Below are 57,128 nucleotides of genomic sequence, written 5' to 3'. Positions count from 1 at the left end.
GCCAGGACATTGAGGCCAAGTCTGGTCCCGACAGCACCGAATTTGAAGCGCCGGAATGCGGGCGAAAAAAAACCCTCACCAATTCGGCGAGGGTTTAATCGGAGTGACGATTACCTCAACGCGCCCTGCGTGCTCTAGCTGCGTGTTGCTTCGCTACCAGAGTGGTTGCAAAAGTACCACAGCATGTTGCGGAAATCCATACAGCGCCGCGGATTGTTCAGTTTTTTGCAACCTCGATCAGGATCTTGTGAAACGCAGGTTGTCGATCAGCCGCGCCCGACCCAGCCAGGCGGCCGCCAGGACTACCAGTTCCCGCTCCCCCGGCGCTGGCAGCTGCAGCGATTCGGCGGATCGCACTTCCAGATAATCGGGCCGGAATCCCTGCTCAACCAGATCGGCTCGGGCGGCCGCCGTGAGCCGGTCCACCTCATCACCGGCCTGGACGCCCGCAGCTACTCGCTGCAAGGCGCGATAGATGGCGCCGGCCTGCAGGCGTTCATCTGCGCTCAGATACTGATTGCGCGAACTCAAGGCCAGACCATCGGCGTCGCGGGCCGTCGGCGCTCCGACAATTTCGATCGGGAAACCCAGATCAGCGCTCATGCGTCGGATCAGCAGCAATTGCTGGTAGTCCTTTTCGCCGAAGACCGCGACATCGGGGGCCACGTGATTGAACAAGCGCGCCACCACAGTAGCAACGCCGCGGAAATGTCCAGGGCGCACCGCCCCGCAGAGGATTCCGGACAGACTGGGCACATCGACCCAGGCCTCGGTCTCGCCGAAGGGATAGATCGATTCAATGGTCGGGGTGAACAGCACATCGGTGCCCGCCGCCTTGAGGAACTCGGCATCGCGCTCCAGCGTGCGCGGATAGGCCGCGTAATCCTCGGATGGACCAAACTGGGTGGGATTGACGAACACACTGGCCACCACCCGATCCGCCAGCTCACGCGCCCGATCGATCAGCGAGATATGCCCCGCATGCAGATTGCCCATGGTGGGCACGAAGGCAATGCGCAGGCGCGCAATCCGCCACTCACGCAGCTCTTCGCGCATGGGCGCGGGCTCATTGAATCGATGCATTCCTGCTACTCCAAGATTGTGGATGTGTCATTGCGAGCCACCTGTTTCGGCGAGAAACTGCACACGGGCCATGAACCCGGTGTCGTAGGTCATGTTGTCCGCGTCAGCGGACTACGTGACATCGAATTGCGTCACGTAGCTCGCTACGCGAGCAACGTGACCTACAACAGCAAATCAACAACTTGCGATATGGGCTCGTGGAGAGTCACCTGTTTCGGCCCAACACTGCCTGCGAGCCATGAACCCCCGGCGTCATTGCGACCCCGGACTTGATCCGGGGGAAGCAATCCAGGGATGTGCGGCGCTACCCTGGATTGCTTCGTCGCTGCGCTCCTCGCAATGACGCATCAACAACTTACGATATGGGTTCATGGAGCGCCATGAACCGCAAGTTGCCCGTAGGAGCGACCTCGCGTCGCGACCAGCAAGCCGCACGTCCGCAGCGGTGGTCGCGCCGCAAGGGCCCTCCTACGGGTGGACGAAGCTGACGCTGTGCTCATGCGGACTTCAAATCAACAACTTACGATATGGGTTCATGGAGAGCGTAGCGAAGCAATCCAGGGCTCAGAAGCTATGCTCCGGCGTCGGAAAGCGCCGGGCGCGGACGTCTTCGATGTAGCGTTCGACTGCACCTTGGACGCTCCCGGTTTCGATCAGAAAATCCTTGGTGAAGCGCACTCGCTTGCCCGGGGTGATGCCGAGCGCATCGTAGCTGACCAGGATCTGGCCGTCGGTATCGACACCGGCACCGATGCCAATGGTCGGAATCGGAATGGCCTGGGTGATGTCGCGGGCAAGACTGGCCGGCACGCATTCGAGCACCAGCGCCTCGGCGCCGGCTTCGACCACGGCATGCGCCTGCTCAAGCATGATCCGCTGGGCTGCCTCCTCGCGACCCTGCACGCGGAAACCGCCCATGCGCAGGACCGACTGCGGGGTCAGCCCCAGATGAGCGCAGACGGGCACTTCGCGCATCGTCAGGAAGCGGATGACCTCCAGCACACAATCCTGACCGCCTTCGAGCTTGACCATGGCGGCGCCCGCATCGACCAGCATGCGCTGGGCATTGACCAGCGCCCGTTCCGGCGTGGCATAGCTGAGGAAAGGCAGATCGGCCATCAGCAGGGCGCGGCTGAGACCGCGACGCACCGCGGCGCAGTGATAGACGATGTCGTCGACCTGTGTCGGCAAGGTGGTGGCGTGACCCTGGATGACCATGCCGAGCGAGTCGCCGACCAGCACCACATCGATGCCGGCGGCGTCGAGCACATGGGCGAAGCTGGCGTCGTAGGCGGTCAGGGCGGTGATCACCTGTCCTTCCTGTTTCATCTTGCGCAGACCGGGAACACTCACCGGGCGTTGCGCAGGCACAGAGGCAGCAGAGGCGTACATGAATCTCCGGGCGGTCTAGTTCGGGGCGCAGGTCGCTGGCAGGCGCCAGCACAGGCTAGCGAATTCCGGGCTCAGCAGCGACCGCAGCGGAACAGATCCCGGCAGGATCAGTTCTGGTGACAGATCCGCCAGCGGCAACAGCACAAAGGCGCGATCCTGCAGGCGCGGATGCGGCAGTTGCAGATCGGGCTCGTCGATGCTCGCCGACCCGTACAGCAGCAGATCCAGATCCAGGGTGCGCGGGCCGTTGCGGCGGCCGCTGCTCCGATCGCGCCCCTGCGCCTGTTCGATCTCGAGCATGGCCAGCAGCAGTTGCCGTGGCGACAGCGAGGTGTCGATCGCGGCCACCGCATTGACGTAGTTGGCCTGATCCGGATCGCCCCAGGGCAAGGAGCCATACAGGGGCGAGACCGCTATCCAGCGACTGCCCGGCAACTGCTGCAGCGCGCTGACGGCACGGGCGATCTGCTGTTCCGGCCGATCCAGATTGCTGCCGAGGCCAATGTACGCGCGCTCTGCCATCGTTACTCGGCGGGCGCTGCCGGCGCACCCGGCGCCCGACGACGGCGCCGACGGCGACGCTTGGCGGGCGGCTCCTCTTCGGATGGCAGCGAGGCGGGACCCGCCTTCACGGCAGGTGCGGCCCGGAACAGGGCATCAAATTCATTCTCGCCGCAGGTCTGAGCCTTCTCCCAGCGCTCGGCAATCGGCCGCAGCAGCGGATCGACCTGGGCGCGCAAAACCATGAAGTCGAAGGCTGCACGGAAACGCGGATGACGCATCAGCCGGCGCGCACGGCTGGGCGAATTGGTTTCCAGTCGGGGTTGCAGCTCCCAGATTTCGCGGGTGACGATCGAAAACCGGCGCGGCAGCGCAACCCGCTCCATGGCGTCCTGAAACACGATCTCTGCGGCATCGGCCATCGCACCCTCGGCGTGGATGTCGATACCGGCGCAGGCCATCTGGAAGGGCTCCCACAGGAAGGCTGCAAACAGGAAGGCTGGCGTGATCGGCTTGTCCGCGGCCACCCGCAGATCGGTACTGCGCAGCGCCGCCCGGATCAGGGCGCCAGCATAGGGCTGGCCGGTATCGCTGTTGATGCTGACCGAGGGAAACAGATGCTCGAACAGGCGCAGTCTGAGCAGCTGCTCATAGCTCTTTTCGGCATGACCATAGAGGAACAGCTTCTGCAGATCGTCGAACAGTCGTGCTGGCGGAATGCCATCGAGCAGGTTGGCGAGGCGACCGATCGGCTCCTCGGTGCCGCGCTCCAGCGTGAAACCGAGCTTGGCGGCGAGGCGCGCAGCCCGCAGCATGCGCACCGGATCCTCGCGATAGCGTTGCTCTGGATCGCCGATCAGCCGCAGCTGACGCTTGTCCAGATCCTGCAGACCGCCGACGAAATCACGCACGGCGAAGTCGTCGATACTGTAATAGAGCGCGTTGACGGTGAAATCGCGGCGCCGGGCATCTTCTTCCAGCGTACCGAAGACGTTGTCGCGCAAGACCAGGCCTTCCGCCTCGACTTCGCGCTCGGGGTGATCCTCGCCCTCGACGCCGCCACCACGGAAGGTGGTGACTTCAATGATTTCGTTACCGAAGCGCACGTGGGCGATGACGAAACGACGGCCGATCAGCCTGCAGGTGCGGAACACCTTGCGGATTTCTTCGGGATGAGCGTCGGTGGCGACATCGTAGTCCTTGGGATCGCCGCCGAGCAGCAGATCCCGCACCGCGCCGCCTACCAGATGGGCCTGGAAACCGGCCTCACGCAAACCATAGAGCACACGCACCGCGGCCGAGCTGATCCGCTTGCGCGAAATGATGTGCTGTGGCCGCTCAAGCACCAGCGGCTGATGCTCGGAATGTCTGTCCATGTCGATCATCTACTATCCATGTAGTCAGAAGTTTGCGGGCACTTCGTCCCGCTGCTGGTTGTGGCGCGCCTTCACCACCGCTATTATTGCAGAGCTCAGCAAAGCTCCCTTCGTCTAGCGGTCAGGACGTGGCCCTCTCAAGGCTAAAACACGAGTTCGATTCTCGTAGGGAGCGCCAATTTCGGTACTTGCCCCCCAATGCCCTTTGTTGTCATCGAAAACTGCATCAAGTGCAAGTACACCGACTGTGTCGAAGTCTGTCCGGTGGATTGCTTTCATGAAGGCCCGAACTTCCTGGCCATCGATCCGGACGAGTGCATCGACTGCACCCTGTGCGAGCCCGAATGTCCTGCCAACGCCATCTTCCCCGAAGATGATGTGCCGGCAGGCCAGGAACACTTCATCGCGCTGAATCGTGAACTGGCGGCCGGATGGCCGACCATCACCACCCAGAAAGCGCCTCCGCCCGACGCCAAGGAATGGGACGGAAAACCGGACAAGCTGCGCCTGCTGGAGCGCTGAAAGCCCGGCTTTCCGGCCGCAGATCTCAACGCAGACGTGCTTCAACGGCACCCAGCACGGTCATGGCAGGATCGTCTTTCCGGGTAGCCCCGGAGGCATCCACGACGGTCACGATGGAACCCGCGTCGGCCTGCGCCACCTGCACGATCATTCTCGCCGAGGGCGCCTCGGCGCCGAACATGCGCTTGAACAGGCCCGGTCGAGGCGGCGGCGACGCCAGTTCAACATCGTAAGTCAGTCCTTCCGGGTTCTTCGCCAGTACCTTGCAGCACTGGCTGCGTTCCAGAGCGATGCCGACGCGCCGGAAAGCGCTGTCGGTGGCATCGGCCAAGGGCAGCACGGCATTGGCGGCGCGCGGAAAGCCGCTGCGAGCCACCGCCACGGTGTTGCCGAGCGTCGGCGGTGCGGTGTCCACATTGCTGGCCACACCTTGAACGGCGGGAACCTGGAGCGCCGGATTCGGCGCCGGAGCGATCAGATCGCCGGGCACCTTCAGCGGCGGAGTCTCCTTGGCATCTTCATAGATGATCTGCCGATCCACCCAGCTACAACCCACCTGCAGAGCCAGGGCCACCATCAGCAGCAGTTTTCCGTGACTGGTCCAGCGCGCTCGAGACATTCGGTCATCCGTTCCTGTTGTGTTTGATCGCGGCGTTTGCCGGACCAGGCTCATGCTGCCAGTGCGGTATCCAGAACCACGCCAGCGTGCCGCAATGCCGCGCCTAGCGCCGGACGATGCTCAGGCGACAAGGGTAACAGCGGCAGCCTGAGTACATCCTGCATGCGCCGCATCATGGCCAGCCCGGCCTTGACCGGCGTCGGGTTCGGCTCCAGCCCGGCGGCGGCGTACAGGGGTGCAAGCATAGCGTCGATTTCCCTCGCTGCCTGCATGTTGCCGGCCCGGGCGCTACGGTACAGTTCAGCGCAGGCTGCAGGTACGCAGTTGGCGACCACCGAGATCAGACCATCGGCACCCGCGGAAAATGCCCGCAAGGCTGTGGAGTCGTCACCACTCAGCACCGCAAAGCCCGGCTGACGCAAGCCCAGCAGCGCCTGCATGCGCGCCGGATCGGGCAAGGCTTCCTTGACGCCGATGATCCGAGGATGCGCCGCCAGCCGCGCCACTGTTTCCGGCTGCAGATCGACACCGGTGCGCGCCGGCACGTTGTAGAGAATGACAGGCAGCCCGCCGGCCTCGGCCAGTTGCTGGAAATGCGCCAGCAGGCCCGCCTGCGTCGGCCGCGAGTAATAGGGAGTGACCGCCAGAACCGCATCGGCACCAATGCCTCGCGCCAGCTGCGCCAGGCGCACAGCCCTGGCCGTCGAGGCGCCACCGGCTCCGGCAATCACCGGCACCCGGCCGGCAGCGCGGGACACGCCGATCTGCAACAGCGCCGCCAGTTCGGATTCCTCCAGCGCCCCGGATTCACCGGTCGATCCGCCGATCACCAGACCATGACTGCCCTGCTCCAGCTGCCAATCAACCAGAGCCTCGAAAGCCAGCAGATCGAGAGCGCCATTGCGCTGAAACGGGGTCACCAACGCCGGGATGCTGCCCTGTATGTGCACGAATGCTGGAGTCCATGATCAAGCTGACCCCCGATCTTACTTGCGGCATTTCCGAGCTGACAAGTATCCTGTGGGGCTCAGTCGGGCGTCCCTTCGGGCAGCTCGCGCCTCCGCCCCTTCAGCTGAAGACCGTGTCCGATCCCAATCCCCGCCCAAACGTCCCCGAGAATCATCTGCTGATCTCGGCCATCGCCCCCAATACGGTGGCGCTGTTGACCTTCATCGGCAAGCGCGTGCTGGATGCCGGCTGCAATCTGCTGGAGGCGCGCGTGGCCCTGCTGGGCCAGGAAGTATCGGTGTTGCTGCTGGCTTCGGGTTCCTGGGACGCCATTGCCAAGTGCGAGTCGGCGCTGGGCAAGGTGCAGCGTGACGATCAGATGGTGCTGACCATGCGTCGCACCAGTTCACGCGAGCTGACCGGCAGCAGCCTGCCGTACACGGTGGAAGTGATCGCTGCCGACCGGCCCGGCATTCTTTACCAGCTGGCTGAATTCTTCTCGCGACGAGGCATCACCGTCGAGGCGCTGAGCTCTTCGCGCTATCGCGCTGCGCAGACCGGTGCCGAGATGTTCTCCGCACAGATTTCCATCGGCATACCGGCGGCCGCCCATATCTCCAGCCTGCGCGAGGATTTCCTGGAGTTCTGCGACACCCTCAATCTGGATGCCATTCTGGAACCAATCAAGGGCTAGCAGCCTGTCCGCATTTCTCACACCTGACCGGCTGTCTGGAGTCACGCGCACGGCTGGCTGTTTTTGGGCATTCTCGGAGGGCACATCGCGCCCGAGCCCGGAGACCCAATGAGTCAGAAGAAGCGGATCTATGTTCTGGACACCAATGTACTGATGCACGACCCCAGCGCCGTGTTCCGCTTCGAGGAGCACGACGTCTATCTGCCCATGATGGTGCTGGAGGAACTGGACGCCGCCAAGAAGGGCACGTCTGAAGTCTCGCGCAATGTGCGCCAGGTCAGCCGCTTCCTCAATGAACTGCTGGAAGCCAACGGCGCCAACACGCTGGACAAGGGTATCGCCCTGAAGCGTCCCGACGGCCTTGATCTGGGACGCCACAAGCCGCGCGGTCACCTGCGCTTCCAGACCACCGCGAGCAAGGCCAACGGCCATAGTTTCGGCACGGTGATCCCGGACAACCAGATCCTGCACGCGGTGCTGCAATTGCGCGAAGATCATCCGCGCACCCCGGTGGTCCTGGTCACCAAAGACATCAATCTGCGGATCAAGGCCAAGATCCACGGGATCTCTGCCGAGGATTATGAAAACGATCGGGCGCTGGACGATCTGGCGCTGCTCTACACCGGCGTCGACCTGCTCAAGCCAGAGTTCTGGGGTCGCCATCCGGAGTTGGAATCGTGGTCTGAACGCGGCCGCACCTATTACCGCGTCAAGCTCAAGCGCGATGAGCGCTGGCATCCCAACCAGTTCCTGCACTTCGGCGACGACAATCAGGTGGCGCTGCGGGTACTCAGAGTTGAGGGCGGCAAGGCGGTGCTGCAGATCGTCGATGACTACCAGAACAACCCACATCGGGTCTGGGGCATCAGCGCCCGCAACCGTGAGCAGAACTTCGGCCTCAATGTGCTGATGGATCCGGAAGTCGATTTCGTCACCCTGCTCGGCACCGCCGGCACCGGCAAGACGCTGCTGGCTCTTGCCGCCGGCCTGGCGCAGACCATGGATCAGCAGCGCTACAAGGAGATCATCGTCACCCGGGCGACGGTGCCGGTAGGCGAAGACATCGGTTTCCTGCCCGGCACCGAAGAAGAAAAGATGACGCCGTGGATGGGCGCACTCAACGACAATCTGGAGGTGCTGGCCAGCCCACAGGATTCCAGCAACTGGGCTCGTCAGGCCACCAATGATCTGTTGTCTTCCCGCATCAAGGTGCGCTCGATGAGCTTCATGCGCGGACGCACGTTCCTGTCGCGCTATGTCATCGTCGATGAGGCCCAGAATCTGACTCCCAAGCAGATGAAGACCTTGCTGACCCGAGCCGGGCCAGGCACCAAGATGGTGTGCCTGGGCAATGTCGAACAGATCGACACGCCCTATCTGACGGAAACCACCTCAGGCCTCACCTTTGCGGTGGACCGTTTCCAGTATTGGCCGCACAGCGCGCATATCACCCTGCGCCGGGGCGAGCGCTCACGCCTGGCCGATTTCGCGTCGGAGGTGTTGTAACGGCACCACAGGCGCGCGGAAGCGAGCAAAGCCCAGCAGAAGCAGCGGAGCGAGCTCCGCTCTACCAGAGCGTCGGTGTACGAGGCTGTTTTAGTGCCGAGCTTGCTCGGCAGGATCTGCAGCTCTTCCTTCAAGGCGAAAAGCACAAGCTCAGCCGGAGCAGCGCAGCGAGCTCCGCTCTACCAGAGTGCCGGTGTACGAGGCTGCTGTAGTGCCGAGCTTGCTCGGCAGGATCTGCAGCTCTTCCCTCAAGGCGAAAAGCACAAGCTCAGCCACAGCAGCGGAGCGAGCTCCGCTCTACCAGAGTGCCGGTGTACGAGGCTGTTGTAGTGCCGAGCTTGCTCGGCAGGGCCGACCTAGAACCTGAGGTTCCACATCGCTTCGAACTCGAAATGGGTCGAGTCGGTGGGGTCCACGTTGCGGGCGAAGGGCGAGCCCAGGACATATTCGGCGCCGGCATAGCTGGCGGTCAATCGCACTTCGCCCAAACTGCCCAGGGTCCGCCCCAGACCCAGTGACCAGTTGGAATCGCTCTGGATACCCGAGATCGCCTGCTGCAACAGCGGCGCGGTGGGGTTGGGCTGCAGGCTGGTGCTGTAGCGCAGAGCCCACTGCCAGCGCTGGTCTCCGCCTTGAAGGGCAGCGGAATAGACGGTCAGGTCTTCCCAGGCAAAACTGGGGCTGGAGCTGTCGCCCAGCAGCGACAGGAAACGGTTCGGCAGCGCGTAGCTGGAGAAGCCATTGATGTCACTGTAGAACACATGCTCGGCACCGAGCACCAGTTGCGCACCGGGTGCCAGTTGCGCCGACACACCGAAAGCTGCGGATGCAGGTATGTCCAGATCGCCGGGTTCGGAATAGACCCCGCGGTAGGACTTGTAGGTGTTCATGTCCACGCGTGAGCGCAGGCCCACGCTCCAGCTGACGCGTTCGGCCACGGGCGCACCGATGGCAAAGGCCAGACCGGTGCCGCGCGATTCCTCGGCACTCACTGCCGAACCCGGCAACTGACTGTCGGGCGAGTCGACCAGGGGCGACAAGGTGCCGCTGGCGAAGCGTTGATCGGCAAAGACCGCGTCCACGCCCACCGAAAAGCCTGTATTCGACTGCACGAACAGCCCGGAGGTCAGCACGCGACGATCCAGAGAACCATCGCTGATGGCAGACACGGTCGGGTCTCTGCTGGCTTGCAGACGCGAGTCTGGGCGGTCAGTGAGGCGCATGGCCCGAGCGAACAAGGTCCAGTCCTGCCCCGATGCCAGCGGCACCACCAGAAGATCGCTGATGACCCGACTCAGCGGGTTGAGTGTCGGCGCTTCGGTCAGCGCTTCGAGATCCACCCATGAGAAATTGGGTGCCAGCCGCTGCGCGGCGGCGACCCGCAACGGACCCCGGAGCACGGTCTTGGTCGACGTGCCGGAATCCCCCAAATAACCGTCGGACGGCTGCTGGGCGAAGAGAAAAGAAGGGACGGCGAGGAGTAAACTCGCCGTCCCAATCAAATTTATCAAGTGTGCTCTCGCCTGCATGCCCCTGAAGCCCGCTAGAAGAGAAGGAGTGTTGCTTCTAGCCGACGCCAGAATCGCAAAAAAACAACAGCGCGTCAAGTACGCAACACATTCAATTTTCCGTTGCTTTTTTACCACAGGACCCGCTCATGACCCTGCCCAGCAAACCGCGCGCCCATGCCTTGACCATTGCCGGATCGGACTCGGGCGGCGGCGCCGGCATCCAGGCAGATTTGCGCGCCTTTGCCAGTCAGGGCGTCTATGGGCTCAGCGCCATCACAGCCGTGACAGCCCAGAATTCGCGCGAGGTGAGTGCCGTGCAGTTGCTGTCCAGCCGACTGGTACGCGCCCAGATCGAGGCGGTGGCTTCCGATTTCCCGGTAGCTGCAGTCAAGACCGGCATGCTCGGCAGCCGTGTCATCGTCCGCCTGGTCGCCAGCCTGGCACGTGGTGCCTTGGCAGATCGCCCGTGGGTCATTGATCCGGTGATGATCGCCACGACCGGGGCGAGCTTGCTGCAGGCAGCGGCAGAGCGAAGCGTGCGCGAGGAGCTGCTGACACTGGCCACCGTATTGACGCCGAACGTGCCTGAAGCCGAGGTGTTGCTGGGTCGTTCGCTGAGCCGCCAGAGTCAACTGGAAAGGGCGGCCGCCGATCTGCGCGAGCTCGGCGCGCACGCGGTGCTGCTCAAGGGCGGGCATGTGCCGGGACGCGAAGTCATTGATGTCTACGCCGATCCCGCCGGCATCACCCTGTACCGGGCCCCGCGCCAGCGCCTCAACGGCCATGGCACCGGCTGCTGCCTGGCCTCGCTGATTGCGGCCAGACTGGCACTGGGCGAAGCGCCGGCGGGCGCGGTTGCCAACGCCCTCACTGCCTTCCGGGCAGCGCTGGACAAGGGCGCCCTGGTGGGCAGCGCGCCTGTCTGGGTGCCCTACCCCGTGGGACCGCGAGCGCTGGCCTGCTGAGGGCAATTCGATCAGGCACCCTTGATCCGGGCCACCAAGGCCGCCGTGAACTCCTCGGTACCGGCACTGCCGCCCAGGTCGCGGGTGAGCCGATCCCTGGCCGTGAGGGTAGCGGTGATGGCGGCGCGCAGCCTTGCGGCAGCATCCGCCAGCCCAAGGTGATCCAGCATCAGGGCCGCCGCCAGCAGCAGCGCAATTGGATTGGCTACACCCTTGCCGGCGATGTCTGGCGCAGAACCGTGAACCGCCTCGAAGATCGCAGCATCGGTACCGATGTTGGCGCCGGGCGCCAGGCCCAGGCCACCCACCAGCCCAGCGCACAGATCCGAGAGAATGTCGCCAAACAGATTGGTGGTGACGATGACATCGAACTGATGCGGATCCATCACCAGCTGCATGCAGGCGTTGTCGACGATCATGTCGTTGACTTCAATGCCCGGATAGTCCTTGGCGATCGCCTTTGCCGTGCGCAGGAACAAGCCCGAGGTGGTCTTCAGGATGTTGGCCTTGTGGACGATGGTGATGCGCCTGCGACCGGTACGCACGGCCAGATCGAAGGCGTAGCGGGCAATGCGCTCGGAACCGCGCCGGGTCACCTGGATCATCGACTGCGCCATCTCGCCGTCGGCCGAGAGGGTCTGCCCCTCGCTGCGGTAGGCACCTTCGGTGTTTTCACGCACCGTCAGCAGATCAATGTCGCTGTAGCGCGAGCGGGTGTTGGGAAAGGACAGCGCCGGCCGGACGTTGGCGTACAGATCGAATCTTCGACGCAATTCCACGTTGAGTGAGGAAAAGCCCTCTCCGACGGGCGTGGTCAGCGGCCCCTTCAAGGCCACGCGCGTGCGCGTGATCGAATCCAGCGTACTTGCCGGCAGCAGACTGCCATGTTCTTCCATGGCCGCAAGGCCAGCACTGGCGAATTCGAAGCTGAGGCCGCACTCGAGCGCTTCGAGGACATGCAAGGTCGCGTCGGTAATTTCGGGGCCGATGCCGTCGCCACGGATGACCGTGATGGTTTTGTTCATTAGAATTGCCAAGCAATGTGACGTTGTGACTATCCGAAGGACTCGGGGTCGGCGTAAACTAGACCCCCGCGCCCGGTGCGGCAACTCGCCGATGGTCGTGGATTGTCATGTGGTTCAGCAGAAATGGATGAGGTGGGCGATGCGCACGATGATGGCGACGATGGGATTGATCCTGTGTCTGCCGCTGCAGGCAATGGCGCAGATGGGCCTCCACCAGATCGAGACCATACCCGCCACTCCGATGGCCGGCAGCGCCTTCCAGATCCGGGTGACGGGCTCCTGGCCCAACACCTGCGCGCCGGAAGTGATGCCGGTAGTGGTGGACGGCGTCAATATTGATGTATCTGTGCGCCAGCGCGACGCCATTTGCGGCGCTGCAATCACACCTTATTCTGTCGTGGTCGACCCCGCTGCCGTGGCGCCGGCCGGCTTTCCGGCACCCCGTATCTACCGCGTGCGTTTCTCGATCAAGGATGCGATCAACCAGCCCAAGTTGCTGGCCTTCCGCACCGTCGATATGACCGCGCCCAGCGCCCATGATGTCCAGCCCGAAGCCGGCTTCTGGACCCCGGATGTGCAAGGCGAGTTTCAGACCAGTGGCAGCGGCATCGGCTTCATGGTCGAACGCCAGGGCACGACGCTGGCCATGACCACCAATGCCTACACTCTGAATGGGCAAACCGCCTGGTATCTCAGCGCTGGCGCCATTGCCCGCTCCAGCTTTCGAGGCGATCTGCTGCGTTCGATGGGCGGACAGCCGCTCTGGGGCACCTATCGCGGGGCGCAATCGGTCGAACCTGCGGGCAATGTCGATATCGAATTCAGCACCAATTCGACGGCTGTGGTCTGGTACGCACGCCCCAGCGGTGATGGCATCTTCGACGAACTGGAGTTGATGCCGATCTCGATCCATCGGATGAACTTCGCGCTGGCGGCCGACGGTCGCGCTCTGGCCGGGGTCTGGGCTTTCAGTGGCTATGATCAAAAGAGCCCGGTTTCGCCGAAGACCATCCGCTTCACCTATCGCGAAGATCGCATCCTGGCCTCCGAGGCCATCCTCGTCTCGGAAGAAGGCTATGAGCTGCGCTGCGTCATTGACCCGGAACAGGCCGAAGTGGCGCCGTCGGTTTGTCGACTGCTGTTCGGTGGCTCCGATGTGGCCCGCTTCGACAACAACGGCCTGACCCGCCTGTCGGGTCACAGCGCCAACGGCGACGACATCACGCTGGTGCGCTTGAGCGACTGACGCCGGTACAGCCGGACGCGCGCCACGCCTCGGCGCGCGCCCGAGCACCGATCGGCAGCACCATCAATCCCCAGCCGGGGCACTCCCTGAATCTTCCGCAGCGAGTTCGTCCAGAAAGTCGACCGCCCGTCGCAGATGCGGAATGACGATCGAGCCACCGACCACCAGACCCACACTCATCGCCTCGAAGATCTCCTCGAAGCTGAGCCCTGCCTGCCGACATTGCGCCAGGTGGTAACTGACGCAATCGTCACAACGCAGCACCAGTGAGGCCACCAACCCCAGCAACTCCTTGGTGCGCACGTCCAGATGCCCGCCTTCGCCGTAGCACTGGCGATCCAGAGCAAAGAAGCGCCGCGCGACCTGATTGTCGATACCGAGGATGCGCTCGTTCATGCGCTGCCGATAGGACACGAATTCCTTCAGACGCCCGCTCATGCAGCGCTCCCGGCCAGCATGGGATCGAGCTTGCCGGCGCGGTCCAGCGCCACCAGATCGTCATGCCCACCGACATGCTCGCCGTTGATGAAGATCTGCGGCACGGTCCGGCGCTGACTGCGGGTCAACATTTCCTCACGCCGCTGCGGCGACAGGTCCACGCGGATTTCCTCGATCTGGGTCGCACCCTTGCGTGACAACAAGCCCTTGGCGGCAACGCAATAGGGGCAGATCGCCGTGGTGTACATCTCGATTTTCGCCATGGGCGGTTTTCTCCGGCTGGATGAGGGAAAGGCGATGGGCGCCATGGCCACGTTGGCGCCAGCATCGCGAGGGTCTACAAACAATGCTCAGGTTTGGGCAAACCCGCCACTTTGCAAGCCTGCTTGGCCGGGCCGTCCGGGAACAACTGATACAGGCGACGACTGCTGGCACGGGCTTCGCCCAGCAAGGGGGCAATGGCCTTGACCAGCACCCGCATCGGCGGACTGAGCCCGAAGCGGGCGTGATAGTCGCGCAGGAACTCCACCACCGCCCAGTGGTCGGCACTCAGCACCAGTCCTTCGGCCGCCGCGGCAATTTCCGCGAACCGGGTGGTCCAGGCCGTGGAATCGAGCAGATAACCCTGCTCGTCGCACTCGAAATCGCTCGCGTCCAATCAGTTCCACTCCAGCAATATTTCATGCGAGGCGATCAGCCGCCACCAATGCCGATCATCGATCACTTCGATGGCAGGCGGCACTGCCAGGCCCGCAAGCAACGCAATCTGCGGGATCACGCAGCGCAGCTCAAGCGCCAGACTGCGTTTCCATGCCGCGATCGCCCCCAGATCGGCCGTAGCGGCGTCAAGCAGGACCAGCACATCACCCTCGCCGAGGGCCAGTTCCAGCTGGGCCCAGTGCTCGCGGGCGGTCGGCCCCACCGACACATGATGCAGTGCGCTCATTCACCACACCTGCAGGGCGGCCTGGCGCAGCCATTGACGCCAGGCGGGCGGGTCGATCCAGCGCAGCGGCAGCACCGGCTGACGCCCGGCCAGCGCATCCGGACAGGGTCCGCGAGCGATGATCGGCGCCAGATCCAGCAGGGCCAGACTGGAAAAAGCCCGGGCGATGTCGCTGCTCTCGGCCGGGTCCGGCAGCAACCACCGCAATGCTGGCCCCGCTATGCCGATCTCCACGGACACTTCCAGTGCCGCCGCTGCCTGCAACAAGTCGAAACTGCTGCGCCAGTTGCCATCCGGTTGATCGGAGCCGAGCAGCAGAATGCGCAAGGGCGCTGTCATGCGCGTGGGTCTCCGAAGCGCAGCACCCGATCGGCACGCTCGACGGCGCCCAACCAGTCCGCCAGGCCACCCAGGCGAAACGGCGCCAATAGGGGCTGCCCCTCAGCGCCCGCCCTCGTCAGGGCAGTACGACAAACGACGCAGTCCAGGCCGGTGCTCGCGCCCAGCTCGGCCAGCTGTCGGATCAGCGGACTGCTCGGGTGCGGGTTCAGAGCCGCATAAGCGCCTTTGTGGTACAAAAACAGGGTGTCGAGGGTAGCCCCGGACTCAGCGGCGATCTCCAGCATGCGCGCGGCCAGCCGCAGCGCCTGCGAGTTCGCCGGATCACCCAGCACCATGACGGACAAACGCATGATCAGCCATCGATTCAACGCCGGATCTCAAACTATACGCGCCAGAGGCAGGCTGAGCTGCGTGGCCCTGCTGTGGCTGGCGGGCGCCGTACCAGCGTGGAGTCAAAGCAGCATGGATCTGCCGGACCTGGGAGATTCCTCTGGCCGCGTGCTCAGCGCCGAGAGCGAGCGCGAGTACTCCGAAGGCTTGCTGCGACAGTTGCGCAACTACGGGCTGAGCATCGACGACGCCGAACTGGTCGAGTACTACGAAACCCTGGCCAACCGCCTGGTGCAGGCCAGCGGCCGCACCGAGACCCGATTCCATTTCGAGTTGATCGACGTGCCGGTGGTCAACGCCTTTGCCTCGCCCGGTGGTCTGGTGGTGACCTTTTCGGAGCTGATGCTGCAGGCCGACAACGAAAGCGAGCTGGCCGGCGTGCTCAGTCACGAGATTGCCCACGTCACCCAGCGCCACATCGCGCGGGCCATGGAGAGCTCGATCGAAGACGTGTTGCCGATCCTGATCGGCGCCGTGGCTTTGGCTGTGGCCACCCGCGGACAGGGCGACGGCGGCCAGGCAGCGATGGCCGGCGGCATAGCGCTGATGCAGCAGCGGCAGATCAATTTCACCCGCGACAACGAGCACGAGGCCGATCGAGTGGGCATCCAGACCCTGGCCAAGGCCGGCTTTGATCCCAGCGGCATGGCCGATTTCTTCGCCAAGATCGGCTTGCTCAACCGCACCCAGGGCGAGAAGCCGCCGGAATACCTGCAATCCCATCCGGTCACCACCACGCGCATCGCCGAGGCCAAGGCCCGGGCCGACAAGCTCAGGGTGGGCACCCAGCAGACCAGCCTGGACTTCGCGCTGATGCGCGAGCGGCTGCGCGTGCTGACTTCGCGCGAGTTGCCAACGCTGGTGCGTTTCTACAAGGACAGCAAGCGCGCCCGCGATGTCGACAAGCGCGCTCAGAGTTACGGTTTGGCACTCGCCCAATCGCGTCTGGGCGCCCATGCAGAGGCGCGCGAGGCGCTGACTTTGCTCGCTGACGGCGACCCACATCGATTGAGTTACCAACTGGCACTGGCCGAGGTCGATCGCGCCGAACGCCAGTTCGATGCCGCCGATGAGCGCTACCAGCGATTGCTGGCGGAACGCCCCGGTCATCGAGTGATCTCCATCGCCTACGCCCGCAGCCAGATCGAACGCGATACACCAGACGCCGGCAAGCGCGCCGTGGATGTGCTGCGGCCACTGATGCGCAACTATGGCGACGACCCCTCGCTGCAGGAGCTTTATGCCCGTGCCAACCAGCTGGCAGGCGATCCGGTGCGCGCCGCCGAAGCCTACGCCCAGGCCTTCTTCCTGCGCGGCAAGTACGAAGACGCCATGCACCAGCTGGAGCAGACCGCGGCCCGCAATGATCTGGACTACTACGACCGTGCCCGCATCGACGCCCAGATTGCGCAGTGGCAGCCAGTGGTCCTGCGCGAGCGCAAACGCGCCGAGGATTCGGATCGAGGGTAGTGATGTTGTCGGTTGTCGGTTGCTGGTTGTCGGTGGTGTACGCCGAGGCACGGCGTAGCGCGGCTTCGGCCCTTTTGGGTCCAGACTTGTCTGGACGCCTCTCGCCGTTAGCCTAGCCGGTTTCCAGACCAGGCTGAACCCGCAAGAGCGTCATTGCGAGCCACCTGTGTCGGTCCGACACTGCCCACGGGCCATGAACCACAAGCTGCCTGTAGGAGCGACCTCGCGTCGCGACCGGCCAGCCGCACGTCCGAAGCAGCGGTCGCGCCGCAAGGGCGCTCCTACAGAACGCGGTTCATGGCCCGTGAGCAGTGTCAGGCCGCATCGGGTAGCTCGCCATGACGCACCCACAACGTCCACGCACCATCCACTGACCGCCCGGCGAACCCGGCAAACGGCCGTCCGCAGACCCCGAATCACGCGACCACGGCAGTTTTCTTGTGACAACGTCACACTCTGGTCATATTTTCGCCTTTGAATCGGCATACCAAGAGTCGGCAATCGTCGCTGGAGAAGTTTGTGGAGCAAAGGGTTCTGGTAGTCGAGGACGAGACCGCCATTCGAGACATGATCGCCTTCGCGCTGAAGCGGGCCAGTCTGGTGCCGATGCTGGCCGAAGACGCGCGCACCGCCCAGCACCTCATCGCTGACCGTCTGCCGGATCTGGTGTTGCTGGACTGGATGCTGCCCGGCACCAGCGGCCTCGAATTCGCCCGGCGTTTGCGCCGGGAGGAGCTGACCCGGGAAATCCCGATCATCATGCTCACCGCACGCGGCGAAGAGGACGATCGGGTCATGGGCCTGGACGCCGGCATCGACGACTACATCGTCAAGCCCTTCTCCACCCGTGAACTGGTGGCACGCATCCGCGCCGTGCTGCGCCGCACTCAGCCGCATGGTGATGGCCAGACCATCAGCCTCGGCGGGTTGACTCTGGATACACTCAGCCACCGGGTCTTCGCCAATGACCGTCCGGTGCAGCTCGGCCCGACCGAATATCGCTTGCTGGCCTTCTTCATGACCCACCCCGAGCGGGTCTACACGCGCAGTCAGCTGCTGGACAATGTCTGGGGTAGCGGCGTCTATGTCGAGGAGCGCACCGTCGACGTGCACATCCGACGCCTGCGCAAGAGTCTGGAGCCCTGTGCCCTTGAGGAGTACATCCAGACCGTGCGCGGCGCCGGCTATCGCTTTTCAACGACCGTCTGATTCGTCGGCTGCGCCGGCAGCCGAGCTTGATCAGGACGAAGTGCTTCCGGGCGAGATAGAGTGCTGAACCTGGCCGAGCAAAAGCTTCGCGTGCAATCTTGCAGTTGCTTGCGGATGATTGTCTGGCGCGGGCCACGACCGGCCGGAGTTGAACCGGGCGCATGAGGGCACCGCCCATCGACACCCTCAGGACTTTGCACCGATGACGCATTTCCGAGCCGCCGAACGCAGCATCGCACTCCTGCTGGTGCTGGCCGGGCTGGGTGTGCTCGTCGGATGGCTGCTGGGACAGGCCGGATTCGGCATGGCGGGCGGCCTGTTGCTGTGGTCTGCCCTGCAGCTGCGGCAGCTGTTGCGTCTGCAGCGCTGGCTGGCCTCCCGGCGCATGCACGCACCTGAATCCGAAGGTGCCTGGCAACCGATCTTCGACAGTCTGGAGCGCCGCCGCAAGGCTGATCGCCGCCGCCGCCGCCGATTGCTGGAGGCACTGGAAGCCTTCCGGGATGCAGCCCGGGCACTGCCCGACGGCATCATCGCCATTGACGACACCGACACCATCCACTGGTTCAACAAGTCCGCCAAGCGCTTGCTGGGGCTGCGTTATCCCACTGATGTCGGCAACCATCTGACCCATCTGGTGCGTTCGCCGCGTTTCATGCAATGGCTGGGCGAGGGTCGTCTGGACGATCCGCTGATCGATCTGCCCTCGCCGGGAGACGAGCGTGTGCGCCTGCTGTGCCGTCTGATCGCCTATCGCCCCGGATTTCGCATGCTGATCGTTCGTGATGTCAGCAATCTGATGCGGCTGGAACAGATCCGGCGCGATTTTGTCGCCAATGTCTCGCACGAGCTGCGCACGCCGCTCACCGTCATCAACGGCTACATGGAGGCACTGGAACCCGAAGAACTGGGAGAACTCGGCGGCTTGTTCGTGCAGATGCGCCAGCAGAGCCGGCGCATGGCCCATATCGTCGAGGACTTGCTGACACTGTCGCGACTGGAAGCGCAGAGCATGCCGGTAGCGGGTCAGGTCGCCATGCGACCACTGCTCGGCACCATTCTGCGCGACGCCCAAGCCCTCAGCGCCGGCCGTCACCGGATCGAACTGTGCGTCAGCACCGAGCTGGATTTGCTGGGATCGGGCAAGGATCTGCACAGTGCCTTCTCCAATCTGGTGGTCAATGCGGTGCGCTACACACCAGACGGTGGCGAGATCCGGCTGGTCTGGGAGATGCGTGACCAGGACGCCTGTTTCAGCGTCAGCGATACCGGCCCCGGCATTCCCGCGCAGCACCTGCCCCGGCTGACCGAGCGTTTCTACCGGGTGTCCAATTCGCGCTCACGCGACAGTGGCGGCACCGGCCTGGGATTGGCCATCGTCAAGCACGTACTCAACTCGCACGGTGCCAGACTCGAGATCGAATCGCGGGTCGGCGAGGGCAGTTGCTTCCGTTGCGTATTTCCGACCCAATGTCTGCATGATCGCAGCGCCGCAGGCCACAGTGAGTCGGCCCATGCCTGATGCATCTGCTAGCTTTGTCCTTCTCGAATTCAGTCTCTGACCCGTGACCAGCCGCGACCCCAAGCTCTTCCTCAACCGCGAACTGAGCCTGCTAGCCTTTCATCGGCGGGTGCTGGAGCAGGCTCAGGACACGCGCCTGCCCTTGCTGGAGCGCCTGCGCTTCCTGTGCATCTCCTGCACCAATCTGGACGAGTTCTTCGAAGTGCGGGTGGCGACCATCCGCCACCAGCTGAACTTCTTCGGCAGCCAACCCTGGCCGGACGGGCGCACGCCCACCGAGATCCTCGGCGAGATCCGCGAACAGGTACAGACCCTGATGCGCGGCCAGTACCACACCTGGAATGCCGAGCTGAAGCCGGCGCTGACGGCAGTCGGCGTGCGCTTTCTGCCGCGCGAGGAATGGAATGCCAGGCAGCGGCGCTGGCTGCATCATTTCTTCAATGACGAACTGATGCCGGTGCTGAGTCCGCTCGGGCTGGATCCGGCGCATCCCTTCCCGCGCATCCTCAACAAGAGCCTGAACGTGGCGGTGGCCCTCAAGGGCAAGGATGCTTTTGGTCGGGAGGCCGATCTGGCCCTGGTACGCGCGCCGCGGTCACTGCCGCGACTGGTGCGGCTGCCCAAGGAGGTCTCCAGCTGCGAGTACGAAGTGGTGCTGCTGTCGGCCATCCTCCAGGACTTTGTCGATGATCTGTTCCCGGGGCTCAAGGTCAAGGGTGTGTATCCCTTCCGCGTGACCCGCAACAGCGAACTCTGGGTGGACGAGTTCGATGTCGACAACCTGGCCCACGCGCTGCGCGACGAGTTGGTCGATCGCGGCTTTGCCCGCGCCGTGCGCCTGGAAATCACCGACACCTGCCCACGCGCGCTCGGCCATTTCCTGCTGCAGCACTTCGAGCTCGGCGAGGAAGACATGTACCGGGTCAACGGCCCGGTCAATCTGAACCGGGTCGGCGCCGCCTACGATATGGTCGACCGACCCGATCTCAAGTTCCGGCCCTTCCAGCCGCGGGTGCAGACCAGCAAGTCCGGCGGCAATGTCTTCGACATGATCCGCGAGGGCGATGTGCTGCTGCATCACCCCTACGACAGCTTCTCGACCGTGGTTGATCTGCTCAAGCAGGCTGCCAGCGATCCCGACGTGCTGGCGATCAAGCAGACCCTGTATCGCACCGGGCGGCGCTCGGTGCTGGTCGATTATCTGATCGAGGCCGCCCGCGCCGGCAAGGACGTCACCGTGGTGGTCGAACTGCGCGCCCGCTTCGACGAAGAAGCCAACATCGATCTGGCCGACCGTCTGCAGGAAGCTGGCGTGCAGGTGGTCTACGGCGTGGTCGGCTACAAGACCCACGCCAAGATGCTGCTGATCGTCCGCCGCGAGGCCGGCAAGCCCAGGCGCTACGTGCATCTGGGCACCGGCAACTACCATCAGGCCACCGCCGGCATCTATACCGACATCGGCCTGCTGACCTGCGACAAGGACATGTGCGAGGACGTGCACAAGCTGTTCCAGCAGCTCTCGGGCCTCAGTCAGGCGATCAAGCTGAAACGGCTGCTGCACTCGCCGTTTACCCTGCACCCGGAAATGCTCGCCAAGATCGACCGCGAGGCCAGGCACGCCAAGGCCGGCCGGCCGGCCAAGATACTGGCGCGCATGAATGCGCTGAGCGAACCGCAGGTCATCGAGGCGCTGTATCGGGCCTCTCAGGCTGGTGTCGAGATCGTGCTGTTCGTGCGCGGCATCTGCGTGCTGCGCCCGGGCGTGCCCGGCATCAGCGAGAACATCCGCGTGCGCTCCATCGTCGGCCGCTTCCTTGAGCACAGCCGCATCTACTATTTCCACAACAACGGCGATGAAGAGCTGTACGCTTCCAGCGCCGACTGGATGGAGCGCAATCTGTTGAACCGTGTCGAGACCTGCTTCCCCATCCTCGATCCCAAGCTGCGCCAGCGGGTGTTCAACGAGACGCTGGAGAACTACATGGCCGACAACACCCAGGCCTGGAAGCTGGAATCAGACGGCAGCTACACCCGCATCGAGCCCGGCGAGGAAATGCCGCACTCGGCCCAGGCGGCGCTGCTGGCCAGGATCTGCGGCGGATGATCGACGGTCGCGTACCCACCGATGATGGCGAACCGCTGGCCGCGGTCGATCTCGGCTCCAACAGCTTCCACATGATCGTGGCCCGCTTCACAGATGGCGAATTGCAGGTGGTCGATCGGCTGCGCGATTCGGTCCGCATGGCGGCGGGTCTCACCGCCGATGGCCAGTTGACCGCCGAAATGCGCGAACGCACGCTGGCCTGCCTGTCGCGTTTCGGCCAGCGCCTGCGCGGCATCAAGCGCAACCGCATCCGCGCCGTGGCCACCAACACCGTGCGCCAGTTGCGCAATCCGCGCGCCTTTCTGATGACCGCCGAAACCGCACTCGGCGCGCCGATCGAAGTGGTCTCGGGCCGTGAGGAAGCGCGCCTGATCTACATGGGTGTGGCCCATGGTCTGAACGATCCGCGCCAGAAGCAGCTGGTCATCGATGTCGGCGGCGGCAGCACCGAATTGATCATCGGACGCGGCTTTGAAACCCTGGAAACCGAAAGTCTGCAGATGGGCTGCGTGGCGACCACCCGGCGCTTCTTTGCCGACGGCAGGCTCAACCGCAAACGCTGGAACGAGGCCCGCCTGCGCCTGCCGATCGAATTCGCGCCGATCCTGAGCGCCTACAAGGCGCGCGGCTGGCAGCGGGTCATCGGCAGCTCCGGCACGGTCAAGTCGATCAGTGCCATCCTCCACGGCTTTGGCGGCCGTGAGCGCGAGGTCACCCGCGAGGGATTGCTGGACTTGATCGAGCGCCTGATCGAGGTCGGACAGATCAGCCGCGCCCGCCTACCCGGGTTGAGCGAAGACCGGCGCCCGGTATTCCTGGGCGGCCTGGCGGCCCTGTGGGCCTGCTTCGAGGCCCTGGACCTGCAGGTACTGCGGGTCAGCGATTACGCCATGCGCGAAGGCCTGCTGTACGACTCACTCGGACGCTTCCACCAGCAGGATCCGCGCGAACTCAGCATCCGCGCGCTGGCCAAGCGCTACTCGGTGGACCAGGCCCACGCCCTGCGCGTGCAGACCACCGCACTCAAGCTCTTCGATCAGGTGGCCGAGAGCTGGGCACTGGAAGACGAACAGCGCGAAACCCTGCTCTATGCCACGCTGGTGCACGAAATCGGCCTGGCCATCTCGCACACCCAGCACCACAAGCACGGCGCCTACATCATCGAGAATTCCGATCTTCCGGGCTTCTCGCGCCAGGAGCAGGAAGCGGTTGCCGCCCTGGTGCGCGGGCACCGCCGCAGCATCCCCGAACAGACCTTCTCCGACATCGCCCCGCGCGACGTCGAAGCCCTCAAACGCACGCTGGCTCTGGCCCGCCTGGCCGCCGTGCTGCACCGCTCGCGCTCCCAGGAAACCCTGCCCGATCTGCATCTGGAAGTCGCCGGCCGCGAGCTGCGAGTGTCCTTTCCCAAGGGCTGGCTCAGCCAACACCCGCTGACCTGGGCCGATCTGCGCCAGGAAAAGGACTTCATCGAATCCATCGGCGTGCGCCTGCGGCTGCGGGTGGACCGGGAACCTGGAGAAGCGGGCGCACCAGATCTGCTGGATCGGAGTCTTTGATGCGCGCTCACCGAACGCCGTGTCATGAAATCGCGTCTAGCATTGCGGCCGCGCGGATACTGCCCTCATCACCCCAGGCTCTTGCTCTTGCTAATGCACCTTGCTTCCTGGCCGCAAGTGGTTGGTGCAGGTCGACACCCACTCCCGCAGACACACCAATACATTGCCCATGCGAACCAGACTTATCGCCTCAGGGCTCGCGCTCGTGGTCCTCGCCGGCATCGGCTGGGGGCTGACAAGAAGCACGCAGCAAGGTGGTTCCAAGCTCTCGCTGGAGCCCACACTTGGCGCGAGGGAGTCTCCGATACCGGACCAATCGACATCGGCGCTTGCCGAATCGAGTGGCGTTCTCAGTAGCAGCGCCAACCCAATGGGGCCGCATGCCAGCAGACCTCCTGTAGCTAGCATTGCGCGCGCCCCATCGGCCGCCGCGGCAATTGACGAGCTCAGGACAATGCCGCCTTCCAAGGATGTTGCCGATGCATTGGCGGCCGTCGTAGTGGCCTGCGCTCAAAGCCAACGTTGGGCTTCCAAGCGGGATGGGGGCGAACCAGCGCCGGAAACACGGGCTCGGCAACACCAGGAGCAGGTTCGCCAGTTCCTGGACTGGTGCGGAAATGTGGCTGAGATCAGGCTGGCGCACAAAGAAGCGGTGGAACGATCGCGCTCAGGCACGCCTGGCGGCGAATCCGACCAGGAACGGGCCGCGGCCTTGTTCGAAGGCGACGGTTTGCTGGCGCCAGCCCGAGAAACCGAGGCAATCGCACTGCTGTTTGAAACCTCGTCGATCGCGGTAGCCGATGGCCTCGCCACCGGTCTCTACAGTCTGGCGGTGCCGCCGGTGAAGCACCCCATCCCAGAGCTGAATGAGATGCAGGTAGTTTATCTGGCATCCGCCATGATCTATTGCCGCCGAGCCGAACTGTGCGCCCCTGGTCACCCACAAACCATGCTGGATTGCTTTCACGCAAGGCTATGCGCACCGGGCCAGAGCCTGATCGACTATCGGTATGCAGTGGCCAATCGGTTCGAGCGAGAAATGGCCGAGCGATTGGTCGCTGACTGGGCACAACGTCGGCCCAGGCCAGGTGGCGGATGAAGCATGGCGCCATTTGCGTATTCGCCATGGCGACGCTGCTGCGCTGGTGCTTGTAAAGAAAGCGCAAAGGCCAACGCACAAGAGTTTCATCGTTGACGGGCAGAGTGCGTTGCATGACGCGCACTCTGCCTACGCTGCTGCACACCCGCGATGCCGGCGGCGCCCTGGCGCACTCGGGGATGCCACAGGGCGTGGTCGCGGCCGCCGCGACTTCCTCGGTCCGCGGGGAAGCTGAAGCCAGAACGACGCTGCGCGTGGCCGTCATCAGCGAGACCTACACGCCCGAGGTCAATGGTGTGGCGCTGACCGTGGCCGGCCTCGTGCGCGGCCTCCGCGAGCTGGGGCACCGGGTACTGCTGGTGCGCCCGCGCCAGCGTGATGAACGCTCGGGGCGAGTCTCTATCGACGAGCTGATCGTGCCCGGCGGCCCGCTGCCGCGCTACCGCGAACTGCGCTACGGCTGGCCGGTATATTGGCGATTGCGGCGGCTGTTTGCGGCCGAGCGCATCGAGGCCCTGTACGTGTCCACCGAAGGTCCGCTGGGCTGGGCCGCGGTGCTGGCCGCCCGCCAGCTCGGTATCCCCGTCGCCAGCGGCTTTCACACCCGCTTCGACGATTTCGTTGCGCATTACGGCCTGGCCTGGTTGCAGAGCACCGCTTTCGCCTATCTGCGTGCCTTCCACAACCGCGCCACCACCACGCTGGTGCCCACCGAGCAGTTGCGCCAGGAATTGCTCGGCGGTGGCTTTCGCGATGTGCGCATTCTCGCTCGCGGTGTCGATGGCCAGGCCTTTGATCCGGCACGGCGCTCTCTGGCGCTGCGCCAGACCTGGGGATTGGCCGAGCAGGAACTGGCGGTGCTGTTCGTCGGCCGCATCGCGCCCGAGAAGAACCTGGAACTGGTGGTGCGCAGCTTCGAGGGCATCCGTGCCCGGGGCATTCCGGCGCGGATGATCTGGGTTGGCGATGGCCCGGCCCGCGCCGAATTGGCGGCAGCCCATCCAGACCACGTCTGGTGCGGCATGCGCGGTGGCGAGGAACTGGGCGCTCACTATGCCAGCGCCGACCTGTTCCTGTTCCCGAGCATCACCGAGACCTTCGGCAACGTTACCCTGGAGGCGCTGGCCAGCGGCCTTCCCACCATCGCCTTCGACTACGCCGCCGCGCGCCAGCATCTGCGCGACGGCATGGATGGGCGCATCGTGGCTTTCAATGACGCCGCCGCCTTTGTCGATGCCGCGGTGGCGGTGGCCGCCGATCCCGAACTGCGAGTGCACATGGCGCGAAACGCTCGAGCGACCGCCGAGGCGCTGGCGCCAGGCGCGGTGAGCGCACGCTTTGCCGATGTATTGGTGGAACTGACGAGGACTCCGCGATGAGCAATGCCTTGCTGACCAGCGCCACCGGCCGCCTGCTGGCACAGGATCTGGACTGGTGCCTGCGCCTCAATCGCCTGACCCGTCGCGGCTGGGTGCAACGCTACTTCGCCCGGGTCAGTCGCCTCGGGGATGGCGTGTTCTGGTACCTGATCATCGCCCTGATGCCGCTGCTGGACCCGGAAAACGGGATGCTCGCGGCCGCCCACATGCTGATCGTCGGCGGCATCGCGCTGCTGCTCTATCGCTGGCTCAAGCGCTGGAGCAAGCGCCCTCGTCCTCTGCACCGGCACACGGCGATCCTCAGCAGTGTGGCGCCTCTGGACGAGTTCAGCTTCCCCTCCGGCCATACCCTGCACGCGGTCAGCTTCACCTACGTGGCGCTGTTGTATCTGCCGGTGCTGGGAATCGTGCTGCTGCCCTTCGCGCTGAGTGTGGCGCTGTCCCGCGTGGTCCTGGGCCTGCATTATCCCAGCGATGTACTGGCCGCCACGGTCATCGGCGTGGCGCTGGGGCGCGGCAGCCAGATGCTGATTGCGGTGCTGGCCGGGTAACAGCGCGCCGGTGTCTGGCGCTTCATTGGAAGCCACTTGACCCGGCATTGCTCAGCAGCCCTGAACCGCAAGTTCGCCTGTAGGAGCGACCTCGCGTCGCGACCAGCCCGCCGCAGATCCGCAGCAGCGGTCGCGCCGCAAGGACGCTCCAGGTGGACAACTCCCGCCTGCGGCGACTTGACGTAGCCCGAAGTGCGCGCAGCGCTCGCCGGGCCGTGATGCGAAGAGCCCCGGTGAGCCGCTGCGCGGCACACCGGGCTGCACGAATCCTGATGACGTCCGGCCGCCGGGCTCTTGAAAGCTTCGCCGCGGACCCACATTTATTGGCCATGAGCGACATGTCGTCGCGATCACACTCAAGGAGTTGATCATGGCCATTACCCGTTACAGCCCCTTCAATGTCCCGGCCCACGTGCCCAATGATTTTCGCGAACTGATCGAGAAGTTCTTCAACGGTGAGTCGCAGGATCAGTCCAATGTAGTCACCAGCCAGTGGGCACCGCATGTGGACATCAAGGAAGAGCCAGGCCGCTTCGTGATCCAGGCCGACATCCCCGGTGTCGATCCGAAGGACATCGAAGTGCATATGGAGAAGGGCATCCTCTCGATCAAGGGTGAGCGCAAGCACGAAGCCAAGCAGGAGAACGAGAAGTACACGCGAGTCGAACGTTCGCACGGCGTGTTCTATCGCCGCTTCGCGCTGCCGGACAGTGCCGACGCCGAAGGCATCAGCGCCAATGGCAAGCATGGCGTGCTGGAAATCATCATTCCCAAGCGCCCGGAGACCACGCCGCGCCGGATTGCGATCAATCACTGATCGCGCTCGATTCCGGGCATCATCGGTGCCCGGAATCGGTTCCCTGGACGCAGGCATCGCCAGGACCGGCGCTTCGTGCGCTGGATCCGAATTGTCCGACAGCATCACGCGACGTCGGCCCTGACCGGGTCGGCGTCGCGCATGAGGTAGAACCATCATTGAACTGACTCAGGCCCGATAGTCCATGCGATTCAAGGATTACTACGACGTACTCGGTGTGAAAGCGGACGCGAGCGATGCCGACATCAAGGCCGCCTATCGCAAGCTGGCACGCAAGTACCATCCGGATGTCAGCAAGGAAAAGGACGCCGAGAGTCGCTTCAAGGACATCAATGAAGCCTACGAGGCGCTGCGCGAACCGGAGCGCCGCAAGGCCTACGATCAGGCCAAGGCCAACGGCTTCCGCGCCGGCGACGAGTTCCGCCCCGGTCCGGGCGGCGGCGGCTTCGAATTCGACATGGGCGATGCCGGCAACGGGCAGTTCAGTGATTTCTTCGAATCGCTGTTCGGGCGCATGCGCGGCGGTCGCCCGGGCGCGGGCCCCAGGCGTGGGCACGCCCCGGAATCGGGCGGCGAGATCCGCGCCGAACTGGAGGTCGATCTGGCCACCGCCTACGCCGGCGGCAAGCAGCGTTTCAGTCTGCAGGGCGCCCGCGGCCTGCGCACGCTCGAGGTCAAGATTCCCAAGGGCATCCAGTCGGGGCAGACCATACGTCTGTCCGGCCAGGGCCACGTGGGCCCGGATGGCACACCCGGCGATCTGCTGCTGCAGATCAAGCTGCGTCCGGATGAGCGCTTCGCACTGGAAGGTCGCGACATCACGGTGCAGCTACCGGTCGCGCCGTGGGAAGCAGCGCTGGGCGCACGAGTCGCCGTGCCGACCTTGGGCGGCGAAGTCGAGATGGGAATTCCGGCAGGCTCGCAGAGTGGGCGCCGACTGCGCCTGAAAGGCCGCGGTCTACCCGGCGATCCAGCCGGCGACCAATTCGTGGTGCTGCAGATCCACACGCCGCCCGCACATGGCGACACCGATCGGCAGGCCTACGAAACGCTGCGCGCGCACTTCAGCCAGTTCGATCCGCGCAAGCGCTGAGCGCATTGGGCTGCAGGACGGGTAGCGCGAGTAGCGAGTAGCCCGGACAAGCCGCAGGCGCAACCGGGAACAGCGCTGGAGCCCCCAGGTGCGCTGCGCTTACCTGGGCTACGCTTGACGACATGCGCCCCAGAAACGACTCAGGGCGCCGCAGCGCCCTGAGCCACTCGGGGATTCGGCTTCGGTCAGCGCGGCAGATGTTCGGCGATGGCCTTGATCAGCTGCGCTTCGTTCACCGGCTTGGTGATGTAGCCCTTGGCACCCTGGCGCAATCCCCACACCCGATCGGTTTCCTGATCCTTGGTGGTCACCAGGATCACCGGGATATGGCTGGTGGTTTTCTCACGCGCGATGGTGCGTGTGGCCTGGAAGCCATTGAGGTTGGGCATCACCACGTCCATCAGAATCAGGTCGGGGATATGCGCCTTGGCCATATCCACACCCTGCTGACCATCCTCAGCGGTGATCACTTCATGCCCCTGCCCCTCAACGATGCGCTTGAGCACCAGGAGCTGCGACGGCGAATCGTCCACGATCAAGACCCGAGCCATGTTTACCCCGCTGTTAACTTGCTGCCAACGTCCCGATTCTACCCATACCCAGCGACTCGCGGACAAGTCGCGTCATGACAGATCGCCACCAATCTTGACGATCGTGCGTCCAAGGCCCCCGCCGGACAGCAAAGTTCCGAAAACCGCGGGCAATTCGTCGAGCGCGACCTCCCGGGTCACGATGGCGTCCAGATGCCGTGGACGCCACTCCTGTGCCAGCCGTTGCCATAAATCGGTGCGCACCGGATAGGGTGTGCCCGAGGAGTTGATGCCGAGCAGACTGATGCCGCGAATGATGAAGGGCATGACCGTGGAATGCAGTTCGATGCCGCCGGCCATGCCGCAGCTGGCGATGGAACCCCAGGGACGGATCATGCGCGTCAATCCGGACAGCATTTCGCCGCCGACGTTGTCGACTGCGCCGGCCCAGGTCGCGCTCTCGAGCGGCCGCTGACCCAGATAGAGGCCTTCACGAGCGATGCACTGGCGCGCACCGAGTCGAATCAGGCGATCGAACTGCTCGGCCTTGCCGGTGATGGCGTGTACCTCGAATCCAGCGCGGGTGAAGATGTCGATGGCCAGCATGCCGACACCGCCAGTGGCGCCGGTCACCACGATCGGGCCCAGTTCCGGGCGTTGGCCCACACTGAGCATTCGCCACAGACACAGGGCTGCGGTGAAGCCTGCCGTGCCGATGGCCATGGACTCGCGCAGGCTCAGATTGGCCGGCAGCGGCACCACCCACTGACCGTCGAGGCGCGCATATTCGCTGTAGCCGCCGTCACGGGTTTCCGACAAGCCGGACCCGGTGGTCAGCACTGCATCACCCTCCCGGAAACCCGGATGGCGCGATTCGACCACGTGACCGGCGACGTCAATGCCACCCACCAGCGGAAACTGGCGCAGGATCTTGCCCTGCCCGGTACCGGCCAGCGCATCCTTGTAATTGACGCTGGACCACGCCACTCGGATGGTCACTTCGCCCTCGTTGAGATCGGCCAGCGTCAGCGACTCCAGACCCGCCTTGTGCGGACTGCCGTGGATGCGAAAGGCCTTGAATTGCTCGGGAATGCTCATGATCCCACCCAGCTCGATGGACGGTCTTCAGTCTACACCGGTCGCCAGCAGCCACCGCTCAGCGGTTATCCTTGGGCGGGTCGACAATGCGGAGGCGGACGATGATCGATGGTCGCTATTTCATCGAGCCGGCAGTCTGGTCGGTAGACGCAGACGATCTGAAGGCTGTGCGTACCGAGGTGTTCATCGAAGAACAGAACATCCCCGAAAGCGATGAGTGGGATGACGACGATGCCTTGGCTGACCATGTGCTGGCACGCACCCCGGATGGCAAGCCGATCGGTACCGGACGGTTGACGCTGAGCGGATACGTCGGGCGCATGGCGGTGATCAAGGACTGGCGCGGCCAGGGCGTGGGCGAGGCGCTGTTGCGGCATCTGATCGAGCGCGCCGAGACACGCGGTTTGCGGCATCTGCGAATGCACGCGCAGACCTATGCCATTCCCTTCTACGCGCGTTCCGGGTTCCGGCCAGAAGGCAACGAGTTCATGGAATGCGGCATTCCCCACCAGACCATGGTGCTGGATCTGCCGGAGCCGCAGAGCCTGCCGGTCACCAAGATCAACCCGGTTCTGGCAGCACCACAGTCACAGCGACTGAGCGCCGAGCGCGCCGGCGATCTGCAGGAAGCCACGCTGGCACTGCTGCGTGCCGGGCGCTATCAGCTGTGGATCTACACCCGCGATCTGGAACCGGCGCTCTACCAGCAACCGGAAATCCTCGAAGCCATTCGCCAGATTGCGCTGTCCGGGCGCCGCGCCAACATCCGCATCCTGGTGCAGGACACCGCCCGCGTCGTTCGTGAAGGCCATCGACTGGTGGACCTGGCCCATCGATTGCCCAGCGTGGTCCATCTGCGCAGACCCACCGAGGAAGATCTGCAGTTCGCCGGCGCCTATGTGCTGAACGACACTGGCGGCTATCTCTATCGCAGCTTCGCCGACCGCCATGAGGCCTCCGGCGATCTCTATTACCCGCCCCGCCGTGATGAGCTGCAGCGCCAATTCGACCAGGTTTGGGAGCGCGCGGTGGAGCCGCCGGAGCTGCGGCGACTGGCGTTGTAGCGGGGCGAGGGGCGAGGGGCGAGGGGCACGGGGCACGGGGCACGGGGCACGGGGCACGGGGCACGGGGCACGGGGCACGGGGCACGGGAAAAGGCTACGCTGCATGCAACAGCCAGGTAGGTCACGTTGGCCGCGCAGCGGGCTACGTGACGCACGCTGCCCCGCCAGGGCGACCAGCCACCACTGAGGCGGGATGCGACCAGAAGCGGGACGCAGAGGTCGCAAAGAAAAAGCAGAAAGAACGCGAAGGAAGGCAAAGGCTTCCACAGGATATTCTTCATGTCCTTTCTGCTTTTCCTTCGCGTTCTTCGCGTCCTGCTCTTTGCTCGGTGCCCGGACGCGAACCGTACGGTCCTGTGGGTTCAGACTGGTCTGGACGCTTTTCGACACCGGGCGAAGAGCGTCCAGACAAGTCTGGACCTACACAGCCCGAAGCCCGCAGCCTTTCCCGTTCCCCATGCCCCGTTCCCCCTGCCTCTTCCCCCGAGCCCCGCGATCGCACTGTCGCCGCGCATCAAGCATCATGTGGCGATCAAGTCTGCCCTGAAGATGCCTATCAACCCATGTTTGAAATGAACACTGCTCCTGCGGCCAGCAAGGCCGAGTTGTACGCCAGTCTTGCCGAACAGGCGGGCTACCTGATGACCGGCGAACCTGATCGCATTGCCAATGCCGCCAATTTTTCGGCGCTGCTGTATCACGCTCTGCCGGATGTGAACTGGGTGGGCTTCTATTTCTTTGACGGCACCGAGTTGGTGGTCGGGCCCTTCCAGGGCAAGCCGGCCTGCGTCCGGATCGCGCTCGGCCGCGGGGTCTGCGGCACCGCGGCACAGACGCGGGAAACGCAACGGGTGGCCGATGTGCATGCTTTTCCCGGACACATCGCCTGCGATGCGGCTTCGCGCTCGGAGGTGGTAGTGCCGCTGGTGCTGGGCAACACCCTGCTCGGCGTGCTCGACATCGACAGCCCCTCGCCGGACCGATTCGACGCCGAAGATCAAAGCGGGCTTGAGCAACTGGCACAGGTTTTTTTGAACGCTTGCGCGTGAGCGTTGTCTGAACGAGTGGACGGGGCAGCACCAGCCCTGCCGATTCACCCATGGAGGAGGAGTCATGCCACCGAGCGAAAAGATCCGCAATGTCGGCCCCAAGAGCGCCGCCTGGTTGCGCCAGATTGGAATTCGCACGGAAGAGGATCTGCGCAAGTTCGGCGCAGTGGAAGCCTATCGTCGCGTGAAACTGGCTGGATTCAAGCCCACGCTCAATCTGCTGTATTCGATGGCTGGCGCCGAGGACGACTGCCACTGGACCCAGCTCAGCGAGGAGCGCAAGGCGGCGCTGGTGCTGGCGTCGGACTCGATCACCGAGGAAATGAATGCCCGCAAGCTGGCCAAGCGCATGGGCCAGACCCACGCAGGTACTGGCATGGTCGACAAGGCGCTGGGTGTTTCCGAACCGGTCGACAGTGAAGCACCTGCGCAAGGCAGCAGTGAGCACGAGGACTGAGTCCGGGCGCCGCGGCGCGGCGCTGGCGCTGTGCGGGTGGATGCTGCTGCTGGTCGGATGCGCCAGCGGCCCGGGCAGTCGACCCCAACCTGCTGCACCCAGCGCGTCAGCCAATCCGAGCGTCAGGGGCAACAGCGCCGACGTCGCGTTTCGCGCCATTGGTCTGGTCGGCACACCCTATCGCACCGCGGGCGCCGATCCGGGCGTTGGCTTCGACTGCTCCGGCTTCGTCCAGTACGTCTATCGTGACGCTACCGGTGTGCAGTTGCCGCGCAATACCCAGGGTCAACTTGCGCTCAAGATCCCGGTCTCCCGGCGCTCGTTGCAGACCGGCGATCTGGTCTTCTTCAATACCAGCGGACGCGGCGTTTCCCACGTCGGCATCTACGTGGGCGAAGGCCGATTCGTGCACGCCCCCAACCACGGCGGCCGGGTGCGCCTGGACCAACTGGATGATGGCTATTGGAGCAGTCGCTACCTCGGGGCGCGACGCGTGCTCGGGCGCTAGACGCTGCGCATCGGCAAGGCACAAGCCCAGCCAGAGCAGCGGAGCAAGCTCCGCTCTACCAGAGCTTTGGTGTACCGGGCTCTGGTAGTACCGAGCTTGCTCGGCAGGGGTTGCGGCTCCTTGGCCGGGACGCAGGAGCACAAGCCCAGCCAGAGCAGCGGAGCAAGCTCCGCTCTACCAGAGCTTTGGTGTACCGGGCTCTGGTAGTGCCGAGCTTGCTCGGCAGGGGTTGCGGCTCCTTGGCCGGGCTCGGCCCGCAGCCTTGGCCCAGGCTACTTGTGCTTCGGCGACTCGCCCGTGACAGCGGCCAGCGTCGCCATCAGCACGTCCACCAGCTCTCTCAAGCCCTGCACCTGATGCTGCCGCGCACCGGTGATGTGAATGGTCTTCAGCTTGCGGGTACGCAGCCAGATGCGCAGATGCTCGACATCAAAGGCTGCCGGATACAGATGCAGCCAGGGCTTGCGATAGCGACCAGCCCAGCGCTGCGCGACCAGGGCGCGGCCGTAGAGCTGGGCGTCGGGGGTGATCAGCACGCTGACATCGGCCGCCCGCACATTCCATTTCAGCGCCTGCGAGGGGTGTCGGGTAGGCGTGGCCAGAAAACTGTCGCCGGGATTGCGGGTGCCGCTGGGGACGAAGCCGGCGGTGGCCAGGCCGAGTCGCCCGGCCTGTTCCAATGCCATCGCTTCAACCCCGTCGCTGCGCGCGGTCACCAGGGTCGGGGCACGACCGTTGCTGCCCAGGGTCAGACTGACGCGACGCTTCTTGCGACGGGATTTCGATGAGGGCTTGCGCGGGCGGGTGGCTGCTTTCATGCGCGGATGATGCCTGAGCACGGCCTTGGTGGTGCTCCGATCTCGACCCGAAGGCTTGCTGGCTCCGAGCGTGGGGCTTTGGGCGTCACCGTGTCAGGTAGCTCGCTGCGCTCCCAACGTGACCTACTTGCTGCTTCGAGCATGGGGCTGTCGGCTTCACCGTGTCACGTAGCTCGCTGCGCTCCCAAGGTGACCTACTTGCGGCTTCGAGTGTTTGGCTTTCGGCCATCCGCCCTGCCGGCGCCCCAATTGGCGGTTACATTGGCGTGCGCAAGACGCCAGAATCTCGGCCCGGTCATTCATTGCTACCGGAGCCGCCGATGAAACCGATTTCGCTGACGCGCTTTCTGATCGAGGAACAGCGTGAACAGGGCCGCATCAACTCGGATCTGCGACTGTTGATCGAGGTCGTCGCCCGGGCCTGCAAGGCCATCTCCATCGCCGTCGGCAAGGGTGCACTGGGCGGGGTGCTGGGCAGCGCCCACAGCGAGAACATCCAGGGCGAAGTGCAGAAGAAGCTGGATGTGCTGTCGAACGAGATCCTGCTGGAAGCCAATGAATGGGGCGGCCATCTGGCGGCGATTGCCTCGGAGGAGATGGAACACCCGCACGCGATTCCGCATCGCTATCCCAAGGGCGAATATCTGCTGCTGTTCGATCCGCTCGACGGCAGCTCGAACATCGACGTCAACATCTCGGTAGGCACCATCTTCTCGGTGCTGCGCTGCCCCGAAGGCGTCAAGGAGCCCACCGAAGCCGACTTTTTGCAGCCAGGTACCAAGCAGCTGGCCGCCGGCTATGCCGTCTATGGCCCGAGCACGATTCTGGTGCTGACCACGGGCTCGGGCGTGCACAGCTTCACGCTGGATCGCGAGGTCGGCTCCTTCGTGCTGACCGAGCGCAACCTCCAGATTCCGGTCGAGACCCAGGAGTTCGCCATCAACATGTCGAACATCCGCCACTGGGAGCCACCGATGAAGCGCTACATCGAGGAACTGCTGGCCGGCAAGACCGGTCCACGCGGCAAGGATTTCAACATGCGCTGGGTGGCGAGCATGGTCGCCGATGTGCACCGGATCATGACCCGGGGCGGCATCTTCATCTACCCGCGTGATCTGAAACAGCCGCTGACGCCCGGCAAGTTGCGGCTGATGTACGAGGCCAATCCGATGGCCTTCATCGTCGAGCAGGCTGGCGGCGCTGCCAGCACCGGCGAACAGCGCATGCTGGAGGTGCAACCAACGTCCCTGCATCAGCGTGTGCCGGTGTTTCTCGGTTCGAAGGCCGAGGTCGAGCGCGTCAGTGCCTACCATGGCGAGGTCGAATGAACGGCGAGCAGGATGCGCTCAGCGCCGGCTGGGCACAGCGCTATCGCGATGAACAGATCGGCTGGGATCGAGGCGCGCCAAGCCCGGCGCTGGAGCACTGGATCAGCGCCGGCGCAATCCAGCAGGGCGACTGGCTGATTCCCGGATGTGGTCAAGGCTGGGAAGTGGACCGTCTGGCCGGCCTTGGCTGCCGAGTGACGGCCATCGACATCGTGCCTGTGGCGCTGGCGCGAGTGCGCGCACGCCTCGATGCGCTGCAGTTGCAGGCCCGGCTGATCGAAGCCGATGTGCTCGGCTGGACGCCGGACGCGCCTTTCGACGGCATCTACGAGCAAACCTGTTTGTGCGCGCTGCATCCATCCTCATGGGCCGCCTACGAGACGCAACTGCATCGCTGCTTGCGCCCGGGTGGCTCGCTGCTGGCCCTCTTCATGCAAACAGGTCGCGCGGGCGGCCCGCCCTTCGATTCGCCACTGGCGCTCATGCGTGAACTCTTTGCACCATCACGCTGGGAATGGCCACAGGAGACTCCGCAACGCTGGCCGCATCCCAGCGGACTGCATGAGTTGGCGGTCAGACTGAGGCGACTCGACACGGCGTAGGTACTGGCGCCGGCTTTGGCAACTCGGGCAGGTCCATCGGGCCGACGGGATCTACCGGTGCACGCTTCGTCTGGTGGCGCCTGTCATCGGCCGACCCAGTTCCGGCCGGTCCGGGGCGACCGGCCGGTTCTGGAGCCCCCTGGGGAATGAACGCGGCCCGGGGACGAAGGCCGCGTTGGGATTCTGCTTGTCTGTGGGAGCGGCTTCAGCCGCGATCGCCGGTTCGCCGATTTCAACCAGACTGATCGCGGACAAAGTCCGCTCCCACAGGGTTGCAGGTGTCGCCCGCAGCTACTGGTCAACGGAACTTGTATTCCACCCCCAGATAGAACGATCGACCACGCGGATCGGTGTAGGTGGGGTCATAGCTGGCGATGAAGTAATAGGCCTGGTTCGAGAACGGCGGATCCTCGTCGAAGACATTGAGCACGCCGGCACGCACGCGCAGCTGCTCGTTGACCTTGTAGCTGCCGGTCAGATCCCACAGCGAGTAGGCCTTGACGTCTCTGGACGGCAGCCGTGAATCGCTGACCGGATCGTAAGTGGTGTTCTGGTCGCGATAGCTGGAGGAATAGTTGTTGGCAAAGGTCAGGCCCAGCGGACCGCTGTCCCAGTTGAAGGCGATGCGATGGCGCCAGCGCTGGATCACCTGATCGTTGAGGAAGCGCCCGAGGTTGCTGCGATAGGGTTCCAGCGGACCGAACTGGCGTTCGTACTTGGTGATCAGCGTGCCGGTGAAATCGACACTGAAAGTGCCGTAGTCGGTTTCACCTGTGCTGAGACGGCTGCTGATGTCGAAACCGGAGGTCTTGAGCTTGCCCTGGTTTTCCTTGCGCAGGATGATGTTGCTGATGAAGCCGTCTTCGTCGCGCTCGATGTAAAGACCGTTGTAGAGCTCCGGGCTCTCGATGATGATCTGCTCGCCGAGCGTGCTGATCACGTCCTTCTTCTGCAGATACCAGTATTCCAGTCCGATATTGAAGGTCTCGCTGGGCTCGTAGACGGTGCCGAGGGAGAACTGCCGCGAGCGCTCCGGATCCAGGTCTGGATTGCTCTGCCGCTCCACCGGCCACTGATCGGTGCAGAAGTCGATGCTGCCTTCGACATCGGCACACTGCGGATCGGTGATCAGACTGGAGGTCACGCCGAAGACGGTGGGTCGGTGCAGATCGTTCAGCGAGGGCGCCCGAAAACCGGTGCCGGCCGAGCCACGGACGATCAGGTCCTCGCGCGGCTGCCAGCGCACGCCGAATTTGGGATTGAAGGTGGAGCCGACTTCCTCGTAGTCGTCGAAACGCAGCGCCGCCTGCAGTTCCAGGGTCTCGCTGACCGGCGCATTCAGTTCGGCATAGGCCGAAGCGACATTGCGACTGTCGTTACTGGGCAGAATGTCGGAGGGGTCACCAGGGCCGAGCGAGCTGTCGCGATCGCCGGCGATATTGTTGCTGAGCAGCAGCGCCGAGGGCGTGAAACGCTGCGATTCGCGGCGCAACTCACCGCCCAGCGCCAGACCGATATCGCCGCCGTCGAGCTCGCCGAGCGCGCGGGTGAAATTGAAATCGAAACTCTCGCTGACACCCTTGGACTTGCGCGCGTCGTCGTTGATGGTGATGTCGTCGAGCAGGGCCTGTCCCTGGGCCGAGGACGGACCGAAGGGATTGATCAGGCCGGACCGCACCGCGGCATCGAACTCGTCGAAGAGCACATAGCCATCCACGTAGCTGTCGGTGGCCTTGTTCTCGCTGCGCACCAGACCCAGGCTGTAATCCCAATCACCGGCGATGCCTTCGGCACCGAGCACGATGCGGCTGCCTTCGCTGGTGACCTCATTGGTGCGATTGCCGGCCTCGCTCATGCGCAGGCGGATGCCGCTGAAGGTGCTCGGCAGTCCCGGCGCCGACAGGGCGCTGCGGTAGGGCTCGGGCAGCACCGAAATCGGCAGGTTGCGGATGCGCTGCGGGTTCGGACTCAAGCGATAGGTGGTCTTCGCCTGAGTGTAGGACAGTTCGGCAAACAACCGATGGCCATCAGCCACTTCGACCGCGGCGCGGCCCATGAAGCCGATCTTGTCCGAGTCCGGGTAGATCTCGGTGTCCTTCATGTAATCGTAGCTGCAGGCCACCGGACCGCCCGGACCCTCCGGGGCATACACCGTCGCGGGCGGATTGCACTCGGGAGAGCTCGGGTTGATGCGCGTGCGGGTGGTGCCCGGCGCCAGCAAGCCGGCGGCGATCAGCGCATTGCGCTGCGCCGAATTGATGTCGATGTTGGCCGGATAGGTGTTGCTGGACATCAGCGCCGGCAGCAACTCTGCCAGCGGCCGCTCGCGGATGAAATCACGCTGGCTGGAGCGCAGAGCGCCGAGATGCTGCACATCGAGCACGCCGAAGACGTTGTAGCGGTCTTCGCTCATGTCGCCGAAGCCGGCGCTGATGGTGGCGGTCTGCTTGTCGGCGCCGCCTTCCTGGGTATCGGCCCCGAGCAGGCTGAGATCAATGCCCTGGTAGTCGCTGCGGGTGATGAAGTTGATGACACCACCGATGGCGTCGGAGCCGTAGAGCGCCGAGGCGCCATCTTTCAGCACTTCCACCCTTTCGATGGCGCCAGCCGGAATGTTGTTGAGATCGACACCGGCTTCGTCACCGGGCGAGGCGAAGTTGGCCAGACGTCGGCCGTTGAGCAGGATCAGCGTGCTCGACACACCCACGCCGCGCAGGTTGGCGCCATTGAAGCCGCGCTGGCCGGAGGTGCCGTCAGTGATGCTGGCGCCATCGGCGAGCGGCGCCGTGTTCGCGGTCAGAGTCTTGACCATTTCTGCCGCCGTGGTCACGCCGCGGGTCTCGATCTCCTCGCGGGTGATGATCTCGATCGGCAGGGCGGTTTCGCCGTCGATACGCTTGATGCGCGAACCGGTGACGAACACCGTGTCCATCTCCGCCGCCTTGGCGGCGATCTCGGCATCACCGCTGCTCTGGGCTACCGCCAGGCCGGCAGGCAGCAACAGTGCCTGGGTCAAGGCCAGGCGCAACAGGGTCTGTCTGAGCGGGAGTTCGCCACGGCGGGAGCGGCGCGAGCTGCGAATGGTCATGGAGTAGGTCCTGAAGTGCGAAATCGGCAGTCTGGTGAGGGCCGAACCCAGGCAACGGCCGGCTCGGAGGCGGACTGTACGCACCTCGAACCCAGCCGCCAGTGGCCACCACCTCAGGCGTCGCCCTGCGGCAACTTGCTGTCGCTTGGAGGCAAGATTGGGGCACGAGGGCACGAGGGCACGAGGGCACGAGAAAAGGCGACGGACCTGGGGGCTCTTGTGGGTCCAGACTTGCCTATACGCTCCTGGCGAGTTGGAAGGAAAGCGTCCGGACAAGTCCGGACCCACAACAGCGGGCTTCATTGCGAGCCACCTGTTTCGGCCCGAAACTACCCACGGGCCATGAACCCCCCGGCGTCATTGCGACCCCGGACTTGATCCGGGGGAAGCAATCCAGGGGCGTGCGGCGCTACCCTGGATTGCTTCGTCGCTACGCTTCTCGCAATGACGCATCAACACCTTACGATATGGGTTCATGGAGAGGAGCGCCGCGACGAAGCAATCCAGTGCTCTTGGAATCGTGGATCTGGATTGCTTCGTCACTACGTTCCTCGCAATGACGCCAGCACTTGGCCCGATCGCCTATATCCCTCATTCCCCCATCTCCCCTTTTCCTTTTTCCTTTTTCCTGCCCCCGCAACCCCATTCGCCGCTTCGGCGCGTTGACAGGGACATGAAGCTCTCACTCACTCACGCGCTTGGGCTATCGTCGCCGGGTGACAACACCCGGGCCAGCCGTGGATCACGACGACAGCGACGAAAACCTGATGTTGCGCTATGCAGCTGGCGAGGCCGCGGCCTTCGACCTGCTGTACGGGCGCTATCGGGTGCGATTGCTGCGCTATCTGGTGCGCCTGACCGGGCAGGCTGCCGTGGCTGAAGAGCTCTATCAGGACACCTGGAGCCGGGTCATCGACGCCCGCGCCCGCTATGAGCCCAGCGCGCGCTTTGCCGCCTGGCTGTTCCGCATCGCCCACCATCTGGCCATCGATCATCTGCGGCGATCCCGGCCCACGGTGAGCGCCGACGAAGTGCTGATCGCCTTTCCCGGCCTGCCGGAAGACGATCCGGCGCTGGCTCTGGACCAGTCGCAACAGATGCAGCGACTGTCGGATCTGGTGGACGCGCTGCCTGAAGAGCAACGCGCGGTGCTGTTGATGCGGGCCGAAGGCGACCTCACTCTGGAGGAGATCGCCAGCAGTGTCGGCACTGGCCGTGAAACGATCAAATCGCGCCTGCGCTATGCGCTGGCCAAGCTGCGGGAAGGATTGAGAGGGTCATGAGCGGGAATACGCGCTTCGAGCGCCTGGAAAACGAGATCGTCGATGCTCTGCGCAGTGCCCCCGGCGCAGAGCCTTCGGCCGATCTCGACGCCCGCATACTGGCCCGCGCTCATGCCGCTGTCGCCAAGGCTGGGCCGCGGCGCAGCCAACCCCCCTGGATGGGTCTGGCAGCAGGCGTCGTGGTACTGGTCGGCAGCGGACTGGCGCTTCGTATCTGGCAGCAGCTCGAGCACGAACCCAATCGCCTGGACGCGCCGCCGGCCGTGAGCGCGCCAGCACCGATGGCGGCCGACCAGGTCGCCGATGACCACTTCGAGCCCCGCGCCGAAAAACGGTCTGTCGAGCACGCAGGTTTCGCCGATGGATCAAGCCTGGATTCGGAGGCCGCGGCCAGTCCAAGTGCTCCCGCCAAGCCGGCTGCACAGCAAGCTCAGCTCCTGTCGCCGGCGCCGCAGACACCACCGACAGCCGCTTCGGGGCCAACGCCCGCAGCCAAAGCCGATGATCGTGCGCGTCGCGATGCCCAACCCTTCCCGGCCGAGGCTGCACCGAAGGCGGCGGCAGTGCGCCAGCAGGAAACGGTCGGCCAGATCGTTGCACCTGCGCCGACGCGTGGACCTCGGGCCGAACCGGTAACGGCCCAGAAGCTGGCGCCGGCGCCAGCCTCGGCAGCGCCCGCGCCCTACCCCGTGGCGAAGGAAGCGATGGCGCCTGTAGCCAAGCGCGAAGGCCTGAGCAAGGAGCTTCAACCGGAACGGGACGCGAGTGCTGGCGCAGCCAGCCTGCGCATGCCCGCCGCGCTCAGCGGTGGCCGCGACAATGCCGCGAGCAACCAGCTTTCGGGCGCCACCGATGCACCCGCCGTCATGGCGGACGAGGCCATCAACGCCTTCGACAGCATCGTCGACGAGGCGCGCGAGGCCCTGAAGCGCGGCGACATGGATCGCGCCCGGCAACTGATCCAGACGCTGCGCCAGGATTATCCACAACGCGAGTTACCACAGGATCTGCGCTTTGTGGATGACGCCAACCATTGATGCCCTGCGCTACGGACCCGCCGGAACCGCCTCATGAGCGCAACGCTGGTCGGATACGCGACGCACGAGGAACTGATCCAGAAGAGTCGATTCCTCGCACGCGCCTGGCCCATCCTCAGCGTTGACGAGGCTCAGGCCCACGTCGAACAGTGCGCGCGCGAAGACGCCAGTCACCACTGCTACGCCTGGCGCAACGGTCAGCAGTACCGCTTCCACGACGCCAACGAACCTTCCGGCACCGCTGGCAGGCCGATCCTGCAGGCCATCGACGGCCAGGATCTGGATGGCGTGCTGGTGGTCGTGACCCGCTGGTTTGGCGGTATCAAGCTCGGTGCCGGTGGTCTGGTTCGCGCCTATGGCGGCGTTGCCGCCGAATGCCTGCGTCAGGCCGAGCGCCGCGAACTGATCGAGATGCAGACCTTGAGCATCGCCCTGCCCTTCGCCCACGAAAGCGTGCTGCGCCAGATTGCCGGCGAATGCGCAGGCCTCATCAGCGCCGAGCACTACGACAGCCAGGGCTTCTCCTGCCAGCTCACGCTACCCTCCAGCCGCGCCGGCGAATGTCGGCAACGCCTGCAGGACGCCACCCGCGGCCAGGCCCGGATCAGCCCGCCCTTGTAGGAGCGACCTCGCGTCGCGACCGTTGTCGCGCAGCGGTGGCAAAGACCGGGAAGCGCAGAGTGCTGTTGCCAGAAGCGTAACGCAGAGGGCGCAGAGAAGCGCCGAGAACGCGGAGAAAAGCAAAGCAAATCTAGAGACGCTTCTCTCTGCGTTCTCCGCGGCCCTCAGCGTTCTCCGCGTTGGAGCACGTGCCCACCAGTCAGCACGAAGGTCTGATGGCGTCTTGCCCCATTTGGTCACGGTCGCGCCGCAAGGGCGCTCCTACCCAGGAGCCCGCTTTTCGTAGGAGCGACCTTGCGACGCGACCGCCGTCATCCATCCCTCTTCACAGCATCTTGAAATTTGCCGGCGCCGGCGCATCTCACTGGCCATCACCCACACTGGTTCGTGTATGAAACTGCCCACCTGGCTGTCGAAGATTCTGGTGACCGTGCTCAGCGCCTCGCTGGTGCTTGGATTGGCGGTCGGCGGTACCTGGCTCATCCGTCATCCCATGCCGCAGGTCAACCTGATGCCGGTCGCCATGGTCGTCGGCCTTGCCAGTCTGGTGTACGGCGCGCGCAACAAGAGCTGACAAAGCGGCATCATGTGCCAATGAAGATCGGCACCTACTATCAAGCGACACGACGAGAACCTGCGGAACATCAGCCATTGCTGAGCGACACGCGCGCGAGCGTGGTGGTGGTTGGCGGTGGCTATGCAGGTCTGGCCACGGCATTGGGTCTGGCCGAGCGCGGCGTCAGCGATGTGCTGCTGTTGGAATCCGAGTCCATAGGCTTTGGCGCCAGTGGCCGCAACGGTGGCTTTGTCTTCGGCGGGTACTCGCTGGGCGAAGCTTCGCTGCGGGCCGAGGTCGGCGCCGACACCGCGCAGTGGATGTATGGATTGACGCGGACCGCGGTCAGCACCATCCGCGCCCGCATAGATCGCTATGCCATTCAGTGTGATCCGGTCGACGCCGGCGTCATATGGGCCAACTGGTTCAAGGACCCGTCACTGCTGACCGAACGGCAAGCGCTGCTGCGCGAGCACTTCGGCGTGAACTGGAGCACGCTGAGTCCAGAACAACTGCGCGCCCAGCTGAATACGCCGCGTTACCACGGCGGCTTGTTCGAGGCCGAGGCCTTTCATGTACACCCGCTCAACCTGGCGCTGGGCATGGCCCGGGCCGCGCAGGGCGGCGGCGTGCGCGTGCATGGCGCCAGCCCGGTGACCCGAATCGAAAAGACCGGCGCCGGCTGGCGCGTGCATTGCCTGGGCGGTGCGATAGACACAGACACGGTCGTCGTCGCTGGTGGCGGCTATCTGGGCAGGCTGGTGCCGGCCCTGCAGCGAGCGCTGTTGCCGATCGCCACCTATGTAGCGGTGACCGAGCCTCTGGGCGATCGCCTCGACGAATCGATCCGCACCCGCGCCGCGGTCTACGACACCCGCTTCGCTTTCGACTACTACCGCGCCCTGCCCGACACCCGCCTGCTCTGGGGCGGACGAATTTCGATCCTGAATCGATCCCCGCAGGCCGTAGCGCACCTGCTGAAGGCCGATATCAAGCGGGTCTATCCGCAGCTGGGCGAGTTCGAGGTCGACTACGCCTGGAGCGGTTTGATGAGTTACGCCCGCCATGAAATGCCACAACTCGGCATGCTGGAGCCCGGACTCTGGTACGCCCAGGCCTTCGGCGGACATGGCGTCGCCACCACGACCGCCATGGGCGAGCTACTGGCACAGGGTATCGCCGGAGAAAACGAGGACTGGCGGCGCTTCAGCCCCTTCGGTCTGAGCCGAACCTGGCGCCCCTTCGGCTTCCTCGGCGCCCAGGCGACCTACAGCTGGCTGCAGGCGCGGGATTCGTGGAAGGATTGGCGCGAGCGGTGAGGCGGTTGTCGGTTGTTGGTTGTTGGTTGTTGGTTGTTGGTTGTTGGTTGTTGGTTGTTGGTTGTTGGTTGTTGGTTGTTGGTTGTTGGTTGTTGGTTGTTGGTTGTTGGTTGTTGGTTGTTGGTTGTTGGTTGTTGGTTGCTGGTTGCTGGTTGTTGGTTGTTAGCACACCCTGCCGAGCAAGCTCGGCACTACAACAGCCTCGAACACCGCGGCTCTGGTAGAGCGGAGCTTGCTCCGCTGCTTCTGCTTGGCTTGTGCTTCTGTCAGCGCGCTGCCGGGAACAGCCGCACACCCTGCCGAGCAAGCTCGGCACTACCAAAGCCTCGAACACCGCGGCTCTGGTAGAGCGGAGCTTGCTCCGCTGCTTCTACCCACAACCGACAACCGACAACCACCAACCAGGCCTCAGCCGCGCTGACGCACGGCCTCGAACAGGAATACGCCGGCGGCCACGCTGACGTTGAGGCTTTCCACGCCCGGTGCGATCGGGATCTTCCAGAGGAAGTCACAGGTCTTGCGGGTGAGTTCGCGCAGACCGTCGCCTTCGCTGCCCATGACAATGGCCAGCGGACCCTTCAGATCGGATTGATAGACCGTGTCGCTCGCCTCACCGGCGGCGCCGGCCACCCAGACTCCGGCCTTTTTCAGGCGCTCCAGTGCCCGCGCCAGATTGGTCACACGCACCAAAGGCAGGCGTGCGGCCATGCCGGCCGAGGCGCGCATGACCGTCGGCGTCAGACCCACGGCACGATCCTTGGGCACCACCACGGCCATCGCCCCGGCCGCCGCCGCGGTGCGGATGCAGGCTCCAAGATTGTGCGGATCCTGCACACCATCGAGCACCAGGATCAAGGCTGGCGTCGCCGACTTTTCCACCAGCGCGATCAGATCCGATTCGTCCAGCGCCTCCGGCAGGCGCCAGCGCGCCGCGATGCCCTGATGGCGGTCGCTGGCAACGCGCTTGTCCAGCTGTGCCCGCGGGCTGCTCTGCACCGCAATGCCGAGCTTGCGCAGCCGCGCCACCAGCGCCTCGACCCGCGGACTGCGCTTGCCGTCCTCGACCAGCGCTTCGAGAATGCGCGTGGGATCAGCATCCAGCTGCGCCTCCAGTGCATTCGGGCCGAGCAGCCAATCCGTATCAACCGACATGAAAACCTCCTAGTAGGTCATTTGCCGCGGAAAGCCCAAGTCGACCATCGTCCTCACAAAGAGACGTCGCTAGCCGGCTGCCGGAAGCCGAACGCTGAGAACGCAAAGGGGCACTGAGAACGCGGAGAAAAGCATTCCGGGCTGGCAGCGCGCGCTCCTCGAGAGAATCCAGCGCTACCAATAACTGCCCGATGACCTCGAACCGGCGTCATTGCGAGTGCAGCGAAGCATTCCAGAAGCGCGTTCTCAAGGGCGCTGGGTTGCTTCGTCACTTCATTCCTCGCAATAACACATCAAGGACCTGCGATACCGGCTCATGCAAAGAAGCTGCGCGCGTGGATTCTCGATCTATTGCACACCATTGCAGACACCAACGCACCCTGCCCCATCTTGGTGGCTTCTCTCTGCGTTCTCAGCGCCCCTTTGCGTACTCAGCGTTCCGCTTCTGCCCACACTCCGCGGTCGACATTCAGGCTCATCGCCGTCGCCCGCGCTTGCCGCCGCCTCCGGTCTTGCCGCGGGGCTGATCGGGCTTGGGTCCGCGTGACTTGCCGTCGCGTTGGGTCTGCTGCTCGGCGCGGGTGGGCATGTCGCCGGCCAGTCGGAAATCGATCTTGCGATCCATGGCCTCCACGCGCAGCACCTTGATCCGCACCTTGTCGGCCAGTTGGAAGCCGACGCCGGTGCGTTCGCCGACCAGTCGGCGATGGCGCTGATCGTAGTGGTAGTAATCGTTGGGCAACTGGGTGACATGGACCATGCCGGTGATCCGCGTTTCCAGGATTTCGACGAACAGCCCGAAACTGGCCACGCCGGTGACCACGCCTTCGAACTCCTCACCCAGATGGCGTTCCATATAGGCGCATTTCAATCGATCGGCGACATCGCGCGTGGCCTCATCGGCACGGCGCTCGGTGGCCGAACAATGACGCCCCAGCTCGGACATCTGGGTCGGGTTGTATTGGTAATCCGACGGCGTGCCCTGGCCCAGCGCGTAATGGATGGCACGATGCACCAGCAGATCGGGATAGCGACGGATCGGCGAGGTGAAATGCGCATAGGCGCCCAGCGCCAGACCGAAATGGCCGTCGCAGGCCGCCGTATACGTCGCCAGACTCTGCGAGCGCAGCACCACGGCCTCAATCAGGGCCGCGTCCGGCCGGCTCTTGGCCTTCTTCAGCACCGCCATCAGATCCTCGGGCTTGAGGTCCTCATAGGCCGGGATGAGCATGCCGACGGTGCCCAGAAAGTCGGCCAGCTCCTCGTACTTGTGCGTGGGTGGTCGCGGATGCACCCGGTACAGGGCGGGAATGCGACTGCGCTTGAGGAATTTGGCCGCCGCGACGTTGGCCGCGATCATGCATTCCTCGATCAGCTTGTGGGCATCGTTGCGTTCGTACATCTTGACCGCATCGATATTGCCGTTCTCGTCGTAATCGAAGCGCACTTCCTGACCTTCGAAATCGAGCGCTCCGCGCTCGGCCCGGCGTGCCGACAGAATCTTGTAGAGGCCGTACAGATTTTCCAGCTGCGGCAGCACCGCCTTGACCCGCTCCAGCGCTTCCGGGCGGCGCAGACCCACCGCGGACCAGACCTGGTTGTAGGTCAGGCGTGCCGCCGAGCGCATGACGCCAGCGAAGAAGCGCGAACGGGTGGTTTCACCCTTGGCATCGATGCGCAGCTCGCAAGCCAGGCACAGGCGTTCGACTTCCGGCTTCAGCGAGCAGATGCCGTTGGACAACTTCTCCGGCAGCATCGGCACGACGCGATTGGGGAAATACACCGAGGTGCCGCGCAGCTGGGCCTCGTCGTCCAGCGCCGTACCCGGATAGACATAGCTGGCGACATCGGCGATGGCCACATAGAGCTTGTAGCCGCCGCCGCGGGTGGGTTCGCACCAGACCGCGTCATCGAAGTCGCGTGCGTCCTCGCCATCGATGGTGACCAACGGCAGCTCGCGCAGATCCTCGCGATCGCGGCGTTGCGCCGGGCGTACCGCGTCGGGAATGCGGGCGGTCTCGGCGATGACCTTGTCCGACCATTCGTGCGGGATGCCATGGGTCTCGATGGCCATGTCGATGGCCAGCGAGGTACCGACTTCCTCGCCCAGCACGCGAACGATTTTCGCCACCGGCTGCCGATGCTGTGCCGGTGGTTCGGTGATTTCGGCCACCACCACATCGCCGGGTTTGGCATCGCCTTCCTGACCCTTGGGAATTAGCAGGTCCTGATGAATGCGAGTGTCATCGGGCGCGACCACGCCGAAACCGGCTTCTTCCAGATAGCGACCGACGATGCGCGGTGAGCGCCGCGACAGGATCGAGACAATGGCGCCCTCGGGCCGGTCCTTCTTGTCGCGACCGACGACGCTGACCAGCGCCCGATCGCCGTGAAGAACCTGACGCATCTGGAAGGGCGGCAGGTAGATGTCACCCACGCCCTCATCGGGCTTGAGAAAGCCGAAACCCTCGCTGTTGGCGATGATCGAACCGGCAATCAGGTCCATCTTGTCGGCCAGGCCGTAGCCGCCGCGGCGATTGCGCAGCAGACGGCCCTGTTGCATCAGTTGATCGAGCAGCGCGCGCACCGCCTCGATCCCTTCGGCCGTCTTGTAGCCGAGCTCGTCGGCGATCTCCTCGGCCTTCATCAGCTTGGCGCTGGTCTGCAGGAATCCGAGCAGTTGGGGGGCGCCAGGCGCCTTGGGTTTGGTAGTTTTAGGCATCCGACAAGGTTACGACAAAGGCCGTTGGAATGCTCCCCTCCGGCGGCGCGGGCACGGCCGCAGGGTCAGCGCATGCTGCAAGTATCGAAGCATGGGACCGAGCGCAGCCAGAAGCGGGACGCAGAGTACGCGGACAATTGCGAGAACGATCCTGGAATGGCTTTGCTCCGCGTTCTCTGCGAATCATTGCGTTCTCCGCGTTGCAGCTCTTCCCACAGACGCTTCTGGCTGACGATTTGCGCCGTTGCTGGTCTCGGGCAGCATTGGGCTCCCGGTCGCGCCGCGAGGGCGCTCCTACAGGAGTGAGCCGCACCGATCTCCCGGTCGCGACGCGAGGTCGCTCCTACAGGAGCGAGCCGCGCTGATATCTTGGTCGCGCCGCGAGGGCGCCCCCACCGGGTGCTAATGGCAGTCGAGCAGTGGACGCAGCGCGGACAGTGGGCCTTCGTGGGGCAGTATCCATGGCGCCAGGAAGAAGAACACGCCGAACACAGCCAGTGCGGTGCCGATCTGGCGCTTGCGGTTGGCGCTGAGGCCCCGAGGCGTGCTGGCGCCGGCGGCGACGCCCAGGCCCAGCATCGCCGGCAGCGTACCCAGTCCGAAGGCAGCCATGAACAGCGCGCCCTGAACCGGGCTGGCGAAACCGATGCTGAGGGTCAGCATGCCGTAGACCAGTCCACAGGGCAGCAGACCCCAGAGGGCGCCGAAGGCCAGTCCCTTGGCGGCGCTGTCGATGGGCAGCAGGCGCCGGGTCAGCGGCTGCAGACGCCGCCACAAGGGCGCTCCGATGACGGCCAGCCGATCGAGCAAACTGATCCAGCCGGCCAGCTGCAGGCCCATCAACACCAGCACCAGCGCGGCCATGGCCCGGAGTACCCAGATGCCGGAGGGCTGCTCCAGCCAGCTGCCGATACCCAGGCCGAACAGTCCGAACAAGGCGCCTAGCCCGGCGTAGCCGAGGATGCGCCCCAGACTGGCCGCAAGCGGCACCACGATCGGTGCCCGGCCAGCGCTGGACACGCCAAAGGCGCCGGCAATGGCGCCGCACATCAGTACGCAATGAACGCTGCCAGCGGCACCGAGCAGCAGAGCCGCGCCCAGGCTCAGCTCAGCGATCACGATCGCCGGCGCGGGGCGCCTCGTCGTCGCTGAGAATGTCGATGGCCGGGGTTTCCAGGTCTTCGAACTGATCATTGTCCACCGCCCAGAAAAAGGCGTAGACGGCGGCGATCACCAGCATCAGCGACAACGGTATCAGCACCAGCAGGATATTCATGCGCGTTCCGAGCCCGTCACTGCCGCCGCGCTCTCCAGGGACAGATCTTGCACCACGGCGCCAGAGGCAGCTGGAGCGGATTTCAGCAATCGCATCGAATTGACCACCACAATCAGGGAGCTCAGGGACATGCCGATCGCCGCCAGCCAGGGTGGAACCCAACCCAGCGCGGCCACGGGAATGGCGATGGCATTGTAGCCATAGGCCCAGCGGATGTTGTGGCGGATAGTGGTCATGGTCTGCTGCGCCAGCTCCAGCGCCTGCGGCAGCACCGCCAGACGCGAGCCCAGCAACACCAGGTCAGCATGCGCCTTGGCCAGATCGGCGCCCCGACCCATGGCCATCGAGACCGCCGCCCGCCCCAGCACCGGCGCATCATTGACGCCGTCACCGACCATCAGCGCCGGACCATCCTGCAGTTGCAGCCGATCCAGCACCTCGAGTTTGGCCTGCGGCGATTGCGCCGCAAAACAGGCATCCATCTGCAATCTGTCCGACATGGCGCGCACTCGCGGCGCGCTGTCGCCACTGAGCAGGGTGGTCCGCAGGCCGCGCTCGCGCAAGGCACGCACGCTGGCGGTGGCATCGGCGCGGAGTTGATCCTGCAGCCGGAATCCGGCGATCGCCCGGCCATCGGCGCTCAGCAGGATGTCGCCATCCAGCATGGGCATCGGCGCCTCCGGGCAGGCGAAGTCGGGCCGGCCCAAGCGGTAGCAGATGCCATCGATCAGTCCTTCCACGCCGAAGCCGGCAATCTGGCGTCTTTGCGTCACCGCCAAGCCAGCCGACTCGGCGCCGAAAGCGCGGGCAATCGGGTGGGTGGCCTCCTGCTCCAGCGCCGCCGCCAGCGCCATGACCCGCTGGCTGGACTCACCATGGGCCAGCGCTGTCCGGGCAACGCGGATCTGGCCGTCGGTCAGGGTTCCGGTCTTGTCGAACACCACCTGGCGCACCTGCGCCAACGTTTCAAGAGCCGCCGGGCGGACCACCAGGATGCCCAAGCGACCCAGGCCCTGACTGGCGGCGGCCAGCGCCGTGGGCAACGCCAGGGACAGCGCGCAGGGGCAGGACACCACCAGCACCGCCAGGGCCACCTCGAAGGCGCGTTCCGGCGCGTACCAGGTCCAGGCCAGCGCCACCAGCACGGTCAGCACCAGCACCCGGGCCACGAAGATCTGGGCCACGCGCTCGGCCATCTGCAGACTGGCAGGCTTTTCCGCCCGGGCGCTGTCGGCCAGTCGCGACAGCGACGACCACACGGTCGCCGCGCCAGTCTGCTCAACCCGAAGGCGCAAGGGCCTGGACATCGCCACGCTGCCGGCCAGCACCCGCTCACCCGCCAGCTTGTCCACCGGTATCGACTCACCGCTGAGCATGGCTTCATCGACCTCGGCGGCCTCGATCAGCTCGCCGTCCACCGGGATGGTGCAGCCCGCCGCCACCTGCACCAGATCACCCGGCTGCAATTCCAGCGTGGCCACTTCCTGCTCGACCTCGCCCTCGATGCGGCGGGCCAGCGGTGGCAGCCCTGAAGACAGCACGCCCAGACTGATCTGGGCGCGATGACGCACGCTCTGTTCGGCAAAGCGGCCCAGCAGCAGGAAGAACACGAACATCGTCAGCGAATCGAAATAGACGTCGAGACCGCCGCGCCAGGACTGATAGACACTGGCGACAAAAGCCAGCCCCAGCGCCAGTGCCACCGGCGTGTCCATGCCCAATCGCCGCGCCTTCAGCTCGCGCCAGGCGCCGCTGAAGAAGGGTTGTCCGGAATAGAAGATCACCGGTGCCGCCACGCTCAGACTGACCCAGCGGAAGAAGTCGCGCACGGTTGGATCCATGCCTTCGAAGGCGCCGGCATAGAGCGCCACGCCGTACATCATCGCCTGCATCATGCCGACACCAGCGACCACCAGGCGCTTGAGCGCGTCGCGGCGCTCGCGCTTGATGCGCTCCAGGGCATGGGTGGGATCACTCAACTGCGGTCGGTAGCCCAGGGCGGCCAGTCGCTCGGCCAGATCCGACAACTGGACCTCGGCCACTCGCCAGCGCAGGAACACGCGCTGCGTCAGTGGCTGCACCCGCACCCGCAACACGCCGGGCTCCGCCGACAGCGCCCGTTCGATCAACCAGGTACAGGCGGCGCAGCGGAGGCCTTCCAACGACAGCGTGATCTCGGCCACGCCGTTGACGGCCTCACCGGCGTAGTAGCGCAGCACGGCTGGCCGATCGAAGACCGCAAAATCGCTCTCCACGGCGCGACCGGGGCCGGCGCCTTCGGCGCGCAGACGGTAGAAATCGCCCAGACCCTGGCCTTGTATCCACTCGACCGCCGCCCGGCAGCCACCGCAGCACAGCGGCTGCTGCACGCCAGCCACCACCAGCCAGTGCACGCCGCTGGCGGGCAGCGGCTCATGACAGTGGAAACAGTGGGCTGCCGCCATTGAACACGCTTCAGGGCTGGAAACGCAGGGTGTTGCTGGCCACGTCCGTCGCCCCCGGCATTTCCCAGCCCTGTTCGGGCGAGGACAGCAACAACAGCAGGCCCTGGGTCTGAGCCGGCCATACACCGCGGTAGCGACCATCATCCGAGCGCGTCAGGGTCAACACCTGATCCAGGCCGGCGTCTGTCGGATGCCAAAGCCGCAGGCTGAGCTGCTGCGGCAGATCGCGCCCGGCAAGCTCAAGGACGATGCCGCGGGCAGCCGGATCGAGCTGGGCGGTTGCTGACAAACCGAGGCTCTGAGCCCGCAGCTGCGGTTGACTGTCACCATATTGCACCGGACCCGTGCGCATGACTGATTCCGGCAGCGGCTTGTCGCCGTAGCGGATGGCGATGCCCAGCGTGGTCAAGCCGGCGATGACCGACGCCAGAACCGGCAGGAAGATCAGCCAATGCCAGGGCAGACCGGCTTTTGCAGGAATCTCGGGTTCAGCCATCAGTTGCACCACGCTCATGCCGGATCCATCGTTGATCAAGTCCAGACAGTCTGACAGAGCGACTGCCGGCAGGTTTTGATCGGCGTCAGCTGCTACCGGCAGCTCTCACCGAACACGCCGCAAGTAGTTGAATCAAAAACTTTTCCGCAAAGAACGCAAAGGACGCAAAGGAAGCGAAGATCTCAAAGGATGGTCAGCTGAGCGGCGATCTCTAGCCGCATAACCGGCTGACAACTCGGAATCGCTCTACTTTGCGGCCTTTGCGTCCTTGGCAGACAAAAAAACTCCGAGATCACCGACAGTCTGCCGCGCGAACAAGCGCACCGCCAAGGGGCGACCGGGACTCTCACCACACATACGTTAACCCATTGATTTATCAAACTGGCAAAGAAGGGGCAGCAGTCCAATCACGACGCATGATCTGACCATGCCGCGACGTGGGTCCCCTGCCCCCTGCCCATGCCAACAGAGCAGACTCCGACCGGACAGGCGGCTAGCCCGCATATTTCATGAGGGAACGCGGATGATCGCGAAGGGCTTTGCGCCGGAATCGAGACGAGAGGAGGAGTAATGGTTGTTCCATTGCGACGACGAGCAACGAAGAGTCCGGCGCAAAGAACGAGCGAGGGCCGCGTTAGCGAGGAAATGGCAGCGAACAGTTTGTCATTTCAACCCATTCGAGGATTTCCGCGTCGTTCCAACGAAGTCGGGCCATTTCATCGCGACCTCATGAAATGTGCGGGCTAACCCCGCGCCGGATACAATGGCGCCAGCGGCGAAGCCATCGCTGCCTCGCTGCTCTGGCGCAGGATCGGCCCGGACTTGAAGGCCGCCCGCAGGCGCTCGCGCACGGCCGCCCGGTCGTCGGCCGCCGGCCTGGCCGCCCACAGGGTCTGCTCCAGTGCGTCGATGGCGGCCTGCTGGGCGGCATCGCCCAGGCGCGCGCGCAGCTGTCCCAGATTCAGGCAGGGGGTCGGTGTCGATGCCCGCAGGGCGTCGGCAATCTCGTGCAGATCGCCGTCAGCCAGCGCCCGCCGCAGCACGGCGGGGTCGACCAGACGCTCCGGCGCCCGTTGCGGCGCTGGTACCGAGACGACTGCCTGCCGGCGCCAGCCCCACAGCAAGGCGCCCAGCAGCCCGCAGCCCAGTACCAGGCTGATCCAGCGCCAGCGCGTCAACTCGGCGCGCAGAGCCTCGTCGCCGGCGCTGATCGCTGTCGGCATTGCCGGAACCGGGGAGGTCGCCGGCGCCTGCGCGGTGCTCTGCATCGGCACAGGATTGATCGGCACTGCATTTCCCACGGCGACATCCAGCGTCGCCCCGGCCACCTCGGCCACATCGGCACGGTCACTGGCGGTGTTCCAGTAGCGCACCCTCAGCGCCGGCAGATCGAGCTTGCCGGCCTGGGCGGGCACGATGGCGAAGCGGCGCTTGAGCACGGCCACCGGCGCCCCGGCCACCACCCCGTCCTGACGCTGGGCCGGCTCCGGAAATACCTGTGCCCCGGGAATCGGCGGCAATTCCAGATCGGGCAACTGGCTGGACAGCGCGCCGTCTGCCGTCAGGGTGTATTCGACCAGCACCGGCTCACCGGTCCGCGGAGAATCCGGTAGGTCGGCGCGCACGAGTCCCAGCTGACGCGCGGCCAGCCACGGCTGCGGGGCCCCCGGCGGCTGTGGCCGCACGTTCAAGGAATAGCTCTGGCCCACCGCACTGACGCTCTGCACGCGGCTGAAGAAACTGTTGGCATTGTTGGTCTGGGCACCGCCGCGGAACTGTGCCGCCGGCAATTCCATGGGACCGGACTGTTCCGGGATCAGCAAGTAGCGACGTTCGAACACACCGTAGCGACGCCCGTTGATTTCAGTCTGTGACTGCTGATCTTCGCCCAGTTGTTGCAGGCTCGCATGCTCGGGCGCACGCGCCGTGACCTCGCCGCTGGACAGCGGCACCGAGTAGTACAGGCGCACGGTGAACGGCACCGCCTGCTGCACATAGGGCGAGGTGGTGCCGAGTTCACTCTCGAGAAAGATCAGATCGCCCTTCGCCGCGGAACCCGGTTCAGCCGGGACGACGGTCAGCGTCATCGGCTCGGTCGCGGAATTGCCCACCGGTATCGCCGGAATCGTCAGTACCCCGGCCGCCTTGGGCTGGATCTCGACCGAATACTGGATGGAACTGCTGCGGCGACCGTTGACGATCGACATCTGGGTGCTGCTGGACTGACCGCCCAGATCAAAGTCCTGCTGCAGCACACTGAAATCGGGCGCCGAAGACGCCTCGTCAGACTCCACCGTCAAGGTCGTGGTCTCGCCAAGCTTGATGCGATCGGATCCCAGGCTCGCCCGGGCCGCAGCAAGGGCCTGAGAGGCGCACAACAGCAGCGCGCAGCAGAGCGCAATCCCCTGCCCGATCCGGTGTCTTGTGCCCTTGGGCGAGTGCTTCATCAATGATCTCCCTCGGCTGCCCGGCGCCGATATTCCAGCTCGAATTTGCGCCGCAACAAGCCACCCGGATCGTCGGGCACCCGACGCAGCCATTGCTGCGTGGCCTGCTGCTGTTCAGCCGCCGCGCGCTCTTCGGGCGTGAGCGCCCGCGCCTCGGTCTGCTCGCCATCCTCCGACGCCTGTTGCGCCTCCAGCGCCTGCTGCATCTCGCGCTTGGCAGCCTCTTCCGCAGCCTGCTGCTGAGCCTGCTCGGCCGCGCTGGGCTGCTCGGCCCCGGACTCGTCCTTCCCATCCTGCCGGTCCTGACCTTGCTGGTCCTGACCCTGCTGATCCTGACCTTGCTGGTCCTGACCCTGCTGGTCCTGACCCTGCTGATCCTGACCCTGCTGATCCTGACCTTGCTGGTCCTGACCCTGCTGATCCTGACCCTGCTGGTCCTGGCCTTGCTGATCCTGGCCCTGCTGATCCTGGCCTTGCTGGTCCTGGCCCTGCTGGTCCTGACCTTGCTGATTCTGGTCCTGCTGGTCCTTGCCGTCCTGATTCTGCGAGGACTGCTGCGATTGCTGCTGCTTCAGCGCGTCCTCTACGATCTTGCGATTGGCCAGTGCGTCTTCCATGCCCGGCTGCCGGGCCAGAGCCTCGTCGTAGGCTTTCAGCGCCCCGGGCAGATCGCCGGACTTGGCCAGCGCGTTGCCGCGGTTGTAGTGGGCGTCAGCCTGATCCAGACCCGTCCATGATTCCGCCGCGGCCTTGTAGTCGTCGCCGCGGTAGGCGGCGGCGCCCTGCAAGGCCGGATCCTGCGCCAGCTCCCGTGCACGGGCGGCATCGCCCCGCTCCAGCGCGGCATAAGCACGCTGGTCGGAGCGCTGCCAGAGCGAGTCCCAGAAGGATTGCAGACGACCGGGTGTCGCGACTTCGCTGGCAGCCGCGGGCGCGGGTGCCTCGTCGGCGGCATAAACCTCGGACTCGGGCGCAGCCAGTCCGAAGACCAGCAGTAGCGGCAGCATGGCCAGCCAACCGCGACGGAATCCGATCAAGGCCAGTGGCAGCAGGCCTAGCAGCAACCAGTAACCGTCATCACTGCGCGCCAGCGCCTGCTGCTCGCTGGCGCCGCCGGCCGCTCCCGCCTGGTCGACGCCCGCTCGCAGCACGCCCAGCCCCCGCAAATCTGCGTCATCGGCCGTCAGCGTGGCAAAGCGGCCACCCCCGCGATCCGCCAGGGCCTGCAGGCTGGCTGGGTTCAGCTTGGCCAGGCGCGGCTGGCCATCGGCGCCGGTGATGAATCCCTGAGCATTGCTCATCGGCGCGCCCGCCAGCGTGCCCACGCCCAGCACCGACAAGCGGTAGCCCTCGGCGCGTGCCTGCTCAGCGGCTGCCTGGGCGTAGCTGTCGACCTGATCGGTCACCAGCAGGATCTCGCCGCGCTCGGCGCCGCTGTCGCGCATCAACCGCACCGCACGCTTGATGGCGCGATCGGCACGCTGGCCATCCACCGGCATCAGACTTGGATCCAGACTGTCGAGCAGGGCCTTGACGGTGCGGGCATCGGCGGTAATCGGGGCCACGGTGAAGGCATCGCCGGCGTAGGCCATCAAGCCGATCTGCCCGGTCTTGCGCTGCTCCAGCAGCCGCGCCAGCTTGGCCCGCGCCTGAATCATGCGCGAGGGCGGCAGATCCGTCGCCCGCATGGCCGAGGACAGGTCCAGCGCAATCACCAGCGGCGATTGCTGCTGCCACAGCGGCATCGGCAATTCCCGCCAGGACGGACCAGCCAGAGCCAGAACCGTCAGCAGCGCCGCAGCCAGCCACACGCGCGATGCGCCACCGGCGCCCCGGACCTCGGCGGTCTGCAGCAGATGCGGCAGCAGATGCGGATCCACGGCGCGCTGCCAGACGCTCTGCTGTGCACGTCGATGGCGTTGCAGCCACCACAGCAACGGCAGCAACAACAGCGCCAGCAGCCACCAGGGGCGCAGGAACTGCAGACTGGTCAGACTCAGTTCCATGGCCGTACCTTCGCCACAACACGGCGCTTTCCACGTCTGGCAGACCTGCAAATCATGCCGGCACTCCGCGACGCCCGGGCAACCAGGGCAAAAGCATCGATATCAAGGCCAGCAGCGCGGCAAGGCTCAGTGGCAGCACATAGCGCTCGATACGCGGCTGCAGGGTCTCGCCCGGCAATGCCGTGGGTTCGATCCGGTCCAGCTCGGCATAGATACCCGCCAGCTCCGAGGTATCGCGAGCCCGGAAATAACGGCCGCCGGTGGTGTCGGCCACGCGCCGCAGCGTGGTTTCGTCGATCTGCGCACGGCTGGGCACGCGCATGCCGAAGAAAGTCTCCTCGCCCTCGCCGCCAAAGCCGATGGTGTGTACGCGCACACCGGCCGATTTCGCCAATTCCGTGGCACGCAGCGGATCGATGGCACCGGCGGTATTGACGCCGTCAGTCAGCAGGATCAGTACCCGCTGGCCGGGCTCGGCCACCTCATCATCGGGATCGCTGAGACGCTTGACCGCCAGCGCGATGGCATCGCCGATGGCAGTTTCCTGTCCGGCCAGACCGACCACGCTGTCGAACAGCTGCTGGCGCACGCTGTTGCGGTCCAGGGTCAGTGGGGTCACGCCGTAGGCGCGCTCGCCGAACAGCAACAGGCCCACACGATCACCGGCGCGGCGCTCCAGAAAATCACCCAGCACCGCCTTCACTGCCGTCAGGCGGTCGACGATGCGGCCACCCAGGCGCATGTCCTCGGCAGCCATGCTGCCCGACAGATCCACCGCCAGCAGCAGATCGCGACCCGCCTGCGGCGGCTTGATCGCCTCGCCAAGGATCTGCGGGCGCGCCGCGGCCACGCACAGCAACGCCCAGGCCATCAGCATCCACGGACTGAGATGCGATTTGCGAGCCCGCGCCGCAGTGCCC

General features: G+C 64.9%; 53 protein-coding genes and 1 tRNA gene (1 of these 54 only partly in view). 27 read left to right on the top strand and 27 right to left on the bottom strand.

What is annotated here, in order from left to right; all coding sequences use genetic code 11:
• Positions 1-237: 237 nt before the first annotated feature.
• The 4 genes from H7A19_17895 to pcnB all read right to left on the bottom strand — a co-directional run bounded on the left by H7A19_17895 (position 238) and on the right by pcnB (position 4,361).
• Complete coding sequence (locus H7A19_17895; protein ID MCP5476705.1) at positions 238-1,083, bottom strand: pantoate--beta-alanine ligase; 846 nt, start codon at positions 1,081-1,083, stop codon at positions 238-240.
• 564 nt (positions 1,084-1,647) lie between these two features.
• Entirely contained in the window at positions 1,648-2,475 is an 828-nt protein-coding gene (panB, locus tag H7A19_17890) for a 3-methyl-2-oxobutanoate hydroxymethyltransferase (protein MCP5476704.1), read from the bottom strand.
• A 15-nt stretch (positions 2,476-2,490) separates the two neighbouring features.
• A complete protein-coding gene (gene folK, locus H7A19_17885) occupies positions 2,491-2,997 on the bottom strand; it encodes a 2-amino-4-hydroxy-6-hydroxymethyldihydropteridine diphosphokinase (protein ID MCP5476703.1) in 507 nt (168 codons plus the stop codon).
• 2 nt (positions 2,998-2,999) lie between these two features.
• Positions 3,000-4,361 (bottom strand): polynucleotide adenylyltransferase PcnB, encoded by a 1,362-nt coding sequence (gene pcnB / locus H7A19_17880; GenBank protein MCP5476702.1) that lies wholly within the window; start codon positions 4,359-4,361, stop codon positions 3,000-3,002.
• 94 nt (positions 4,362-4,455) lie between these two features.
• On the opposite strand from pcnB, the gene H7A19_17875 reads away from it, so the two are divergent.
• Both H7A19_17875 and H7A19_17870 read left to right on the top strand, forming a co-directional pair.
• Positions 4,456-4,530 (top strand) — tRNA-Glu (locus H7A19_17875).
• Positions 4,531-4,550: 20 nt separating this feature from the next.
• Complete coding sequence (locus H7A19_17870) at positions 4,551-4,874, top strand: ferredoxin family protein (protein MCP5476701.1); 324 nt, start codon at positions 4,551-4,553, stop codon at positions 4,872-4,874.
• Between the two features lie 25 nt (positions 4,875-4,899).
• Here the strand turns inward: H7A19_17870 and bamC are convergent, their stop codons facing one another.
• The gene (gene bamC, locus H7A19_17865) at positions 4,900-5,493 is read right to left on the bottom strand and encodes an outer membrane protein assembly factor BamC (protein MCP5476700.1); all 594 of its coding nucleotides are present in this window, start codon (positions 5,491-5,493) and stop codon (positions 4,900-4,902) included.
• Positions 5,494-5,543: 50 nt separating this feature from the next.
• Entirely contained in the window at positions 5,544-6,413 is an 870-nt protein-coding gene (locus H7A19_17860; protein ID MCP5476699.1) for a 4-hydroxy-tetrahydrodipicolinate synthase, read from the bottom strand.
• A 161-nt stretch (positions 6,414-6,574) separates the two neighbouring features.
• Here H7A19_17860 and H7A19_17855 point away from each other — a divergent pair, with 161 nt between their 5' ends.
• Positions 6,575-7,135: a transcriptional regulator gene (locus tag H7A19_17855; GenBank protein ID MCP5476698.1), complete on the top strand. Its 561-nt coding sequence runs from the start codon at positions 6,575-6,577 to the stop codon at positions 7,133-7,135.
• A 108-nt stretch (positions 7,136-7,243) separates the two neighbouring features.
• A complete protein-coding gene (locus H7A19_17850) occupies positions 7,244-8,641 on the top strand; it encodes a PhoH family protein (GenBank protein MCP5476697.1) in 1,398 nt (465 codons plus the stop codon).
• Positions 8,642-8,997: 356 nt separating this feature from the next.
• On the opposite strand, the gene H7A19_17845 is transcribed toward H7A19_17850, so the two are convergent.
• On the bottom strand, positions 8,998-10,041 hold the full coding sequence (locus H7A19_17845; protein ID MCP5476696.1) for a hypothetical protein: 1,044 nt from the start codon (positions 10,039-10,041) through the stop codon (positions 8,998-9,000).
• Between the two features lie 257 nt (positions 10,042-10,298).
• Here H7A19_17845 and thiD point away from each other — a divergent pair, with 257 nt between their 5' ends.
• A complete protein-coding gene (thiD, locus tag H7A19_17840) occupies positions 10,299-11,117 on the top strand; it encodes a bifunctional hydroxymethylpyrimidine kinase/phosphomethylpyrimidine kinase (protein MCP5476695.1) in 819 nt (272 codons plus the stop codon).
• Positions 11,118-11,128: 11 nt separating this feature from the next.
• On the opposite strand, the gene H7A19_17835 is transcribed toward thiD, so the two are convergent.
• Entirely contained in the window at positions 11,129-12,142 is a 1,014-nt protein-coding gene (locus H7A19_17835; GenBank protein MCP5476694.1) for an isocitrate dehydrogenase, read from the bottom strand.
• 139 nt (positions 12,143-12,281) lie between these two features.
• On the opposite strand from H7A19_17835, the gene H7A19_17830 reads away from it, so the two are divergent.
• Complete coding sequence (locus tag H7A19_17830) at positions 12,282-13,388, top strand: hypothetical protein (protein MCP5476693.1); 1,107 nt, start codon at positions 12,282-12,284, stop codon at positions 13,386-13,388.
• Positions 13,389-13,451: 63 nt separating this feature from the next.
• On the opposite strand, the gene H7A19_17825 is transcribed toward H7A19_17830, so the two are convergent.
• The 6 genes from H7A19_17825 to H7A19_17800 all read right to left on the bottom strand — a co-directional run bounded on the left by H7A19_17825 (position 13,452) and on the right by H7A19_17800 (position 15,464).
• Positions 13,452-13,826, bottom strand: coding sequence for a carboxymuconolactone decarboxylase family protein (locus H7A19_17825; GenBank protein ID MCP5476692.1), 375 nt, complete (start codon positions 13,824-13,826; stop codon positions 13,452-13,454).
• The gene (gene grxC / locus H7A19_17820; protein MCP5476691.1) at positions 13,823-14,089 is read right to left on the bottom strand and encodes a glutaredoxin 3; all 267 of its coding nucleotides are present in this window, start codon (positions 14,087-14,089) and stop codon (positions 13,823-13,825) included. Before grxC ends, H7A19_17825 begins: the two co-directional genes overlap by 4 nt.
• A 74-nt stretch (positions 14,090-14,163) precedes the next feature.
• Positions 14,164-14,484 carry a TusE/DsrC/DsvC family sulfur relay protein gene (locus tag H7A19_17815; GenBank protein ID MCP5476690.1) on the bottom strand — a complete coding sequence of 107 codons (321 nt, stop codon included), beginning with the start codon at positions 14,482-14,484 and terminating at the stop codon, positions 14,164-14,166.
• Complete coding sequence (locus H7A19_17810) at positions 14,485-14,772, bottom strand: hypothetical protein (protein ID MCP5476689.1); 288 nt, start codon at positions 14,770-14,772, stop codon at positions 14,485-14,487.
• The gene (locus tag H7A19_17805) at positions 14,773-15,111 is read right to left on the bottom strand and encodes a hypothetical protein (GenBank protein ID MCP5476688.1); all 339 of its coding nucleotides are present in this window, start codon (positions 15,109-15,111) and stop codon (positions 14,773-14,775) included.
• On the bottom strand, positions 15,108-15,464 hold the full coding sequence (locus H7A19_17800; protein ID MCP5476687.1) for a DsrE family protein: 357 nt from the start codon (positions 15,462-15,464) through the stop codon (positions 15,108-15,110). The genes H7A19_17805 and H7A19_17800 overlap by 4 nt, the downstream gene beginning before the upstream one ends.
• Positions 15,465-15,576: 112 nt before the next feature.
• On the opposite strand from H7A19_17800, the gene H7A19_17795 reads away from it, so the two are divergent.
• The 10 genes from H7A19_17795 (at position 15,577) to H7A19_17750 (ending at position 28,307) form a co-directional block, all read left to right on the top strand.
• Positions 15,577-16,974: a M48 family metallopeptidase gene (locus tag H7A19_17795; protein ID MCP5476686.1), complete on the top strand. Its 1,398-nt coding sequence runs from the start codon at positions 15,577-15,579 to the stop codon at positions 16,972-16,974.
• Positions 16,975-17,493: 519 nt separating this feature from the next.
• On the top strand, positions 17,494-18,183 hold the full coding sequence (gene phoB / locus H7A19_17790; GenBank protein ID MCP5476685.1) for a phosphate regulon transcriptional regulator PhoB: 690 nt from the start codon (positions 17,494-17,496) through the stop codon (positions 18,181-18,183).
• A gap of 202 nt (positions 18,184-18,385) precedes the next feature.
• A complete protein-coding gene (phoR, locus tag H7A19_17785; GenBank protein MCP5476684.1) occupies positions 18,386-19,705 on the top strand; it encodes a phosphate regulon sensor histidine kinase PhoR in 1,320 nt (439 codons plus the stop codon).
• 43 nt (positions 19,706-19,748) lie between these two features.
• Complete coding sequence (gene ppk1 / locus H7A19_17780; GenBank protein MCP5476683.1) at positions 19,749-21,809, top strand: polyphosphate kinase 1; 2,061 nt, start codon at positions 19,749-19,751, stop codon at positions 21,807-21,809.
• Positions 21,806-23,368: an exopolyphosphatase gene (gene ppx / locus H7A19_17775; protein MCP5476682.1), complete on the top strand. Its 1,563-nt coding sequence runs from the start codon at positions 21,806-21,808 to the stop codon at positions 23,366-23,368. Before ppk1 ends, ppx begins: the two co-directional genes overlap by 4 nt.
• Before the next feature lie 619 nt (positions 23,369-23,987).
• A complete protein-coding gene (locus tag H7A19_17770) occupies positions 23,988-24,467 on the top strand; it encodes a hypothetical protein (GenBank protein ID MCP5476681.1) in 480 nt (159 codons plus the stop codon).
• 179 nt (positions 24,468-24,646) lie between these two features.
• Positions 24,647-25,846: a glycosyltransferase family 1 protein gene (locus tag H7A19_17765; GenBank protein ID MCP5476680.1), complete on the top strand. Its 1,200-nt coding sequence runs from the start codon at positions 24,647-24,649 to the stop codon at positions 25,844-25,846.
• On the top strand, positions 25,843-26,397 hold the full coding sequence (locus H7A19_17760) for a phosphatase PAP2 family protein (protein ID MCP5476679.1): 555 nt from the start codon (positions 25,843-25,845) through the stop codon (positions 26,395-26,397). Before H7A19_17765 ends, H7A19_17760 begins: the two co-directional genes overlap by 4 nt.
• A gap of 370 nt (positions 26,398-26,767) precedes the next feature.
• The gene (locus H7A19_17755) at positions 26,768-27,214 is read left to right on the top strand and encodes an Hsp20/alpha crystallin family protein (GenBank protein ID MCP5476678.1); all 447 of its coding nucleotides are present in this window, start codon (positions 26,768-26,770) and stop codon (positions 27,212-27,214) included.
• Between the two features lie 184 nt (positions 27,215-27,398).
• Positions 27,399-28,307: a DnaJ domain-containing protein gene (locus H7A19_17750; GenBank protein MCP5476677.1), complete on the top strand. Its 909-nt coding sequence runs from the start codon at positions 27,399-27,401 to the stop codon at positions 28,305-28,307.
• Positions 28,308-28,492: 185 nt separating this feature from the next.
• Here H7A19_17750 and H7A19_17745 read toward each other — a convergent pair whose 3' ends face one another.
• On the bottom strand, positions 28,493-28,858 hold the full coding sequence (locus H7A19_17745; protein MCP5476676.1) for a response regulator: 366 nt from the start codon (positions 28,856-28,858) through the stop codon (positions 28,493-28,495).
• A 72-nt stretch (positions 28,859-28,930) separates the two neighbouring features.
• Positions 28,931-29,935, bottom strand: coding sequence for an oxidoreductase (locus H7A19_17740; protein ID MCP5476675.1), 1,005 nt, complete (start codon positions 29,933-29,935; stop codon positions 28,931-28,933).
• A 101-nt stretch (positions 29,936-30,036) separates the two neighbouring features.
• On the opposite strand from H7A19_17740, the gene H7A19_17735 reads away from it, so the two are divergent.
• The 4 genes from H7A19_17735 (at position 30,037) to H7A19_17720 (ending at position 33,013) form a co-directional block, all read left to right on the top strand.
• The gene (locus H7A19_17735) at positions 30,037-30,999 is read left to right on the top strand and encodes a GNAT family N-acetyltransferase (protein ID MCP5476674.1); all 963 of its coding nucleotides are present in this window, start codon (positions 30,037-30,039) and stop codon (positions 30,997-30,999) included.
• Between the two features lie 563 nt (positions 31,000-31,562).
• The gene (locus H7A19_17730; GenBank protein MCP5476673.1) at positions 31,563-32,048 is read left to right on the top strand and encodes a GAF domain-containing protein; all 486 of its coding nucleotides are present in this window, start codon (positions 31,563-31,565) and stop codon (positions 32,046-32,048) included.
• A gap of 64 nt (positions 32,049-32,112) precedes the next feature.
• Positions 32,113-32,505, top strand: a complete 393-nt coding sequence (locus H7A19_17725) for a TfoX/Sxy family protein (protein MCP5476672.1) — start codon at positions 32,113-32,115, stop codon at positions 32,503-32,505.
• Positions 32,506-32,545: 40 nt separating this feature from the next.
• On the top strand, positions 32,546-33,013 hold the full coding sequence (locus tag H7A19_17720; protein ID MCP5476671.1) for a C40 family peptidase: 468 nt from the start codon (positions 32,546-32,548) through the stop codon (positions 33,011-33,013).
• A 272-nt stretch (positions 33,014-33,285) separates the two neighbouring features.
• On the opposite strand, the gene H7A19_17715 is transcribed toward H7A19_17720, so the two are convergent.
• Positions 33,286-33,831, bottom strand: a complete 546-nt coding sequence (locus H7A19_17715; GenBank protein MCP5476670.1) for a hypothetical protein — start codon at positions 33,829-33,831, stop codon at positions 33,286-33,288.
• Positions 33,832-34,151: 320 nt separating this feature from the next.
• Between H7A19_17715 and H7A19_17710 the strand changes: the two genes are divergently transcribed.
• The gene (locus H7A19_17710; GenBank protein ID MCP5476669.1) at positions 34,152-35,159 is read left to right on the top strand and encodes a class 1 fructose-bisphosphatase; all 1,008 of its coding nucleotides are present in this window, start codon (positions 34,152-34,154) and stop codon (positions 35,157-35,159) included.
• A complete protein-coding gene (locus H7A19_17705) occupies positions 35,156-35,761 on the top strand; it encodes a methyltransferase domain-containing protein (protein MCP5476668.1) in 606 nt (201 codons plus the stop codon). Before H7A19_17710 ends, H7A19_17705 begins: the two co-directional genes overlap by 4 nt.
• A 298-nt stretch (positions 35,762-36,059) precedes the next feature.
• On the opposite strand, the gene H7A19_17700 is transcribed toward H7A19_17705, so the two are convergent.
• A complete protein-coding gene (locus H7A19_17700; GenBank protein ID MCP5476667.1) occupies positions 36,060-38,849 on the bottom strand; it encodes a TonB-dependent receptor in 2,790 nt (929 codons plus the stop codon).
• Positions 38,850-39,616: 767 nt separating this feature from the next.
• Between H7A19_17700 and H7A19_17695 the strand changes: the two genes are divergently transcribed.
• The 5 genes from H7A19_17695 to H7A19_17675 all read left to right on the top strand — a co-directional run bounded on the left by H7A19_17695 (position 39,617) and on the right by H7A19_17675 (position 43,665).
• A complete protein-coding gene (locus tag H7A19_17695) occupies positions 39,617-40,132 on the top strand; it encodes a sigma-70 family RNA polymerase sigma factor (GenBank protein ID MCP5476666.1) in 516 nt (171 codons plus the stop codon).
• The gene (locus H7A19_17690; protein ID MCP5476665.1) at positions 40,129-41,169 is read left to right on the top strand and encodes a hypothetical protein; all 1,041 of its coding nucleotides are present in this window, start codon (positions 40,129-40,131) and stop codon (positions 41,167-41,169) included. The genes H7A19_17695 and H7A19_17690 overlap by 4 nt, the downstream gene beginning before the upstream one ends.
• A gap of 33 nt (positions 41,170-41,202) precedes the next feature.
• Positions 41,203-41,790: a YigZ family protein gene (locus H7A19_17685; protein MCP5476664.1), complete on the top strand. Its 588-nt coding sequence runs from the start codon at positions 41,203-41,205 to the stop codon at positions 41,788-41,790.
• Between the two features lie 391 nt (positions 41,791-42,181).
• Positions 42,182-42,364, top strand: coding sequence for a hypothetical protein (locus tag H7A19_17680; GenBank protein MCP5476663.1), 183 nt, complete (start codon positions 42,182-42,184; stop codon positions 42,362-42,364).
• A gap of 20 nt (positions 42,365-42,384) precedes the next feature.
• A complete protein-coding gene (locus tag H7A19_17675) occupies positions 42,385-43,665 on the top strand; it encodes an FAD-binding oxidoreductase (protein ID MCP5476662.1) in 1,281 nt (426 codons plus the stop codon).
• A gap of 408 nt (positions 43,666-44,073) precedes the next feature.
• On the opposite strand, the gene rlmB is transcribed toward H7A19_17675, so the two are convergent.
• The 9 genes from rlmB to H7A19_17630 form a co-directional block, all read right to left on the bottom strand.
• A complete protein-coding gene (gene rlmB, locus H7A19_17670; protein MCP5476661.1) occupies positions 44,074-44,817 on the bottom strand; it encodes a 23S rRNA (guanosine(2251)-2'-O)-methyltransferase RlmB in 744 nt (247 codons plus the stop codon).
• A 475-nt stretch (positions 44,818-45,292) separates the two neighbouring features.
• On the bottom strand, positions 45,293-47,539 hold the full coding sequence (gene rnr / locus H7A19_17665) for a ribonuclease R (protein MCP5476660.1): 2,247 nt from the start codon (positions 47,537-47,539) through the stop codon (positions 45,293-45,295).
• Between the two features lie 402 nt (positions 47,540-47,941).
• On the bottom strand, positions 47,942-48,658 hold the full coding sequence (locus tag H7A19_17660) for a sulfite exporter TauE/SafE family protein (GenBank protein ID MCP5476659.1): 717 nt from the start codon (positions 48,656-48,658) through the stop codon (positions 47,942-47,944).
• Positions 48,648-48,815, bottom strand: a complete 168-nt coding sequence (gene ccoS / locus H7A19_17655; protein ID MCP5476658.1) for a cbb3-type cytochrome oxidase assembly protein CcoS — start codon at positions 48,813-48,815, stop codon at positions 48,648-48,650. Before ccoS ends, H7A19_17660 begins: the two co-directional genes overlap by 11 nt.
• Positions 48,812-51,259, bottom strand: coding sequence for a cadmium-translocating P-type ATPase (gene cadA / locus H7A19_17650; protein MCP5476657.1), 2,448 nt, complete (start codon positions 51,257-51,259; stop codon positions 48,812-48,814). The genes ccoS and cadA overlap by 4 nt, the downstream gene beginning before the upstream one ends.
• Before the next feature lie 10 nt (positions 51,260-51,269).
• Positions 51,270-51,773, bottom strand: coding sequence for a FixH family protein (locus H7A19_17645; GenBank protein ID MCP5476656.1), 504 nt, complete (start codon positions 51,771-51,773; stop codon positions 51,270-51,272).
• Between the two features lie 725 nt (positions 51,774-52,498).
• The gene (locus H7A19_17640) at positions 52,499-54,202 is read right to left on the bottom strand and encodes a protein BatD (GenBank protein ID MCP5476655.1); all 1,704 of its coding nucleotides are present in this window, start codon (positions 54,200-54,202) and stop codon (positions 52,499-52,501) included.
• Positions 54,202-56,208 carry a VWA domain-containing protein gene (locus H7A19_17635; GenBank protein ID MCP5476654.1) on the bottom strand — a complete coding sequence of 669 codons (2,007 nt, stop codon included), beginning with the start codon at positions 56,206-56,208 and terminating at the stop codon, positions 54,202-54,204. The genes H7A19_17640 and H7A19_17635 overlap by 1 nt, the downstream gene beginning before the upstream one ends.
• A 52-nt stretch (positions 56,209-56,260) precedes the next feature.
• Positions 56,261-57,128, bottom strand: partial view of a VWA domain-containing protein gene (locus tag H7A19_17630; protein MCP5476653.1) — the 3' portion only. Its footprint extends 155 nt past the window's final position; only the last 868 of its 1,023 coding nucleotides appear in the window; the start codon falls outside the window, past its right edge; it ends in the stop codon at positions 56,261-56,263.

This window comes from Rhodanobacteraceae bacterium (assembly GCA_024234055.1).
Lineage (GTDB): Bacteria > Pseudomonadota > Gammaproteobacteria > Xanthomonadales > SZUA-5 > JADKFD01.
This window is presented reverse-complemented; position numbering and strand designations above follow the sequence as displayed.

Coding starts and splice junctions, on each gene's coding strand:
- rlmB (MCP5476661.1), bottom strand. CDS start 44,817: ATGTCGGTTGATACGGATTGGCTGCTCGGCCCGAATGCACTGGAGGCG.
- phoR (MCP5476684.1), top strand. CDS start 18,386: ATGACGCATTTCCGAGCCGCCGAACGCAGCATCGCACTCCTGCTGGTG.
- bamC (MCP5476700.1), bottom strand. CDS start 5,493: ATGTCTCGAGCGCGCTGGACCAGTCACGGAAAACTGCTGCTGATGGTG.
- H7A19_17750 (MCP5476677.1), top strand. CDS start 27,399: ATGCGATTCAAGGATTACTACGACGTACTCGGTGTGAAAGCGGACGCG.
- H7A19_17825 (MCP5476692.1), bottom strand. CDS start 13,826: ATGAGCGGGCGTCTGAAGGAATTCGTGTCCTATCGGCAGCGCATGAAC.
- rnr (MCP5476660.1), bottom strand. CDS start 47,539: ATGCCTAAAACTACCAAACCCAAGGCGCCTGGCGCCCCCCAACTGCTC.
- H7A19_17830 (MCP5476693.1), top strand. CDS start 12,282: ATGCGCACGATGATGGCGACGATGGGATTGATCCTGTGTCTGCCGCTG.
- ccoS (MCP5476658.1), bottom strand. CDS start 48,815: ATGAATATCCTGCTGGTGCTGATACCGTTGTCGCTGATGCTGGTGATC.
- H7A19_17895 (MCP5476705.1), bottom strand. CDS start 1,083: ATGCATCGATTCAATGAGCCCGCGCCCATGCGCGAAGAGCTGCGTGAG.
- H7A19_17755 (MCP5476678.1), top strand. CDS start 26,768: ATGGCCATTACCCGTTACAGCCCCTTCAATGTCCCGGCCCACGTGCCC.
- H7A19_17870 (MCP5476701.1), top strand. CDS start 4,551: ATGCCCTTTGTTGTCATCGAAAACTGCATCAAGTGCAAGTACACCGAC.
- H7A19_17640 (MCP5476655.1), bottom strand. CDS start 54,202: ATGAAGCACTCGCCCAAGGGCACAAGACACCGGATCGGGCAGGGGATT.
- H7A19_17700 (MCP5476667.1), bottom strand. CDS start 38,849: ATGACCATTCGCAGCTCGCGCCGCTCCCGCCGTGGCGAACTCCCGCTC.
- H7A19_17680 (MCP5476663.1), top strand. CDS start 42,182: ATGAAACTGCCCACCTGGCTGTCGAAGATTCTGGTGACCGTGCTCAGC.
- H7A19_17635 (MCP5476654.1), bottom strand. CDS start 56,208: ATGGAACTGAGTCTGACCAGTCTGCAGTTCCTGCGCCCCTGGTGGCTG.
- ppx (MCP5476682.1), top strand. CDS start 21,806: ATGATCGACGGTCGCGTACCCACCGATGATGGCGAACCGCTGGCCGCG.
- H7A19_17685 (MCP5476664.1), top strand. CDS start 41,203: ATGAGCGCAACGCTGGTCGGATACGCGACGCACGAGGAACTGATCCAG.
- H7A19_17720 (MCP5476671.1), top strand. CDS start 32,546: ATGCTGCTGCTGGTCGGATGCGCCAGCGGCCCGGGCAGTCGACCCCAA.
- H7A19_17760 (MCP5476679.1), top strand. CDS start 25,843: ATGAGCAATGCCTTGCTGACCAGCGCCACCGGCCGCCTGCTGGCACAG.
- H7A19_17745 (MCP5476676.1), bottom strand. CDS start 28,858: ATGGCTCGGGTCTTGATCGTGGACGATTCGCCGTCGCAGCTCCTGGTG.
- H7A19_17795 (MCP5476686.1), top strand. CDS start 15,577: ATGGATCTGCCGGACCTGGGAGATTCCTCTGGCCGCGTGCTCAGCGCC.
- H7A19_17690 (MCP5476665.1), top strand. CDS start 40,129: ATGAGCGGGAATACGCGCTTCGAGCGCCTGGAAAACGAGATCGTCGAT.
- H7A19_17730 (MCP5476673.1), top strand. CDS start 31,563: ATGTTTGAAATGAACACTGCTCCTGCGGCCAGCAAGGCCGAGTTGTAC.
- H7A19_17835 (MCP5476694.1), bottom strand. CDS start 12,142: ATGAACAAAACCATCACGGTCATCCGTGGCGACGGCATCGGCCCCGAA.
- H7A19_17705 (MCP5476668.1), top strand. CDS start 35,156: ATGAACGGCGAGCAGGATGCGCTCAGCGCCGGCTGGGCACAGCGCTAT.
- H7A19_17810 (MCP5476689.1), bottom strand. CDS start 14,772: ATGAGCGCACTGCATCATGTGTCGGTGGGGCCGACCGCCCGCGAGCAC.
- H7A19_17765 (MCP5476680.1), top strand. CDS start 24,647: ATGCCACAGGGCGTGGTCGCGGCCGCCGCGACTTCCTCGGTCCGCGGG.
- H7A19_17710 (MCP5476669.1), top strand. CDS start 34,152: ATGAAACCGATTTCGCTGACGCGCTTTCTGATCGAGGAACAGCGTGAA.
- H7A19_17675 (MCP5476662.1), top strand. CDS start 42,385: ATGAAGATCGGCACCTACTATCAAGCGACACGACGAGAACCTGCGGAA.
- H7A19_17735 (MCP5476674.1), top strand. CDS start 30,037: ATGATCGATGGTCGCTATTTCATCGAGCCGGCAGTCTGGTCGGTAGAC.
- folK (MCP5476703.1), bottom strand. CDS start 2,997: ATGGCAGAGCGCGCGTACATTGGCCTCGGCAGCAATCTGGATCGGCCG.
- cadA (MCP5476657.1), bottom strand. CDS start 51,259: ATGGCGGCAGCCCACTGTTTCCACTGTCATGAGCCGCTGCCCGCCAGC.
- H7A19_17645 (MCP5476656.1), bottom strand. CDS start 51,773: ATGAGCGTGGTGCAACTGATGGCTGAACCCGAGATTCCTGCAAAAGCC.
- panB (MCP5476704.1), bottom strand. CDS start 2,475: ATGTACGCCTCTGCTGCCTCTGTGCCTGCGCAACGCCCGGTGAGTGTT.
- H7A19_17740 (MCP5476675.1), bottom strand. CDS start 29,935: ATGAGCATTCCCGAGCAATTCAAGGCCTTTCGCATCCACGGCAGTCCG.
- H7A19_17725 (MCP5476672.1), top strand. CDS start 32,113: ATGCCACCGAGCGAAAAGATCCGCAATGTCGGCCCCAAGAGCGCCGCC.
- grxC (MCP5476691.1), bottom strand. CDS start 14,089: ATGGCGAAAATCGAGATGTACACCACGGCGATCTGCCCCTATTGCGTT.
- H7A19_17715 (MCP5476670.1), bottom strand. CDS start 33,831: ATGAAAGCAGCCACCCGCCCGCGCAAGCCCTCATCGAAATCCCGTCGC.
- pcnB (MCP5476702.1), bottom strand. CDS start 4,361: ATGATCGACATGGACAGACATTCCGAGCATCAGCCGCTGGTGCTTGAG.
- H7A19_17805 (MCP5476688.1), bottom strand. CDS start 15,111: ATGACAGCGCCCTTGCGCATTCTGCTGCTCGGCTCCGATCAACCGGAT.
- thiD (MCP5476695.1), top strand. CDS start 10,299: ATGACCCTGCCCAGCAAACCGCGCGCCCATGCCTTGACCATTGCCGGA.
- H7A19_17800 (MCP5476687.1), bottom strand. CDS start 15,464: ATGCGTTTGTCCGTCATGGTGCTGGGTGATCCGGCGAACTCGCAGGCG.
- H7A19_17695 (MCP5476666.1), top strand. CDS start 39,617: ATGTTGCGCTATGCAGCTGGCGAGGCCGCGGCCTTCGACCTGCTGTAC.
- H7A19_17850 (MCP5476697.1), top strand. CDS start 7,244: ATGAGTCAGAAGAAGCGGATCTATGTTCTGGACACCAATGTACTGATG.